At 70.2% G+C, this 57671-nt stretch carries 50 protein-coding genes and 1 pseudogene (2 of these 51 cut by a window edge); 30 read left to right on the forward strand and 21 right to left on the reverse strand.

What is annotated here, in order from left to right:
- Positions 1 to 984, reverse strand: partial view of an aldehyde dehydrogenase family protein gene (locus BLS95_RS25025; protein WP_090935760.1) — the 5' portion only. Its footprint begins 366 nt before the window's first position; only the first 984 of its 1350 coding nucleotides appear in the window; its start codon is at positions 982 to 984; the stop codon falls past the left edge of the window.
- Between the two features lie 3 nt (positions 985 to 987).
- On the reverse strand, positions 988 to 2358 hold the full coding sequence (locus tag BLS95_RS25030) for a glutamine synthetase family protein (RefSeq protein WP_090935763.1): 1371 nt from the start codon (positions 2356 to 2358) through the stop codon (positions 988 to 990).
- 124 nt (positions 2359 to 2482) lie between these two features.
- Here BLS95_RS25030 and BLS95_RS25035 point away from each other — a divergent pair, with 124 nt between their 5' ends.
- Positions 2483 to 3187, forward strand: a complete 705-nt coding sequence (locus BLS95_RS25035) for a FadR/GntR family transcriptional regulator (protein WP_090935765.1) — start codon at positions 2483 to 2485, stop codon at positions 3185 to 3187.
- Here BLS95_RS25035 and BLS95_RS25040 read toward each other — a convergent pair.
- Positions 3167 to 5188 (reverse strand): NACHT domain-containing protein, encoded by a 2022-nt coding sequence (locus BLS95_RS25040; protein WP_090935767.1) that lies wholly within the window; start codon positions 5186 to 5188, stop codon positions 3167 to 3169. The genes BLS95_RS25035 and BLS95_RS25040 overlap by 21 nt on opposite strands.
- A gap of 108 nt (positions 5189 to 5296) precedes the next feature.
- On the opposite strand from BLS95_RS25040, the gene BLS95_RS25045 reads away from it, so the two are divergent.
- Positions 5297 to 6052 carry a hypothetical protein gene (locus BLS95_RS25045; protein ID WP_090935770.1) on the forward strand — a complete coding sequence of 252 codons (756 nt, stop codon included), beginning with the start codon at positions 5297 to 5299 and terminating at the stop codon, positions 6050 to 6052.
- A gap of 56 nt (positions 6053 to 6108) precedes the next feature.
- Here BLS95_RS25045 and BLS95_RS25050 read toward each other — a convergent pair whose 3' ends face one another.
- The 3 genes from BLS95_RS25050 to BLS95_RS25060 all read right to left on the reverse strand — a co-directional run bounded on the left by BLS95_RS25050 (position 6109) and on the right by BLS95_RS25060 (position 10316).
- Positions 6109 to 7584 carry a nickel/cobalt transporter gene (locus tag BLS95_RS25050; protein WP_090935773.1) on the reverse strand — a complete coding sequence of 492 codons (1476 nt, stop codon included), beginning with the start codon at positions 7582 to 7584 and terminating at the stop codon, positions 6109 to 6111.
- Positions 7581 to 8780 (reverse strand): tetratricopeptide repeat protein, encoded by a 1200-nt coding sequence (locus BLS95_RS25055; RefSeq protein WP_090935776.1) that lies wholly within the window; start codon positions 8778 to 8780, stop codon positions 7581 to 7583. The genes BLS95_RS25050 and BLS95_RS25055 overlap by 4 nt, the downstream gene beginning before the upstream one ends.
- Before the next feature lie 159 nt (positions 8781 to 8939).
- Entirely contained in the window at positions 8940 to 10316 is a 1377-nt protein-coding gene (locus tag BLS95_RS25060) for a DUF4331 domain-containing protein (RefSeq protein ID WP_090935779.1), read from the reverse strand.
- 229 nt (positions 10317 to 10545) lie between these two features.
- Between BLS95_RS25060 and BLS95_RS25065 the strand changes: the two genes are divergently transcribed.
- A complete protein-coding gene (locus tag BLS95_RS25065) occupies positions 10546 to 12255 on the forward strand; it encodes an ABC transporter ATP-binding protein (protein ID WP_090935782.1) in 1710 nt (569 codons plus the stop codon).
- 110 nt (positions 12256 to 12365) lie between these two features.
- Complete coding sequence (locus BLS95_RS25070) at positions 12366 to 13199, forward strand: MurR/RpiR family transcriptional regulator (RefSeq protein WP_090935785.1); 834 nt, start codon at positions 12366 to 12368, stop codon at positions 13197 to 13199.
- Here the strand turns inward: BLS95_RS25070 and BLS95_RS55855 are convergent.
- Positions 13179 to 13352, reverse strand: a complete 174-nt coding sequence (locus BLS95_RS55855; protein ID WP_176993377.1) for a hypothetical protein — start codon at positions 13350 to 13352, stop codon at positions 13179 to 13181. The genes BLS95_RS25070 and BLS95_RS55855 overlap by 21 nt on opposite strands.
- Positions 13353 to 13514: 162 nt before the next feature.
- Here BLS95_RS55855 and BLS95_RS25080 point away from each other — a divergent pair, with 162 nt between their 5' ends.
- The 3 genes from BLS95_RS25080 to BLS95_RS25090 all read left to right on the forward strand — a co-directional run bounded on the left by BLS95_RS25080 (position 13515) and on the right by BLS95_RS25090 (position 16902).
- The gene (locus BLS95_RS25080; RefSeq protein WP_090935791.1) at positions 13515 to 14201 is read left to right on the forward strand and encodes an SDR family oxidoreductase; all 687 of its coding nucleotides are present in this window, start codon (positions 13515 to 13517) and stop codon (positions 14199 to 14201) included.
- A gap of 109 nt (positions 14202 to 14310) precedes the next feature.
- On the forward strand, positions 14311 to 15633 hold the full coding sequence (locus tag BLS95_RS25085) for a formimidoylglutamate deiminase (protein WP_143043861.1): 1323 nt from the start codon (positions 14311 to 14313) through the stop codon (positions 15631 to 15633).
- Positions 15634 to 15960: 327 nt separating this feature from the next.
- Entirely contained in the window at positions 15961 to 16902 is a 942-nt protein-coding gene (locus BLS95_RS25090; RefSeq protein ID WP_090935793.1) for a sigma-70 family RNA polymerase sigma factor, read from the forward strand.
- 74 nt (positions 16903 to 16976) lie between these two features.
- Here BLS95_RS25090 and BLS95_RS25095 read toward each other — a convergent pair whose 3' ends face one another.
- Positions 16977 to 17903, reverse strand: a complete 927-nt coding sequence (locus BLS95_RS25095; protein ID WP_090935796.1) for an ABC transporter substrate-binding protein — start codon at positions 17901 to 17903, stop codon at positions 16977 to 16979.
- A gap of 206 nt (positions 17904 to 18109) precedes the next feature.
- Between BLS95_RS25095 and BLS95_RS25100 the strand changes: the two genes are divergently transcribed.
- From BLS95_RS25100 to BLS95_RS25130, 7 genes and pseudogenes are all read left to right on the forward strand, one after another.
- Positions 18110 to 19450 (forward strand): ammonium transporter, encoded by a 1341-nt coding sequence (locus tag BLS95_RS25100; protein WP_245765254.1) that lies wholly within the window; start codon positions 18110 to 18112, stop codon positions 19448 to 19450.
- Positions 19447 to 19785 (forward strand): P-II family nitrogen regulator, encoded by a 339-nt coding sequence (locus BLS95_RS25105; protein WP_090935798.1) that lies wholly within the window; start codon positions 19447 to 19449, stop codon positions 19783 to 19785. The genes BLS95_RS25100 and BLS95_RS25105 overlap by 4 nt, the downstream gene beginning before the upstream one ends.
- 124 nt (positions 19786 to 19909) lie before the next feature.
- Positions 19910 to 22159 (forward strand): annotated as a pseudogene (locus BLS95_RS25110) ([protein-PII] uridylyltransferase); the annotation flags it as partial.
- 134 nt (positions 22160 to 22293) lie between these two features.
- A complete protein-coding gene (locus tag BLS95_RS25115; RefSeq protein WP_090935804.1) occupies positions 22294 to 25251 on the forward strand; it encodes a sensor histidine kinase in 2958 nt (985 codons plus the stop codon).
- 21 nt (positions 25252 to 25272) lie between these two features.
- Positions 25273 to 25695, forward strand: a complete 423-nt coding sequence (locus BLS95_RS25120; RefSeq protein ID WP_090935807.1) for a roadblock/LC7 domain-containing protein — start codon at positions 25273 to 25275, stop codon at positions 25693 to 25695.
- 26 nt (positions 25696 to 25721) lie between these two features.
- A complete protein-coding gene (locus tag BLS95_RS25125; RefSeq protein WP_090935810.1) occupies positions 25722 to 26084 on the forward strand; it encodes a DUF742 domain-containing protein in 363 nt (120 codons plus the stop codon).
- Entirely contained in the window at positions 26065 to 26643 is a 579-nt protein-coding gene (locus tag BLS95_RS25130; RefSeq protein WP_090935812.1) for a GTP-binding protein, read from the forward strand. Before BLS95_RS25125 ends, BLS95_RS25130 begins: the two co-directional genes overlap by 20 nt.
- Here BLS95_RS25130 and BLS95_RS59110 read toward each other — a convergent pair.
- Complete coding sequence (locus BLS95_RS59110; RefSeq protein WP_281250037.1) at positions 26640 to 26765, reverse strand: hypothetical protein; 126 nt, start codon at positions 26763 to 26765, stop codon at positions 26640 to 26642. The genes BLS95_RS25130 and BLS95_RS59110 overlap by 4 nt on opposite strands.
- A 96-nt stretch (positions 26766 to 26861) precedes the next feature.
- Between BLS95_RS59110 and BLS95_RS25135 the strand changes: the two genes are divergently transcribed.
- Positions 26862 to 27623, forward strand: a complete 762-nt coding sequence (locus tag BLS95_RS25135) for a TetR/AcrR family transcriptional regulator (protein WP_090935815.1) — start codon at positions 26862 to 26864, stop codon at positions 27621 to 27623.
- Between the two features lie 53 nt (positions 27624 to 27676).
- Here BLS95_RS25135 and betA read toward each other — a convergent pair whose 3' ends face one another.
- The 5 genes from betA to BLS95_RS25160 all read right to left on the reverse strand — a co-directional run bounded on the left by betA (position 27677) and on the right by BLS95_RS25160 (position 34211).
- Positions 27677 to 29341, reverse strand: coding sequence for a choline dehydrogenase (gene betA / locus BLS95_RS25140; protein WP_245765255.1), 1665 nt, complete (start codon positions 29339 to 29341; stop codon positions 27677 to 27679).
- Positions 29317 to 30255 carry an ABC transporter substrate-binding protein gene (locus BLS95_RS25145; RefSeq protein ID WP_090935822.1) on the reverse strand — a complete coding sequence of 313 codons (939 nt, stop codon included), beginning with the start codon at positions 30253 to 30255 and terminating at the stop codon, positions 29317 to 29319. Before BLS95_RS25145 ends, betA begins: the two co-directional genes overlap by 25 nt.
- 61 nt (positions 30256 to 30316) lie before the next feature.
- Complete coding sequence (locus tag BLS95_RS25150; RefSeq protein ID WP_090935825.1) at positions 30317 to 31288, reverse strand: ABC transporter substrate-binding protein; 972 nt, start codon at positions 31286 to 31288, stop codon at positions 30317 to 30319.
- Positions 31285 to 33198 carry an ABC transporter permease gene (locus BLS95_RS25155; protein ID WP_090935828.1) on the reverse strand — a complete coding sequence of 638 codons (1914 nt, stop codon included), beginning with the start codon at positions 33196 to 33198 and terminating at the stop codon, positions 31285 to 31287. The genes BLS95_RS25150 and BLS95_RS25155 overlap by 4 nt, the downstream gene beginning before the upstream one ends.
- Positions 33195 to 34211, reverse strand: coding sequence for a quaternary amine ABC transporter ATP-binding protein (locus BLS95_RS25160; protein ID WP_342742760.1), 1017 nt, complete (start codon positions 34209 to 34211; stop codon positions 33195 to 33197). Before BLS95_RS25160 ends, BLS95_RS25155 begins: the two co-directional genes overlap by 4 nt.
- Positions 34212 to 34628: 417 nt before the next feature.
- On the opposite strand from BLS95_RS25160, the gene BLS95_RS25165 reads away from it, so the two are divergent.
- From BLS95_RS25165 to BLS95_RS25180, 4 genes are all read left to right on the forward strand, one after another.
- Positions 34629 to 37223: a nitrate- and nitrite sensing domain-containing protein gene (locus BLS95_RS25165; protein WP_090936058.1), complete on the forward strand. Its 2595-nt coding sequence runs from the start codon at positions 34629 to 34631 to the stop codon at positions 37221 to 37223.
- The gene (locus tag BLS95_RS25170; protein WP_090935834.1) at positions 37220 to 37672 is read left to right on the forward strand and encodes a roadblock/LC7 domain-containing protein; all 453 of its coding nucleotides are present in this window, start codon (positions 37220 to 37222) and stop codon (positions 37670 to 37672) included. Before BLS95_RS25165 ends, BLS95_RS25170 begins: the two co-directional genes overlap by 4 nt.
- Before the next feature lie 66 nt (positions 37673 to 37738).
- Positions 37739 to 38053: a DUF742 domain-containing protein gene (locus BLS95_RS25175; protein ID WP_245765256.1), complete on the forward strand. Its 315-nt coding sequence runs from the start codon at positions 37739 to 37741 to the stop codon at positions 38051 to 38053.
- A complete protein-coding gene (locus BLS95_RS25180) occupies positions 38034 to 38600 on the forward strand; it encodes a GTP-binding protein (protein ID WP_090935840.1) in 567 nt (188 codons plus the stop codon). Before BLS95_RS25175 ends, BLS95_RS25180 begins: the two co-directional genes overlap by 20 nt.
- 25 nt (positions 38601 to 38625) lie before the next feature.
- Here the strand turns inward: BLS95_RS25180 and BLS95_RS25185 are convergent, their stop codons facing one another.
- Both BLS95_RS25185 and BLS95_RS25190 read right to left on the reverse strand, forming a co-directional pair.
- Positions 38626 to 39585: an SIS domain-containing protein gene (locus tag BLS95_RS25185; protein ID WP_090935843.1), complete on the reverse strand. Its 960-nt coding sequence runs from the start codon at positions 39583 to 39585 to the stop codon at positions 38626 to 38628.
- Positions 39582 to 40712: a hypothetical protein gene (locus tag BLS95_RS25190; RefSeq protein WP_090935845.1), complete on the reverse strand. Its 1131-nt coding sequence runs from the start codon at positions 40710 to 40712 to the stop codon at positions 39582 to 39584. Before BLS95_RS25190 ends, BLS95_RS25185 begins: the two co-directional genes overlap by 4 nt.
- Positions 40713 to 40884: 172 nt before the next feature.
- Here BLS95_RS25190 and BLS95_RS25195 point away from each other — a divergent pair, with 172 nt between their 5' ends.
- Genes BLS95_RS25195 through BLS95_RS25210 form a run of 4 tightly spaced genes read left to right on the forward strand, consistent with a single transcriptional unit; the run spans position 40885 to position 44714 of the window.
- On the forward strand, positions 40885 to 42006 hold the full coding sequence (locus tag BLS95_RS25195) for a polyamine ABC transporter substrate-binding protein (protein WP_090935847.1): 1122 nt from the start codon (positions 40885 to 40887) through the stop codon (positions 42004 to 42006).
- A 12-nt stretch (positions 42007 to 42018) separates the two neighbouring features.
- Positions 42019 to 42885, forward strand: coding sequence for an ABC transporter permease (locus tag BLS95_RS25200; protein WP_245765257.1), 867 nt, complete (start codon positions 42019 to 42021; stop codon positions 42883 to 42885).
- Complete coding sequence (locus tag BLS95_RS25205; RefSeq protein ID WP_176993378.1) at positions 42878 to 43657, forward strand: ABC transporter permease; 780 nt, start codon at positions 42878 to 42880, stop codon at positions 43655 to 43657. Before BLS95_RS25200 ends, BLS95_RS25205 begins: the two co-directional genes overlap by 8 nt.
- Entirely contained in the window at positions 43644 to 44714 is a 1071-nt protein-coding gene (locus BLS95_RS25210; RefSeq protein ID WP_090935850.1) for an ABC transporter ATP-binding protein, read from the forward strand. The genes BLS95_RS25205 and BLS95_RS25210 overlap by 14 nt, the downstream gene beginning before the upstream one ends.
- Positions 44715 to 44752: 38 nt before the next feature.
- Here BLS95_RS25210 and BLS95_RS25215 read toward each other — a convergent pair whose 3' ends face one another.
- Positions 44753 to 45358, reverse strand: a complete 606-nt coding sequence (locus BLS95_RS25215) for a TetR/AcrR family transcriptional regulator (protein ID WP_245765258.1) — start codon at positions 45356 to 45358, stop codon at positions 44753 to 44755.
- Between the two features lie 147 nt (positions 45359 to 45505).
- On the opposite strand from BLS95_RS25215, the gene BLS95_RS25220 reads away from it, so the two are divergent.
- From BLS95_RS25220 to BLS95_RS25245, 6 genes are all read left to right on the forward strand, one after another.
- Positions 45506 to 46759: a glycosyltransferase gene (locus BLS95_RS25220; protein WP_245765259.1), complete on the forward strand. Its 1254-nt coding sequence runs from the start codon at positions 45506 to 45508 to the stop codon at positions 46757 to 46759.
- 48 nt (positions 46760 to 46807) lie between these two features.
- Positions 46808 to 48205 (forward strand): aminobutyraldehyde dehydrogenase, encoded by a 1398-nt coding sequence (locus tag BLS95_RS25225; protein ID WP_090935856.1) that lies wholly within the window; start codon positions 46808 to 46810, stop codon positions 48203 to 48205.
- Positions 48206 to 48457: 252 nt separating this feature from the next.
- Positions 48458 to 51652 (forward strand): sensor histidine kinase, encoded by a 3195-nt coding sequence (locus tag BLS95_RS25230; protein ID WP_176993379.1) that lies wholly within the window; start codon positions 48458 to 48460, stop codon positions 51650 to 51652.
- The gene (locus tag BLS95_RS25235; protein WP_090935862.1) at positions 51649 to 52071 is read left to right on the forward strand and encodes a roadblock/LC7 domain-containing protein; all 423 of its coding nucleotides are present in this window, start codon (positions 51649 to 51651) and stop codon (positions 52069 to 52071) included. The genes BLS95_RS25230 and BLS95_RS25235 overlap by 4 nt, the downstream gene beginning before the upstream one ends.
- Positions 52072 to 52090: 19 nt before the next feature.
- Positions 52091 to 52495: a DUF742 domain-containing protein gene (locus BLS95_RS25240; protein ID WP_245765260.1), complete on the forward strand. Its 405-nt coding sequence runs from the start codon at positions 52091 to 52093 to the stop codon at positions 52493 to 52495.
- The gene (locus tag BLS95_RS25245; protein WP_090935868.1) at positions 52476 to 53054 is read left to right on the forward strand and encodes a GTP-binding protein; all 579 of its coding nucleotides are present in this window, start codon (positions 52476 to 52478) and stop codon (positions 53052 to 53054) included. Before BLS95_RS25240 ends, BLS95_RS25245 begins: the two co-directional genes overlap by 20 nt.
- Positions 53055 to 53389: 335 nt before the next feature.
- Here BLS95_RS25245 and BLS95_RS25250 read toward each other — a convergent pair whose 3' ends face one another.
- From BLS95_RS25250 to BLS95_RS25265, 4 genes are all read right to left on the reverse strand, one after another.
- Entirely contained in the window at positions 53390 to 54160 is a 771-nt protein-coding gene (locus BLS95_RS25250; protein WP_090935871.1) for an ABC transporter ATP-binding protein, read from the reverse strand.
- A gap of 145 nt (positions 54161 to 54305) precedes the next feature.
- The gene (locus tag BLS95_RS25255) at positions 54306 to 55109 is read right to left on the reverse strand and encodes an ABC transporter permease (protein ID WP_245765261.1); all 804 of its coding nucleotides are present in this window, start codon (positions 55107 to 55109) and stop codon (positions 54306 to 54308) included.
- A 95-nt stretch (positions 55110 to 55204) separates the two neighbouring features.
- Complete coding sequence (locus BLS95_RS25260; RefSeq protein ID WP_090935877.1) at positions 55205 to 56020, reverse strand: ABC transporter permease; 816 nt, start codon at positions 56018 to 56020, stop codon at positions 55205 to 55207.
- Positions 56017 to 57015 (reverse strand): ABC transporter substrate-binding protein, encoded by a 999-nt coding sequence (locus BLS95_RS25265; RefSeq protein WP_090935880.1) that lies wholly within the window; start codon positions 57013 to 57015, stop codon positions 56017 to 56019. Before BLS95_RS25265 ends, BLS95_RS25260 begins: the two co-directional genes overlap by 4 nt.
- Positions 57016 to 57638: 623 nt before the next feature.
- Between BLS95_RS25265 and BLS95_RS25270 the strand changes: the two genes are divergently transcribed.
- Positions 57639 to 57671, forward strand: the start of a protein-coding gene (locus tag BLS95_RS25270; RefSeq protein WP_176993380.1) for a sensor histidine kinase. Its footprint extends 2706 nt past the window's final position; the window shows 33 of its 2739 coding nt (coding positions 1-33); the start codon lies at positions 57639 to 57641; its stop codon lies off the right edge, out of view.

The following is a 57671-nucleotide window of genomic DNA, read 5'->3' on the forward strand; positions in this document are numbered from 1 at the left end:
CGGGCAGGACCCCTGAAGGTAGGGGGTGCCCTGGACGAAGCCGCGCACCCGGTCGAGGTGCTCGGCGCTGATCAGCGGGCCCATCTCGGTGCTCTCGTCGAGGGGGTCGCCGACCCGCACGCCCTGGACGGCCGGGGCGAGCAGGGCCATGAACTCGTCGTACACGGCGGCCTGGACGAGGATCCTGGAACGGGCGCAGCAGTCCTGGCCCGCGTTGTCGAAGACCGCGTAAGGCGCGGTTTTCGCCGCCTTTTCCAGGTCCGAGTCCGCGAAGACGATGTTCGCGGACTTGCCGCCCAGCTCCAGCGTGATCCGCTTGACCTGAGCCGCCGCCTTGGCGGCGATCTCCTTGCCCACCTCGGTCGAGCCGGTGAACACGATCTTGGCCACGTGCGGGTGCTCGACCAGCCGGGCCCCGGCGACCTCCCCTGCCCCAGGCAGCACCTGGAGCACCCCCTCGGGGAGGCCCGCCGCCAAGGCCAGCTCGGCCAGCCTCAGCGCCGTCAGCGGAGTCCACTCGGCCGGCTTGACGATCACCGTGTTGCCCGCCGCCAGCGCGGGGGCCACGCCCCACGACATGATCAGCATAGGGAAGTTCCACGGCACGATCACGCCCACGACGCCCAGCGGCTCCTGGAACGTGATGTCCACGCCACCGGGCACCGGGATCTGCCTGCCGTGGTTGCGCTCGGGGGCGCCGGCGTAGAAGTGCAGCACGTCGCGCACCGTGCCGGCCTCCCAGCGGGCACTGCCGATCGGGTGCCCGGCGTTGGCCAGCTCCAGCCGCGCCAGCTCCGCCCCGTGCTCGCCCACCAGGTCGGCGAACCTGCGCAGCAGCCGCGCCCGGTCGCCCGGCGCGACCTCGCGCCAGGCCGCGTACGCCTTCCTGGCACGCTCCACGGCCCGATCGACCTCGGCAGCGTCGGCCAGCTCGACGTCGGCTATGACGTCCTCGGTCGCCGGATTAACGATCTTCATTGGCATCTGTCACATTCGCTCGAAACCACGGAACAGCTCCCAGTCCGTCACCGCCGCGTCGAAGGCGGCCAGCTCCACCCGCGCGTTGTTGGCGTAGTGCTCGACCACCTCCTCGCCGAACGCCTCGCGGGCCAGCTTCGACCCCTCGAACAGCGCCAGCGCGTCCCGCAGCGTGTGCGGCACGGTCTCGGCGCCGGACTCGTAGGCGTTGCCCTCGAAGGCGCCCTCCAGCGGCAGCTCCTGGTCCATGCCGTGCAGCCCGGCCGCCACCAGCGCGGACACCGCCAGGTACGGGTTGACGTCGCCGCCCGGCACCCGGTTCTCCACGCGCAGCGACCGGCCATGGCCGACCAGCCGGAGCGAGCACGTGCGGTTGTCGACGCCCCACTTGACGGTCGTGGGGGCGAAGCTGCCGGGCACGTAGCGCTTGTAGGAGTTGATGTTGGGGGCGTACATCAGGGTGAGCTCGCGCATGCAGGCCAGCTGCCCGGCGATGAAGCGGGCGCCGAGCGGGGAGAGCCCGTACGGTCCCTCGCCCGCCATGACCGGGTCGCCGTCGAGGCTCCTGAGCGAGATGTGGATGTGGCAGGAGTTGCCCTCGCGCTGGTTCGGCTTGGCCATGAAGGTGATCGACCTGCCCTCCTGGGCGGCGATCTCCTTGGCGCCGTTCTTGTAGATGGAGTGGTTGTCGCAGGTTCGCAGCGCCTCGTCGTAGCGGAAGGCGATCTCGTGCTGGCCCAGGTTGCACTCGCCCTTGGCGGACTCGACGTACAAGCCGGCGCCCTCCATGTCGCGCCTGATCCGCCGCAGCAGCGGTTCGACGCGGGCCGTGCCGAGCAGCGAGTAGTCGACGTTGTAGAGGTTGGCCGGCGACATGTCGCGGTAGCCGCGCCTCCAGGCGTCCTCGTAGGTGTCCTCGTAGACGCAGAACTCCAGCTCGGTGCCGACGTAGGCGGCCAGGCCGCGCTGGGCGAGGCGGCCGAGCTGCCGGCGCAGGATCTGGCGGGGCGAGGCGGCCACCTCGCCGCCGTCCTCCCACGCCAGGTCCGCCATCAGCATCGCGGTCCCCTCCTGCCACGGCACCCGGCGCAGCGTCGTCAGGTCCGGTTTCATCACGAAGTCGCCATAGCCCCGGTCCCAGGACGACATGGCGTAGCCGGAGACCGTGTTCATGTCCACGTCCACGGCGAGCAGGTAGTTGCACCCCTCGGAGCCGTGGTGCAGCACCTCGTCCAGAAAGTAGCGCGCGGAGAGCCGCTTGCCCTGCAACCTGCCCTGCATGTCGGCGATCGCGAGGAGCACGGTGTCGATGCGCCCGGAAGCGACCTCGTCGCGCAGGTCGCCGGCGGACAGGAACCCGGTGCTCTGTCGCTCGCTCACGCTACGTCGCTCCGATCTGGCCTGACGCGCTTTCCCGTTAATTGGGCTAGTCTCAGACCATTGATGTGTATGCCGGGATCGCTTGTCAAGGCCTGAGGACACGTTGGACGAGTCGGCGCGTTTGATGACGGTGTTGCGGCCGGTCAGGGCCGGTAACGCCTTCGAGGAGACCGTGGAACGGCTACTCCAGGCGATCAAGCTCGGCGTGGTGCCGCCGGGCGGCAAGCTCCCTCCCGAGCGCGAGCTCGCGGTCCGGCTCGGCATCAGCAGGGTCACCCTGCGTGAGGCGATCCGCGCGCTGTCCGACGCGGGCTACCTCGACGTGCGGCGCGGCCGGTACGGCGGCGCCTTCGTCACCTACGTCCCGCCCGAGCCGGACGCCGGCGAGCTGCGCCAGGCCGTGGCCAGGATGGGCATGGCCGAGCTGTCGGACGCGCTCACGTTCCGGCTGGCCGTGGAGTGCGGGGCGGCCCAGGTGCTGGCCGCCTCCGCCCTCACGCCGGAGCAGCGGGCCGTGCTGGCCGGCAGGCTGTCCGACCTCAACGGGGCGGCCCTGGAGGACTACCGCCGCCTCGACACGGCCTTCCACCTGTCCATCGCGGAGCTGACCGGCTCGACGCTGCTGACCGCGACCTGCGCCGACGCCCGCTCCCGGGTCAGCGACCTGCTCAACGCGATCCCCATGCTCCAGGTCAACCTGGACCATGCCGCCACCCAGCACCGGGCCATCGCGGACGCCATTTTCGCCGGGGACCCGGACGCGGCCAGGCAGGCGGTGGCGGAGCATCTGGAGGGCACGGCCGCCCTGTTAAGGGCGTTCCTGTCCTGACAGGTGGGCGCGCAGCCGCTCGTGGCGGAACTGGTAGATGGGGCCGACCGCGCGCAGGATGCCCAGGCGGTGCATGTCGTCCAGGAACGGCATCAGCCGGAACGGCAGCCTTCCGGTGAGGGCCAGGCGGCACAGGACGATCACGCAGACGGCCCAGGCGTGGTGCCTGCCGAAGAGCAGCCCGAAGACGATGGCGGCCAGCCAGGCGAGCGCGAAGGCGAGCGGCACACGCTGCTGAGAGTCGCCCACCGCGGTCAGCAGCAGCGACAGCGGGATCACCATGCTCAGTGAGCCGAGTGCCCGCGCCAGGGTGAGCGCCCGGTCCGACCGCCAGGAGGAGGGCGGGGTGACCGCCGAGAGGTCGGGGGCCGGATGTTCCAGCCACTGCACCAGCCAGACGGCGGTTCCCAGGGGCAGGCCGGCGGCCACGGCGCTGACGATGCCGGTGAGCAAGGAGACCACGGGCGTGGAGCTCTCCAAGGAGCCGAGACCGATGGGCAGGCCGATGGCGAGGCCGGTGACCAGGCCGGCGCGCAGGGCCGGCACCTCGGGCCTGCGCATGAGGTGCCGGCGCAGGGTGACCGTGCCGGGGCTGTCGGCCAGCCACGTGTGCGCGGCCCGGGCGAAGATCAGCGGCAGCGCCACGCCCGTCGTGCCGAGCAGCCACAGCTCGGCCGTGCCGAACGTCATGCGGGAGAGGGCCCCGGCGGCGACCAGGGGGCCCGCCGTCAGGACCGCCAGCACCACTCCCGCGGCGAACGGCAGCAGGCGGCGCTCGGCGGGTGTGGTGAGCCGGGACGCGATCCGCCACCAGGTCACGTCCGGCTGGCAGGCCAGCGTGCGCAGCCATTTCGTCGCGGCCTCGGGGCTCCAGCGGTGGTGCGGCCGGAAGGGAGGGTCAGGAGACGACCGGCGGTCGCCTGCCGGCGCCCCACCTGGGCGGGCGGGGGTGTCGTGGCCCGGCGGTGTCCTGGAGCGGCCGCCGGCCGGTGGTCTGGCGGCCATCGTGGCCGGGACGACGTGGTCGAGGAGGTGGTGCCAGAGCTCGGCTTCGGTGATCCGCGGGTCGGGATCGTGCTCGGCGTGGACGGTGCGGAGCAGCCATAAACCGAGCGGGGTGGCCGCCACGGCCGCGAGCGCCGGGGACTTTCCCGACCGCAGCGTGTCCAGCCAGCCCCGCTCCTCGCCGTTCGGGAGGGATGAGCGCAGGTAGTCGGCCGCCACCCGCGGGGTCACCGCCTTGGGCACGATCACCGCCGCGCCCGTGAGCATCCGGCCCGCCTGCCTGACGGCCGCGTCGTACTCCGGTCTCCGGCAGGTCAGGATCACCTGGTCGCCGTCGCCGAGGCCGCTGTTGAGTCGCGTGATGACCTCCGACCTGGCCGCGGCGGGCAGCTCGTCCAGGCCGTCGAGCACGGGTAACAGGTGGCCGCCGCGCGCCAGCCAGGCGGGGGCGTCGTCGCCGTACTGAGGGGAGCGCAGGCCCGGGTAGTGGGCGGCCAGGCGGTCGGCCAGCCAGCCGGACAGGTGCGGCCACCTGGAGAGGTCCCATTCCGTCAGGGGCAGTATCACCGGCACCGGCTCGCCCTCCTGCGCCGTCTCGATCAGGCCCAGCAGGAGTTGCACCGCCAGCGTGGTCTTTCCGGTGCCCGCACCGCCCGTGATCACCATCCGGCGCGGGTTCAGGGTGCGGAACCAGGCCACCGGGTCACCCACGGGGCGGCCGTGGGCGTACCAGTCGAGGGGGATGGGGCCGGGGTCGTTGAGCGAGCGGGCCGCCGCCTCCTCGCGCCACTGGGCGCGTACGAGCTCGCGCAGCGCGGCCTTGGCGTCCGGCACGGGGACCTCCACGGCGGGCCGCCGCATCCACAGCACCAGCGGCACGGCGACCACCGCGACGGCGAGCAGCACCTGGGCGGCGTCGGCCGAGTCGACCTCCTGGCTGGGATCAAGGTTGCCGGCCACCAGCGCGCTGAGCGCCACCAGAGCGATCAGGGCCACGGCGGCTAATACGGTGCGCCGAGTCACTTTCCTGAGCTTGTACGACGACGGTGTCGGCGGCAAGTGACCTAGAACGGGCAGATGGCTCGTAGCATCTGATTCAGGGACATGGGGCAATGGTTTCAGCAGAGCATCATCGCGACAGGACGGCTACCGCTGTTCTGTTACTTCGTCACGCTGATCGTGGCGTTCATCGCGACCCGCATCAACGTCCGGCTGATCAGGGCGAAGATCGGCTGGTTCCGCAACGTGAACGTGGGTGAGATGCACATCCACCATGCCGTGTTCGGCGTGGTGCTGATGCTGGTGGGCGGGGTCTCCGGGCTCATCGTCCCGTCCAGCTCACAGGCCGGGGCGGTGGCCGCGGCCTGCGTGTTCGGCCTCGGCTCGGCGCTGGTGCTGGACGAGTTCGCGCTGATCCTGCACCTGCACGACGTCTACTGGGAGGAGGAGGGACGCACCTCGGTGGACGCGGTCTTCATCGCGGTCGCCGTCACCGGCCTGCTGCTCATGGGCCTGCGCCCCCTCACCTGGGACTACGGCACCTGGGTCAACCCCGCGGCGCTGATCGTGGCCAACCTGCTGCTCGCCGTCATCACGCTGCTCAAGGGCAAGATCTGGACCGGGATGGCGGGCCTGTTCGTCCCGCCGATGCTGCTGGTCGGCGCGATCCGACTGGCGCGGCCGGGCTCCCCGTGGGCCCGCTGGTTCTTCGCCGCCCGCTCGCCGCGCAAGCTGGCCAGGGCCATCCGCCGTGAGGAACGGTGGCGGCGGCCGGCCATCAAGGTCAAGATCGCCTTCCAGGAGTTCCTTTCCGGCCGCCACGACCTGCCTTCCACCCGGCGCGGTCGCCGCCATATCTGACCGGCGGCCATCCGCGGTCAGGGCGCATGGCCGCACCGACGATCGACCGGCGCCGGTCAGAGGGCGGCCGCCGAACGCAGGGCCAGGCCCGCGCCCAGCAGGACGACCATCGCGGCCGTGCCCAGCGGGGCCAGGCCCGACAGCCCGGCCGTCAGGCGGCGGCCGGCCGAGGCACGGCGTTCCAGCCGGTCCACGAGCTTGACCAGGATCAGGCCCGTGACGGTGAGGGTGGTCGCCATGCCGAGGCCGTAGGCGGTCACCAGCGCCACCCCGAACCACGTCCGGCCCAGGGCGATGGCGCCCAGCAGGACGACCAGGGCCGAGGGACTGGGGACGAGCCCGCCGGCGACGCCGAGCCCCACCAGGCCCGTGCGCTTGTTGCCGCGCTCGTGGTCATGGGCGGGGCCGTGGTCGTGGTCGGGCGAATGCCCGTGCCCGAAGTGGTGGCCATGTCCGTGCCCGTGGCCGTGGGGGGAGGGTTTGCGGGCGTTCAGGAAGAGGCGCAGGCCGATGGCGGCGATCAGGGCGCCGCTGGCCACCCCCAGCCAGCCCAGCACCGACTCCCCGGCCAGCGCCGTGAACGCGCTCAGCAGCAACCCCACCACCAGCACCCCGAGCGTGTGCGTGGCCGTCACCGTCGCGCCCACCACGAGCGCGTCGCGCGGTCGGCCGCGCCGCCCGGCCAGGTACGCCGCCATGATGGTCTTGCCGTGCCCGGGGATCAGCGCGTGCCCGGCCCCCAGCACCACGGCGAGCCCGACGGCCAGCAGCCCGAGCGGCACCGTCAGCGAGTCCGAGCCGATCAGGCCGGTGAACGTGCGGTCCAGGGCGGCCAGCGCGTCCCCGACGGGCCCGCCGATGCCGAGGTCGCCGGACAGCCCGCCGCCGGGGGTGTCCGAGCCGGCGGAGCCATCACGAGCCGGCAGGGCGAGCCCGGGGCCGGCGACGGTGAACGTGGCGGTACGCATGTCGAGCGGGTCGGCCAGCAGATCCTCCGGATACGCCCGCAGCTCCCGGCTCACGCTCGCGGTGGGCGCCGACGAACCGGTCAGCCGCACCCCGTCGCCGACCACGGTGATCTCGCGCCAGCCGATCCGGTCCTGCTCGAACCCGTCGGTGAACTCCACGGCACCGGCCGCGCGGACTCCGGCCACCAGCCGGCAGGTCAACCGGCTCGTCCGCAGGCCCCCCTCACCGGGTGCGTAGGCGAAGCCGGTGTCCTCGACCCGCCACGGCACCGTACGGCCGCCGATCACCAGCCGCTGGGCGGCGGCCAGAGCGGCGCAGCGCTCGGCCGCGTACCCGGGCGTCACCGCCGGCTCGGCTTGGAGCGTCGGCAGCTCGGCCAGGTCCACGACGGCGAGGTTGAGCACCTCGGAGGCCGAGACGCGCAGGCCGTTGTAGTGGTTGACGGTGAACCGCCCCAGCGGGTGGGCGGCGGTCTGCGCGCCGGCCGCCGGGCCGAGGAGCACGCTCCCGCACAGCGACAATGCCAGGGCCGCGGACAGCAGGACGAGCCGGACGACTCTCATGAGAACCTCGCCAGTGCGGACAGGGACGGGTCGAAGCCGGGGTCCACCCGCACCGGCCGGCCGAGGGCCTGCTCGATCCGGGCCCGGTGATAGCGCAGCAGCGGGTTGCGCCACCCGGTGGCGGTGGCCTTCCTCGCGTACGGCAGCGCCTGCGCGGGTTTGCCCGCCTTGAACAGGGACCAGGCCAGGGCGTCGGCGGCGACCGGGTTCGGGTGGAGGGCGTACTCGGCCCTGGCGTGGCGCACGGCCAGCGCCGGGTCCCCGTGGTCGGCCTCGAACTCGGCCCACGTCAGGTCGTCACGCACGCCGGCGGCCTGGAACAGCTTGCGCTGTGCCCGTAGCAGCGTCCAGTCGGCCGGTTGGCCGGCCTTGAGCCGGGTCTCGCCCTGTTCGATGAGGTATTGAGGGAGCGGGAGGCGTTCGACCACGGTCTCGTACAGGTCGAGTGCCTCGGCCAGCCGGCCGCCCAGGGCCGCTGTCCTCGCCTGGCCCGCGAGGGCGGGCGTGTAGGCCGGGTAGGCCCGCAGGGCCTTGGCGTACCAGGCGGCGGCGGTGGCCAGGTCGCCGGAGTGCAGGGCCAGCTCGCCCAGGTAGTAGCGGGCGTAGGCGAGGTCGGCCGGGGCCCAGGCGTCACCGTGCGCCAGTTCGAGGTATTCGCGGGCCTTGGCCACGTCGCCGCGCAACTCGGCCGCGTAGGAGGCGCGGGCGAAGGAGGCCACCCCCGGGCGCAGGTCCAGCATGCGGTCCACGGCCCGCTGCGCCCCGGGCAGGTCGCCGAGCTGCGTCTTCGCGTCGGCCAGCACGCCGAAGGCCGCTGCGCTGTAGGGGTTGGCGTCCAGGGCGCGCTCGGCCAGGCGCATCGCCTCGGAGAACTCGTGGCGCCCGGCGGCCAGCGCGGCCCGGCCGGCGAGGACGGCGTCGTCGCCGGGCCTCAGCTTGGCGGCCGTGTCGAGCGCCCCTTCGGCCTTGTTGTAGTACGACGGGTCGCCGGTGACCCTGGCCTGGTCCACGTACTGGACGGCAAGTTCGGCCCAGCCGCGGTAGTCGGCCGGGAGGCGCTTGAGCCGCTGCTGCAGGGTCTCGGTGGCGGACACGGCCGCCACCGGCACGGGCGCGGGCGCCGTGGCGAAGGAGACGATGGTGAAGGCCGTGGCCACGATGAGGGCCACGCCGGCGAATATCACGAAGGCACGCATGTCCAAAGCTCCAGGGCTGCGGGGATGCGGGACCGGCCGGCCGTGACGGGGTACGCGGCCGGCCGGCCCCTCTGTTCGGCGGCAGACGATGGGAGACGGGAGGTCTGCCGCCGGGAACGGGCGGGCCTGCTTGGAGAGGGAGTCGGCCCGCCGCGAGGGTTAGCGCTGGTTGACTGCCACGTTGCTCGGCAGCGGGATGTAGGGGAACGTCTGCCCGAAGGGCTTGTCGTTCCTGTCCACCTTGTCGGTGAGCCCCGGCACGAGCTTGCCGGACAGCGCGGCCCCCGCCATGGCCTGCAGCTCGATGTCCACGACGTCGTCGGAGAGGCGGCGGCCGTTCGGGAAGCCCTGCAGGTCACCGCCCAGCACGCCGAGCCGGTTCGGGTCCTTGGCGGGCGGGATCGACATGTTGAGCCGCAACTGCTCGGAGGGACGCAGCTTGCCCGCGTCCTTGTTGAGCACCTGCGAGTTCAGGTCGGCCTTGATCGGGCCGTTCTGCTTCGCGATGCCGGTCAGGAAGATCTCGACCAGGTCGGTACGCGGGGTCGCGGGCGCCTTGATGCCGTAGATGGCCTCCAGCAGCCTGGCCACCTCCGGGTCGGTGACCCGGTTGACCAGGGCCTTGACATCGGCGTCCTTCGACGGGTCCAGCGCGTTGAAGGCGTCCTTCAGGCCGGCGGGCGCGACGACCTCGTTCACCAGCGGGTTGCACAGGCGGGAGACCTGCACGAAGTTCTTGCCGTTGAACTTGTCGGTGGTCGAGCAGACGCCGATCACGGGGTTGCGCCTGGGATCGCCCTTGAGCGCGACGTCCGTGGCCGGGACCTGGATGGCCACGGTGTTGACGTTGTAGCCCTTGGTGGTGTCGTTGCCGGTGCCGGACAGGTCGCCGCGGTAGAGCAGGTCGAACACCCGCAGGTCGAGGAAGAACGCCTCGTCGGACTGCCCGGCGAAGGTCCTGCCGCCGCCCGGCAGGCTCTTGATGGACTGGTCGCGCAAGGTCGCGTAGTTGGGCATGGAGGCCCGGCCGACGTTGCTGGGCGCGACGATGCCGTCGTCCACCAGCGTCCTGCTGCCGCCGGGGGTGATCCGCTTGAGCGTGTAGCGCTGGCGGAAGAGCAGGTTCGGGTCGTTCAGCGAGGTGACGGGGCCGTTGTTGTAGAGGAACGTGGTGGTGCCGCGCTTGTCCTCGTTGCGGAACGTCCACTGGTAGGTGATGTCGGTCTTGGCGTCACCGTCGTTGTCGATCTTTATGTTGTACCGGGACTTCGTGGCGAACGGGTAGAAGTTCGGGCCGCCCTGGGGCTCCTCGAACGGGATCCAGTTGGCCAGCAAGGTCACGGTGTCGGCCTTGTCGGGGCTGACGAACGCGTACAGGTCGGTGTTGTCGTGCTGCGGGTCGCCGGCGATGGCCGGGGCCTCGCGGTGCGAGGAAGCGATGCCGGAGTCGGTACGGAGCACGGCCAGCGACGACGCGGCGACCGCGGCGGCGAGGCCAAGTCCAACCAGAGCGCGCCGGTTGATCCGGAGCTCCATGTTCGGTCCTTTCGAAGGGCTGATCGTGAAGGTGCGAGGTTTCCGGCCGGGTTCCTCGACGCCCTATTCGTCCGGCCGCCGCGTCCGGATGTCGTCTCCTCCTGGAGAATGAGGGTCAACATGAGTTGACATACCTGAGTCGTCAATTTAGGTTGACGCGAGCGGGCGGTGTCGGTAGGCGCCTCCCGATCGTTGGGGTAAAACGAGATATGTCGTTAAGGGGGTTGCGGTGGTCAAGGAGCTGCTCGCCTACGTCCGCCCGCACAGGAAGATCCTCATCCTGGGCGGGTTACTGGGTTTGATCGGCTCAGCGGCGGGGCTCGCGATGCCGTTGCTGGCCAAGTACGTGGTGGACGCGTTCGGCGCGGGACACTCGATGGGGGCGCCGCTGCTGGGGCTGGTCGTGGCGGTGGTGATCGGCGCCATCGTGTCGGCCGGGGGCAACTACCTGATGGAGCGCACCGGCGAGGGCATCGTGCTCTCCGCCAGGCGCAGGCTCGTCGACCGGATGTTACGGCTGCGGGTCGCCGACGTGGACCGGCTCAAGCCCGGCGACCTGCTGTCGCGGGTGACCGGTGACACGACGCTGCTGCGGGCCGTGCTCACCAACGGCATCGTCGAGTCGGTCAGCGCGGCGTTCATGCTGGTCGGGGCCATCGTCATGATGGCGACCATGGACGGCGTACTGCTGCTGGTCACGCTGCTCGTGGTGGTGCTGATCGGCGGGCTGGTCGCGTTGATCATGCCGCGGATCCAGCGCGCCCAGACGCAGGCCCAGGAGGCCGTGGGGGAGATGGGGGCGGTGCTGGACCGGGCGCTGCAGGCGTACCGGACCGTCAAGGCGAGCGGCGTGGAGGAGCGGGAGATCGCCGTGGTGGGCGACGCGGCCGTACGCGCCCGCGACCGGGGGCTCCAGGTCGCCGGGTGGACGTCGCTGGCCGGGGTGGCGACCTACATGGCGGTGCAGATCGCGTTCCTGTGCGTGCTGGCCGTCGGCGGGGCCCGGGTCTCCTCGGGCGTGCTGGAGGTGTCGTCGCTGGTCGCGTTCCTGCTGTACCTGTTCTACCTGGTGCCGCCGATCGGGCAGCTCGTCCAGGGCGGCGTCCAGCTCCAGCAGGGGCTCGCCGCGATGAAGCGGATCAAGGAGATCGAGGACCTGCCGGCCGAGCCGGCCGAGCCGACCGGCGTCCACGACGACGCGCAGCCGGTAGGGGTCCGCTTCGAGGACGTGGTCTTCCGGTACGGCGAGGACCGCCCGATCGTGCACCAGGGGGTCAGCTTCGAGGTGCCGCCCGGCGGGCTGACCGCGCTGGTGGGCCCGTCGGGGGCGGGCAAGTCCACGGTGTTCGCGCTGCTCGAACGCTTCTATGAGCATCAGAGCGGGCGCATCCTGGTCGGCGGCCGGGACATCCGCGAGTGGCCGCTGGGCGAGCTGCGGGGCGCCCTGGGCTACGTCGAGCAGGACGCCCCCGTGCTGGCCGGGACGCTGCGGGAGAACCTGCTCTTCGCCGCCCCGGACGTCACGGAGGACGAGCTGCTCCGCGCGGTCACCCGTACCAGGCTCGACGACCTTGTGGAACGGCTGCCCGAGGGGCTGGAGACGGCGGTCGGGCACCGCGGCGTGCTGCTGTCGGGCGGCGAGCGGCAGCGCGTCGCCATCGCCAGGGCGCTGCTGCGCAAGCCCAGGCTGCTGCTGCTCGACGAGGCCACCTCGCAGCTCGACGCGGTCAACGAGCTGCGGCTGCGCGAGGTCATCTCCGAGGTCGCCAGGGAGACGACCGTACTGGTCATCGCGCACCGGCTGTCCACCGTCACCAACGCCGACCGGATCGTCGTCATGGAAGGGGGCGGGGTGCGGGCCGTCGGCACGCACGCCTCACTGGTCGGCGCGGACGAGCTCTACCGGGAGCTGGCCGCCACGCAGTTCCTGGTGAGCTGACCGCGCATCCCCGGCGGGCGAGTCCGGACGGTCCCGACGTGGCCGCACGAATGAGAACGCGGTGTGGCCACGCGGGATGAGAATGCCGGGGGGACAGCGTTGGAGGTGGCGTGGCGGACGGATATCACGGTGGGCTGGGTGTGCTGCTGGATGGCCGGAAGTTGTCACCCGCGCAGCGGAGGATCGCCGACTATCTCGGCGAGCATCTGGAAGAGGCGATCTTTCTGTCCAGCGTGGAGCTGGCAGAGAGGTCCGGGGTCAGCCAGCCCTCGGTGACCAGGTTCGCCATGGTGCTGGGCTTCGCCGGATATCCCGAGCTGCGGCAGGCGCTGCGGCCGCTGGTGCTGGGGCCCGAGGCCGGGGGATCGCGGGAGAGCCTGCTGCGCGGGGCCATCGACGGGGAGATCCGCAACCTCGCCCTCGTCCGGGAGCGCCTGTCCGCGTTCCCGTTGAAGGAGCTGGGCGAGCAACTGGCCGCCGCCGAGCCGTTGCCCGTGGTCGGGCTGCGGGTCTCCTGCGGGCTGGCCACCACCTTCGCCTACTACGCCCGGCGCATCCATCCCGACGTGCGCCTGCTCGTCCACGGCGGGTCCGAGCTGGTCGACGGGCTGCACGCGGCGCGGCGGGCGGGGGCCGAGTGGGTGGTGGCCGTGATGCTGCCGCGCTATCCCGCCGAGGCCGTGCAGGCCCTGGAGTACGCCGGGAAGATGGGGCTGAAGGTGGCGGCCATCACCGACAGGTCGGACTTCCCTGCCGAGGTGGTGCTGGACGCGCCCGTCGGCGACCGGCTGGTGTTCGACTCGCACGCGGCCCCGCTCGCCCTGGCCATGGCCCTGGTCGAGGCCATGGCCGACGCGATGCCCCTGCGCACACGGGCGCGGCTGGAGGAATACGAGCGGATGACCGGCGAGACCGGCATGTTCCTATCCGGCGATCCGGCGTAGCGACCGCATCGACCAGATCGTGGTCAGCACCGCCAGCACGATGAAGAAGGCGAAGGCGATCGGGATCGAGGCGTCTGTCAGCCTCCCGTCGAAGAGCGCCCGTCCCGCCTCGACCGCGTGATAGAGCGGATTGGCCGACGCGAGGACCTTCATCCAGTCGGGCGCGAACGAGAAGGGCGACGGCCACGATCAGCACCAGGGCCGCCTGGCACACCAGGACGACCATGTCCTTGGCCACCCGCCCGAGCACGATGGCCGGCCGCCAGGCGGGCTGCAGGATGCCGAACAGATGTCAATCTCAATAGGCTGACTGCCATGACTGAACGACCGACGGCGCTGGTCACCGGCGCTTCCCGGGGCGTGGGCGCGGCCGTCGCGCGGGCCCTGGCTCCGACCCACCACGTCATCCTCGGCGGCCGCGACCGGGACGCGCTCGCCGGTGTGGCGGCCGGCCTGCCCGACGCGCGGCCCTGGCCGGTGGAGCTGACGGAGGTCACGCAGGCCGACGTGGCGGGGGTGGAGCGGCTCGACGTGCTCGTGCACAGTGCCGGGGTCGGGACGCTCGGCAGGATCGCCGACCTGCCCGCCGACGTGTGGCGCCGGACGATGGAGGTCAACGTGATCGCCGTCGCGGAGCTGACCAGGCTGCTGCTGCCCGCGCTGCGCCGCGCCGGCGGCCACGTGGTGTGCGTCAACTCGGGCTCGGGGCAGCGGGCCAACCCCGAATGGGGCTCCTACTCGGCGAGCAAGTTCGCGCTGAAGGCGTTCGCGGACGCGCTGCGGCTGGAGGAGCCGGCATTGCGGGTCACGACCGTCTACCCGGGGCGGACGGATACCGACATGCAGCGGTCCGTGCGCGCGTACGAGGGCGGGGAGTACGAGCCCGACAAATACCTCAGGCCGGACACCGTGGCGCGGGCGGTGCTGGCCGCCGTCAACGCCGGCCCCGACGCACACCTCACCGAGCTGACCGTCCGGCCCCGGGGCGGTCGCGTCAACTGAGCCGAACGGCACTCTGCCATTTCGGCGTGTCCTGCACCCCCGGCGAGCGCGCCGAGCAGGCAAACTGCGAGGCGGGGGTCGTGGCGCTCGCGGACATGCTGGAGGACCTGTGTCGCTGACTTACTGGTGCGAGCAGGCCTGGCTGCCCGACGGCGTCGCGGAAGGGGTGCTCATCGAGGTCGAGGGCGACCGGATCGCGTGGATCGGCCAGGGCGCGCCCGGCCCGGCGGAACGGCTGGCGGGGCTGACGATCCCCGGCCTGGCCAACGCCCACTCCCACGCCTTCCACCGGGCACTGCGCGGCGGCGCCCTGGAGGACAAGGGGGACTTCTGGACCTGGCGCGACCGCATGTACGACGTGGCCGCCCGGCTCGACCCCGACCGTTATCTCCGGCTGGCCAGGGCCGTCTACGCCGAGATGGCGCTGGCCGGGGTGACGTGCGTGGGCGAGTTCCACTACGTGCACCACGCGCCGGACGGCCGGCCGTACGAGGACGCCAACGCCATGGGCCACGTCCTCGTCCAGGCCGCCAGGGAGGCCGGCCTGCGCATCGCGCTGCTCGACGCCTGCTACCTGTCCGGAGGCATCGGGGTGCCGCTGTCCGGCACGCAACTGCGCTTCTCCGACGGGAGCGCCGAACGCTGGGCCGCCAGGGCCGAGGAGCTCGTCTCGGCCTATGCGGGGCAGTCCGACGTGCAGATCGGCGTGGCCATCCACTCCGTGCGCGCGGTGCCGCCGGACCAGATGCCGGTGGTGGCCGAGTTCTCCCACACGTACGCGGCGCCGCTCCACGTCCACGTCTCCGAGCAGCAGGGAGAGAACGCGGCGTGCGTCGAGCGGTACGCGGCCACGCCCACGCAGGTGCTGCACGAGCGGGGCACGCTGGGGCCGCGTTCGACCGCCGTGCACGCCACCCACCTGACCGACGTGGACATCGAGCTGCTCGGGCAGTCGAGTACGTACATCTGCATGTGCCCCACCACCGAACGCGACCTCGCCGACGGCATCGGCCCGGCCAGGACGGCGGCCGACCGGGGCGCGCGGATCACGCTCGGCTCGGACAGCCACGCAGTGATCGACCTGTTCGAGGAGGCCAGGGCGGTGGAGCTGAACGAGCGGCTGGCCACCAGGAAGCGCGGTCACTGGCGCGCCGCCGAGCTGCTCGGCGCCGCCACCGGCGCGGGGCACAGCTCGCTCGGCTTCCCCGACGCGGGCCAGCTCGTCCCTGGCGCCTGGGCCGACCTGGTGTCCGTCCGGCTGGACTCCGTACGGACGGCGGGCGCGGAGGGGCTGGAGGCCGTGGTGTTCGCGGCCACGGCGGCGGACGTGCACTCGGTGGTCTCCGGCGGGCGCCGGGTGGTCACCGGGGGGCGGCACCGGCTGGGCGACGTCGGCGCCCTGCTGTCCGAGGCGATCGCCGAGTCACGCTGAAGGAGATGAGGCGGCCGCCGTTTCAGAGGCGCGTGGCCAGGCCCTATGTCACAGGGTGTGACGGGTGCCCGGGTGCTTAGGCCGCGGCTCACGGCGTGCGGACGTAGAGTGGGTGCGGCCCTCCGAGCCCCGCGGAGCGGGCCGTGTCAGGGGCCCTTTCCTGGGCGCGTCCCCGCACACCCCGCCTTCACCAGGCGTTTCACGGTGATCTCCTCCTTGAGGAGGACATCCAGAACCCTCCCTCGGTCGTAGCTGTTTAGGGAATCTTTGCCTCTGGCCGGACGTTGGCCGGGTATAGAACGTAGCTGCGGAACGAGGTGCCTGGGGATGGCAAGGCCTACGGGGAGTCGCACGCAGGAGCAGCACGTCGCCGATCGCGATCTGCTGGGGACCTATCTGGCCGAGATCGGCCGGGTCCCGCTGCTCACGGCGGAGGAAGAGGTTGAGCTCGCCAAGCGGATAGAGGCGGGACTCTTCGCCGAGCAGCTGCTCGACAGCGGGGGCTCGGAGCCGCGGATCGGGGATGCGGCCGACGAGGAGCTGGAGCGGCTGGCCATCTCGGGCCAGCGCGCGAAAGACGAGTTCATCCAGGCCAACCTGCGCCTGGTGGTGGCGGTGGCCAGGAAATACTCGGGGCGGGGGATGCCACTGATCGACTTGGTCCAGGAGGGGAACCTGGGGCTGGTCCGCGCCGTGGAGAAGTTCGACTATCAGCGGGGATACAAGTTCTCGACTTATGCGACGTGGTGGATCCGGCAGTCGGTGGGGCGGGCCATCCACGAGCAGGCCCGGCCGGTGCGGCTGCCGACCCATGCGGGGGAGCAGATGACCCGGTTGATGCGGGTGCGCCGGGACATCCTGGCCGAGTTCGACGCCGAGCCCACCGACGACGACCTCGCCGAGATCCTGGACCTGCCGATCGAGCGGGTGCGCGAGCTGCGGCGGTGGGCCTCCGACCCGGTGTCACTGCAGCTCGGGGTGGGGGACGAGGACGAGACCGAGCTGGGCGACATGATCGCCGACGAGACGTGGGCCGATCCCGAGCAGCAGGCCATCGACATCCTGGAGCGGGAGCGGCTGGACCAGTGGCTGACCGGGCTTGAGGGCGAGACCTGCGAGATGCTGCGCTGGCGCTACGGGCTGGTGGACGGGCGCGAGCACACGCTGACCGAGGTGGGCGAGCGCTACGGCATCGGGCGTGACCGCGCCCGCAGGATCGAACGCGACGCCCTGGCCCGCCTGCGCAAGATGGCCACGGCCGCCGCCTGACCCGAGGCCGCACCGAGCCCGGCCCGCGATCGCGGCGGCCGGGCTCGTGGGCGTCGCCTCCCCGCCGAGCCGGGTCACACCAGGGGCGTGAGGTACTTGTCCAGGTCGTCGAGGATCTTGCCCGCGGCCGTGACCCCGATTCCGGTCATCCAGATCTCGTCGTCCACGTTGTAGGCGCGTCCCGCCTTGACGGCCTTGAGGTTCTGCCAGAGCGGCCCGGCGGTCACCTCGGCCTGCGACTTGGCGGCCTCCTCGCCGAACGCGCTGTAGAACAGGACGTCCCCGTCGCCGTCGGCGAGGTTCTCCTGGCTCAGCTTGGTGAAGCGCCTGTCGTCCTTGCCCTCCAGGAGCTGCACCTCGGGCCGGGGGATGCCCGCGTCGCCGAGGACGATCCCGCAGAAGGAGTCGGGGCCGTAAATGCGGATCTCGGTGGGCCGGAACCGTACGACGCTCACCTTGAGCCGGCTGAACTTGGCGCCCACCTGCTTGGCCCGCGTCTCGTAGGCGGTCAGCAACTGCTGGGCCTGGTCCTTCTTGCCCAGGGCCTCGGCGTCGAGCAGGAAGTTCTCCTTCCAGGTGATGCCGACCCGCTCGGTGAACACGGTAGGCGCGATCTTGCTGAGCTTGTCGTAGTACGACGCCTGGCGGAACTTGGAGCCGAGGATGAGATCCGGCTTGATCGCCGCGATGGCCTCAAGGTTGGGCTGAGTGAGGGTGCCCACGCTCTTGACGCCCGACAGCGCCGAGCCGAGGTATTCGGGCCAGGTCTGGTTGTCCTCCGCCTGCGCCGCGCCGACGGGGGCGAGCCCGAGCGACACCATGCTGTCAAGTTTGTCCGAGTCGAGGACCACCACGCGCTTGGGCGTCATCGGCACCTTCGTCTCGCCCATGGCGTGCTTGACGGTCCTGGTGGGACCGGCGTCCTGGGAGCCGGTGGAGGTGCCGCAGGCGGCGAGGGAGAGCAACGGGAGCATGGCGGCGATGGCCAGGCGTAGGCGCATGGGGATTCCTTGATCTCTTAGGTTAGGCAAGCCTAAGTATCGCATGCTCTTTCCAGCCCGTCCGGAAGGGGATCAGTGATGGCTCCGAAACTCCGCGGAAACACCAGTCCGGCGAGATTCACGAATGTGAAACACGCCTGGTCGAGCCACGAAACCCCGGGCGAACACGCTGTGGCCACACGTCACACGTAAGGGAGGGTCGCGTCGTGAAGATCGACAGCGGCACCACAGCCTGGATGCTCGCGGCCACCGCACTGGTGTTGCTGATGACTCCGGGCCTAGCGTTGTTCTACGGGGGCATGACCAGGGCCAAGAGCGTCCTCAACATGATGATGATGTCCTTCGGCGCCATCATCACCGTAACCATCGCCTGGGTGCTGTTCGGGCACTCGCTCGCGTTCACCGACAATCCCAGCTCGGCGATCAACAACATCGTCGGCGGGTTCGACGCCCTGGGCCTGCAGAGCCTGGTGGACACCGCCACCAAGGACGACGGCACCGGCATGCCGAGCCTGGTCTTCTCGGCCTTCCAACTGACGTTCGCCATCATCACCGTCGCCCTGATCAGCGGCGCGATCGCGGACCGGGCGAAATTCGGGGCCTGGATCGTGTTCAGCGTCATCTGGGCGACGATCGTCTACTTCCCGGTCGCGCACTGGGTGTGGGGCACCGGCTGGCTCAACACCATGGGCATCGAGGACTTCGCCGGCGGCACGGTGGTGCACATCAACGCCGGTGCAGCGGCCCTGGCCCTGGCCCTCGTCCTGGGCAAACGCCACGGCTGGCGCAAGGAGCCGATGCGGCCGCACAACCTCACGCTGGTGCTGCTCGGCGCGGGGCTGCTGTGGTTCGGCTGGTTCGGCTTCAACGCCGGCTCCGAGCTGGCCGTGGACGGCACGGCCGCGCTGGCGTTCATGAACACGCAGATCGCCACCGCGATGGCCGCCGGGGCCTGGCTCATCGTGGAGAAGCTGCGTGACGGGCACGCCACCAGCCTCGGCGTCGCCTCCGGCGCGGTCGCCGGTCTGGTCGCCATCACCCCCGCCTGCGGTTTCGTGGACCCGTGGGCCGCGCTGGTCATCGGCCTGCTGGCCGGCGCGATCTGCGCCTACGCCGTGGGCCTGAAATACCGGCTGGGCTACGACGACTCCCTCGACGTGGTCGGCGTGCACCTGGTGGGTGGCGTCATCGGCGCCGTCTCGCTCGGTTTCCTGGCCGCCTACCCCTTCCTGCCGCAGCAGAGCGAGGGCCTGTTCTACGGCGGCGGCCTCGGCCAGCTCGGCCTGCAGGTGCTCGGCCCGGTCGCGGTCGGCGGCTACTCCTTCGTCATCACCTGGATCCTGGGGAAGATCATCGACAAGACGATGGGCTTCCGGGTCTCGACCGAGGAGGAGGTCACCGGCATCGACGTCACGACGCACGCCGAGACCGGCTACGACCTCGGCACGGTCTACGCCTCCGGCGTGACCTCCGCCAACGCTGCCGCCCCGGCCCAGAATCAGCAGCCGGCCCAGCAGAAGCCGGCCCAGAAGAAGGTGGACGCATGAGGCTCATCACCGCGATCATCAAGCCCTTCAAACTCGATGACGTGAAGGCCGCGCTGGAACAGTCCGGTGTCAAGGGAATGACGGTCAGCGAGGCGAGCGGCTACGGTCGCCAGCGCGGCCACACCGAGGTCTACCGCGGCGCCGAATACCAGGTCGACCTGGTACCGAAGGTGCGGCTGGAGGTGCTCGCGGAGGAGGACGACGCCGAGGACGTGATCGACGTCATCGTCAAGGCCGCGCACACCGGCAAGATCGGCGACGGCAAGGTCTGGTCCGTCCCGATCGACACCGTCATCCGGGTACGCACGGGAGAGCGAGGTCCGGACGCCCTGTGACGGAGCTCGGGACCACAGCAGTGACCGGACGCCCTGTGACCGGAGCCCGGCGAGAGGGCGCGGCAGTGACCACACGTCCCGTGACGGAGCCCGGCGTGGGCGTGGCAGTGACACGTCCCGTGACGGAGCTCGACGAAGGGGCACGGCAGTGAGGGGTGAGGCCCGCTCGTTCGCCGCGGCGCGCAAGGAGCGGACCGCCGATCTCGACCGCTGGCTCAAGGACCTCTTCCGGACGGCGAGCGACGGCGAGCACGTCTCACTGGTCGCCGTCGGCAGCCTGGGCCGGGGTGAGCCGGCCCCGGGCAGCGACCTGGACCTGGTCCTGCTGCACAACGGCCGGGCCGACGTGGGCCGGGTCGCCGACCGGATCTGGTATCCGATCTGGGACTCGGCCGTCAGCCTCGACCACTCGGTACGCACGGTGGAAGAGGCGGTGGCCGTCGCCCGGCAGGATCTGAAGGCCGTGCTGGGCCTCATCCAGGCCCGGCACGTGGCCGGCGATCCCGAGCTGACCAGGAAGGCCAGGGAGGCGGTGCTGGCCGAGTGGCGGGCCGACTCCCGGCGCCGGCTGGGCGAGCTGCGTGCCGCCGCCGACAAGCGGGCCCAGGTCAGCGGCGAGCTGGCCTTCCTCCTCGAACCCGATCTCAGGGACGGGCGCGGCGGGCTCCGCGACGTCCAGGCCATGCAGGCCGTGGCGGCGGCCTGGGTCGCCTCGGCCCCGGGTCCCCGGGCGCGGGAGGCGTACGAGTTCATCCTCGACGTGCGGCACGCGCTGCACGTCGTCACCGCCCGCGGCACCGACCGGCTGGTGCTGCAGGAGCAGGACGCCGTGGCCGGGCTGCTCGGCCTGCTCGACGCCGAGGCGCTGATGCGCCGGCTGGCCGAGGCCGGCCGGACGATCACCCATGCGTTCGACGCCACCTGGCGGACCGTTGACAGGCTGCTGTCAGGCCCCGCTCCCCGAGGCCGCCGCCCGCTGGCGGACGGCGTGGTCGAGCACGGCGGGGAAGTGGTGCTGGCCCGGGGCGTCAACCCCCGCAGGGATCCCGTCCTGGTGCTGCGTGCCGCCGCCGCGGCGGCCGACTCGGGACTGCCGCTGGCCCCCGCCACGGTGTCCGTCCTGGCTGCCCAGTCGCCACCGATGCCGGTGCCGTGGCCCGAGGAGGCACGGGACGCGCTCGTGTCGATCCTCGGCGCGGGCCGCGCCGCCGTGCCCGTGTGGGAGGAGCTCGACCAGGCGGGCATCCTTGTCAAGTTGCTCCCTGACTGGGAGCGCGTACGCCACCGTCCTCAGCGCAATCCGATCCACCGGTTCACGGTCGACCGCCACCTGATCGAGGCCGCCGCGAACGCCGCCAGCCACACCCGCGAGGTCTCCCGTCCCGACCTCCTGCTGATCGCGGCGCTCCTGCACGACGTCGGCAAGGGCTGGCCCGGCGACCACTCCGCCACCGGCGAGGTCGTGGTACGCGACATCGCCACCCGCATCGGCCTGCCCGCGGCGGACGTGGAGACCCTCGCCACCGTCGTACGCCACCACCTGCTGCTGCCCGAGACCGCCACCAGGCGGGACCTGGACGACCCGGTCACGATCGAGAAGGTCGCCGGCACCGTCGGCTCGCGGGAGGTGCTCGACCTGCTGGCAGCGCTGGCGGTGGCCGACGGCCACGCGACCGGCCCCGCCGCCTGGAACGGCTGGAAGGCCGGGCTGGTGGCCGACCTCGTCCGCCGGGTCAGGTCCGTACTGGCCGGCGCGCCGCCGCCGCAGCCGCCGACCCTGTCGCCCACGCAGGCCGCGCTGGCCCGGCACGGCGGCGGCGCCGTCCGGGTCAACGGCGGAGCGGTCACGGTCGTCGCCCCCGACCGGGTGGGGCTGCTGTGGAGCGCCGCCGGGGTGCTCGCCGCCCACCGGTTGGTCGTCCGCTCGGCCTCCGCCGCGTCGGCGGGGTCCACGTCGGTGATCGAGTTCTCCGTGATCCCGGAATTCGGGTCCCCGCCGGACCCCGCCACACTGGAGTCCGATCTCCGTCTCGTCCTTGCTGGCCGCCTTGACATCGAGCAGAGATTGGCACGTCGTACGCGATCTTTGCGGCCGCCCCGGGTGCCCGTGGCCCCACCTCGCGTAACGCTGGTCGACGACGCCTCCGCGACCGCCACCGTAGTGGAAGTCAGAGCCCATGACAGGCCGGGACTCCTGTGGCGGATTGGGCGGGCGTTCGGGGAATGTGGTCTTGACGTGAGGGCCGCTCGCGTAGAGACTCTCGGCGCGGAGGCGGTGGACGTCTTCTACGTTGTGGATCGCGCCGGTCGCCCCCTCAGCGACGGCATGCAGAGGGCTCAAGTCCGCGATCAAGTGCTAGCCGCACTGCGATAACCAAAGGCACACGACTGCCGGTCACATTTGTAACGATTGTGCCCGAATTGCCGGTTAAGTCGGGAGCTCCGGATACCTTGTGGACGGCTTGAGGACCCGTTGCGGGACGGGATGATTGAGGGGTTGCGGTAGCAGTGACGACGGCGAACTCGGACAGCGGCCACGCCGCCAGACGGGACCGCGGCAAGCGGTCGCTGCCACGACTCAGCCTGCGCAACTGGCGCGTGAGGTGGCGGCTCACCGCGCTCATCCTGGTGCCGACCATCGTCGGCGTCGTGCTCGGGGGAGCACGGGTGGTGGCCTCGGTCGACAGCATCGCCGCCTACGACCGGACGGCCACCGCGGCCGAGGTGGCCGGCCGCATCCGCGATCTCGTGCAGGCGCTCGGGCTGGAGCGTGACACCAGCGGCTGGATCGGCGCCTCACGCGCGGTCCGCAAGACGCTCGCCGGGCCGCTCAAGGAGCGCGAGGCGGCCGTCGACACCCTGACCAAGGCCGTGAACTCCGACTTCGACCTGCTGGACGACTCCTACGGCCCGCGGGTCGTCAGAGCCGTCGAGCAGGCCAGGTACGACCTGAGCCGGCTGGCCAAGATCAGGACCGAGGGCCAGGCCGACACCAGCCGCTACGACCTGCTCGCCGACAGCCTGCTCAAGCTGCACGACGAGCTGAGCCTGCTGTCCGACGACTCCGAGATCATCGGCCAGTTCCGCGCTCTGAGCGCGCTCGCGGCGGCCAAGGAGGAGATCTCCCGGCAGCGCGTCCAGCTGCTGCAGGCCTCGTACAACCCCAACCGGGTGGACGCCAAGGAGGTCGAGCTCTTCATCGCCTCCAACGCCCGCCAGCAGAGCGACATCGCCACCGTCGGCGCGGAGGCCGGCGTCGAGGCGGGCACGGAGCTGTCCAAGCTGCTCACCTCCAAGAACGAGTACATCAACGTCCAGCTGACCAAGTCCCGCGCGATCACGCTGGCCAGCGGCCGGGCGCCGGGCGCGCGGATCACCGACAACCTGATCTCGGCCACGGGCAGCCGCGAGCAGTGGTTCGACGACAACACCGCCAGTATCGACGTGCTGCACGGCCTGGAGCGGGAGCTCGCCGACAAGGTGAACCTGCGCGGCCAGGAGCTGCGCCAGTCCGAGATCCAGAGCGCGGCCATCATCGGCGGCGTGATCCTGGCCCTGCTGCTGATCGTGCTGGTGCTCACCGTGGTCATCGCCCGGTCCATGGTCGGCCCGCTGCGGCGGCTGCGCACCGAGGCGCTGGAGATCGCCGGTTTCCGGCTGCCCGACGTGGTGCGCCGGCTCCGGGTCAGCGGCGAGGCCGGCGCGGGCGAGGTGCAGCCGATCGAGGTCAAGGGCAACGACGAGATCGGCGAGGTCGCCAGGGCCTTCGACCAGGTCCACCGGCAGGCGGTGCGGCTGGCGGGCGAGGAGGCCGAGCTGCGCAGCAACATCAGCTCGATGTTCGTCAACCTCTCACGCCGCACCCAGACGCTGGTCGAGCGGCAGATCTCGCTGATCGACGGCCTGGAGAAGGGCGAGCAGGACGGCGCCCGGCTGTCCGACCTGTTCAAGCTTGACCACCTGGCCACCCGCATGCGCCGCAACTCCGAGAACCTGCTCGTCCTGGCCGGCCACGAGGCCACCCGCCGGCGTAGCCAGCCGGCCAAGCTGGTCGACGTCGTACGCGCCGCGCTGTCGGAGGTCGAGGGCTACGAGCGGGTCCAGGTCAAGGTGCACCGCGGCACCTCCGTACTGGGCAGCGCCGCGAACGACCTGGTCCACCTGGTCGCCGAGCTGGTCGAGAACGCCATCCAGTTCTCCCCGAGCAGCTCCCAGGTCCACGTCACCAGCAGTCTCGTCGAAGGCGGCGGCGCGCTGCTGTCGATCAGCGACACCGGCATCAGCATGACGGAGGACGAGCTCGCCGAGGCCAACCGCCGCCTGGCCGAGCCGCCCGTGGTGGACGTGTCGGTCTCCCGGCGCATGGGCTTGTTCGTGGTCGGCCGGCTGGCCTTGCGCCACGGCATCCGGGTGCAGCTCAGGAGGGGCGAGGGCGCCGGGCTGATCGCCATGGTGCTGCTGCCGCCCAGGCTGACCAGCGACGGCACGCAGCAGCCGATGCCGCAGCGGCCGGCGTTCGGCGGCGGGACCGTGCCCAGCCAGGCGGGACCGCCGGTCCAGAACGGTACGTTCCGGTCGTTCGGCAGCTTCGACTCCTTCGACGGCACCCGGCCGCGGCCAGGGAACGCCCCCTCGCTGCCCTTCGAGACCCCACCGGCCACGCAGCAGGGCCAGGGCGGGCCCGGCACGTTCGACAGCCGGCCGGAGGGGCCGGGGACCCCCGACAGCGGGCCGGGTGGCCAGGGCACGTTCGACAGCGCGCCGGGCACGCCCCGGCCGGTGTTCGGGACGTTCAACACCGATTCAGGGCGCGGGCTCCAGGGCTTCACCGCCGACACCGACGGCGGCTCGTACCGCAGGCGACAAGCCTCGTTCGACTCCGGGGCCTACCCCTCGTACCCGGGCACGGGCTCTTTCGCATCCGGAAATGGCGCGTTCCAGTCTCCGCCCTCGTACGGCACCAACGAGGTGCGCGTGCCGGAGCCGCCGCCCTCGGTCGAGGTGTCGCCGATGGAGCCGGAGCGGGAGGAATACCTGCCGATCTTCGCCGCGGTGGAGTCGGCCTGGTTCCGCCGGCCGCCCGCGGAGCCGGCCGAGCCGGCCGCTGATCCGGCCGTGGGGCCCGCGCAGCCGCATCACGGAGGTGAGGGGCGGTCCGCGCAGGCCGTACCCTCTGGGGAGGAAGCCTGGCGGACGGCCGCCGACGCCGGTTGGCGCGCGGCGGCCGCGGCCAGTGAGCCGAGCCTCGGCGGCGTCACCGCCGCCGGGCTCCCCAAACGCACCCCCAAGGCGAACCTGGTTCCCGGCTCGGCGAGTCAGCCCGCGCAGCAGCAACAGCAGCCGCAACGGCAGTCGCCGGCGCCTCCGGTCTCAGCGGACCGGATGCGCAGCCGGATGGCCAGCTATCAGCAGGGCGTGCGACGGGGCCGCCAGGAAGTACGTCGACAGGAGGAACAGAGTGAGTGAGCGTCCCGTCGGGGAGGATGCGTGACAACCCTTAGCTATGAGGCGAACAAGTTCGACTGGCTGATCACCGACTTCGTACGCAACACGCCCGGAGTCGCGCATGCCGTCGTCGTGTCGGCGGACGGCCTGTGCCTGGCGACCTCGGAAGGGTTCCCGCCGGACCGGGCGGACCAGCTCGCCGCGGTCTCGGCGGGCCTGTTGAGCCTGACCGTGGGAGCCTCCAGGGTGTTCGAGGGCGGCGCGGTGACGCAGACCGTCGTCGAGATGCAGCGCGGCCTGCTCCTGGTCATGGCCATCAGCGACGGCTCCGTGCTCACGGTGCTGGCGGGCCCGGACTGTGACATGGGCCTGGTGGCCTACCAGATGACCTTGTTGGTGGACAGAGCGGGACAGGCGCTCACGCCGGCCCTGCGCGCCGAACTGCAGGCGGCCAGGACTCGGTGATGTGATGGAACTGATGGGAGCGGGCCGTGTACGGCGCTGACGGGACAGAGGAAGAGGAGCCCCTGTTCCGTCCTTACGCGGTGACGGGCGGCCGTGCAGAGCCGCGCTATCACCTCGCGATGGAGACGTTGATCTCGTCGATGTCGATCCCGGACGACGAGATGGCCATGCTCACCCCAGAGCAGGCGGCCATCATGCAGCTGTGCAGGACGTTCCGGTCGGTCGCCGAGATCTCGGCCCTGCTCCGCGTCCCGCTGGGTGTGGCCAGGGTGCTCGTGGCGGACATGTCAGACGAAGGGCTCGTCCGCCTGCACCAGCCACACCTCAGCCAGGGGCAGCCAGACCTCAACATGCTCGAAAGGGTGCTCAGTGGACTACGCAGGCTCTAGCCCCGGGCTCACCTCGACGAAGATCGTGGTGGCGGGCGGCTTCGGCGTCGGCAAGACGACGTTCGTGGGGGCGGTGTCCGAGATCCTCCCGCTCACCACGGAAGCGGTGATGACCGACGCGTCCGCTGGCATCGACGACCTCGCCATGACGCCGACTAAGCAGACCACCACCGTGGCCATGGACTTCGGCCGGTTGTCGCTCGATCGCGACCTGATCCTCTACCTGTTCGGCACCCCCGGGCAGCACCGGTTCTGGTTCATGTGGGACGACCTGGTGCGGGGCGCCATCGGTGCCGTGGTGCTGCTCGACACCCGGCGGCTGGCCGACAGCTTTCCGGCCATCGACTACTTCGAGGAGGCCAAGCTGCCGTTCGTGGTCGGCATCAACGGCTGGGACGGGCAGTTCCCGCACTCCGACCAGGAGGTCAGGGAGGCGCTGGCGCTCTCGCCGTACGTGCCGATCGTACGCACCGACGCCCGCAACCGCGAGTCGGTCAAGGCGACGCTGATCTCGCTGGTCGAGCACGTCGTACGCCTGCGCGCCGCGCCGGTGCACTAGCCCGGGGCATTCTCGCGGGCCGGTCGGTCCTCCGGGTAGAGCGCGACGACCGGGATGATGCGGTCCGTCCCCTCCTGGTACGCGGCGAAGGCCGGATCGATGGCGGCCTGCCGGGCGTACATGTCACGCCCGAGCAGCGGCGGATGTTCGTGGACACCCTGCCGGCCTACGAGCGGGCGCTGTCGGGCGGCTGAGGCGTACGGTGTACCGTACGCACTGTGACCGTGGAGTATTCGGGCAAGGGCGACCCGGCGCGCAGCCTGGCGCTGTTGTGGCGGACCAGCGAGCGGGCCAGCCGCAAGGGCAGGCCGGAGCTGAGCGTCGATCGCATCGTGCGGGCCGCCATCGAGGTGGCCGACGCCGAGGGGCTGGCGGCGCTGTCCATGCGCCGGGTGGCCGAGCGGCTGGGCGTGGGCACGATGTCGCTCTACACGTACGTGCCGGGCAAGCCGGAGCTGCTCGACGTCATGCTGGACACCGTCTACGGCGAGACCGCGAGGCCGCAGGACGTGCCGGGCGGCTGGCGGGCCCGGCTGGAGCAGATCGCCAGGGAGAACTGGGCCCTCTACCGGCGCCACCCGTGGCTGCTGCAGGTGGCGGCGAGCCGCCCGGTGCTCGGCCCCAACTTCACCGCGAAATACGACTACGAGCTGCGTGCCGTGGACGGCATCGGCCTGTCGGACGTGGAGATGGACTCGGTGATCACCCTGGTCGGCGGCTTCGTGCACGGGGCGGCCCGGGGCGCGGTGGAGGCCGAGCAGGCCGAGAGCCGGACGGGCATGACCGACGAGCAGTGGTGGAGCTCGCACGCGCCCTTCCTCGCGATGATCTCCGACGCCACCCGCTTCCCCACGGCCGCCAGGGTCGGCCGGGCGGCCGGTGAGGCGTTCAACGCCGCCTACGACCCCGGCCACGCCTTCGAGTTCGGCCTGCAGCGGGTGCTCGACGGCGTCGAGGCCTTGGTGAACAGCCGCCGATGACGGCGGCTCACCGCCTCCGCGCCCGCCCCGAACGCCGCGCGACGGAGTTCACTTCAGTCGGAGACGACCGGCCGCTGGTGCCGGTGGAACTCCACGGGCTCGGGGGGCAGCGGGGTGTCGCCCCGGATGAGGTCGGCGGCCTTTTCAGCCAGCATCATGACCGGGGCGTAGATGTTGCCGTTCGTGACGTAGGGCATCGCCGAGGCGTCCACGACGCGCAGGCCGTCGAGCCCGTGGACGCGCATCGTGCCGGGATCGACGACGGACATCTCGTCCACCCCCATCCTGGAGGTGCAGGAGGGATGCAGCGCGGTCTCCCCGTCGCGGGCCACCCAGGCCAGGATCTCCTCGTCCGTCTCCACACCGGGGCCCGGTGACAGCTCGCCGGCGTCCAGGTCGGCCCAGGCCGGCTGGGCGAGGATCTGCCGCGCGTGCCTGATGGCCTCCACCCACTCCCGGCGGTCCTGTTCTGTGGACAGGTAGTTGAAGCGAAGCGCGGGCTTCTGGCGCGGATCGGCGGACGTGACGCGGACCGAGCCCCGGGAGTCGGAGTACATCGGGCCGATGTGCACCTGGTAGCCGTGGCCGCCCGCCGGGGCCGAGCCGTCGTAGCGGACCGCGATCGGCAGGAAGTGGAACATCAGGTTGGGATAGGCCACGTCGTCGTTCGAGCGGATGAAGCCGCCCGCCTCGAAGTGGTTCGTGGCCCCGGGGCCGTGCCGGAAGAACAGCCAGTCGGCGCCGATGAAGGGGCGGCGCCACATCGCCAGCGACGGTTGCTGCGAGACCGGCTGCTTGCAGGCGTGCTGGACGTAGACCTCCAGGTGGTCCTGGAGGTTCTCGCCGACGCCCGGCAGGTCGTGCACGACCTCGATGCCCAGCGGCTCCAGCAGCGCCCGCGGGCCGACCCCGGAGACCTGGAGCAGCTGGGGGGTGTTGACGGCGCCGCCGCACAGGATGACCTCGCCCGCCTCGATCCGCTCCCCCTGGCAGAGCACGCCCACGGCCCGGGTCCCGTCGAAGAGGATCCGCTCGACGAACGCCCGGGTCCTGATCCGCAGGTTGCGGCGCCGGCGCACCGGATGGAGGTACGCGCGGGCCGCGCTGAGCCGGCGGCCACGATCGATGGTGCGGTCGAAGGCGGCGAAGCCCTCCTGGCGGTAGCCGTTCACGTCGTCGGTCAGCGGATGGCCGGCCTGCTGGACCGCCGCGAAGAAGGCGTCGAAGAGCGGGCCGCGGGCCGGGCCGCGTTCGAGCTTCAGCGGCCCCGCGCCGCCGCGGAAGTCGGTGCCGGGGTCGGCCAGGCAGTTCTCCATGCGCTTGAAGTAGGGCAGGCAGTGCGCGTAGTCCCAGCTCTCCATGCCGGGGTCGGCGGCCCAGCGCTCGTAGTCCAGCGGGTTGCCGCGCTGGAAGATCATGCCGTTGATGCTGCTGGAGCCGCCCAGCACCTTGCCGCGGGCGTGGTAGATCCGCCGGCCGTCCATGAACGGCTCGGGCTCCGACTCGTACTTCCAGTCGTAGAAGCGGTTGCCGATCGGGAACATCAGCGCGGCCGGCATGTGGATGAAGACGTCCCACCGGTAGTCCGGCCGGCCCGCCTCCAGCACCAGGACCGACGTCGACGGGTCGGCGCTCAGCCGGTTGGCCAGGGCGCAGCCGGCCGAGCCGCCGCCGACGATCACGTAGTCGAACCTCAACGCGGGATCCAGTCCTTCCACACGATCTCGTTCTCGTCCACCCAGCGCTTCGCCGCCTCTTCCGCGGGCAGCCTCTCGTTGATCATGTCACTGGCGACGCTGTTCTGGTCGTCGTTGGTCCAGTTGAAGTTGCGCACCAGCTCGTACGCCGGCCCGCCGGTCTCCGCGAACCGCCGGCTGACGATCTTGTCCAGCAGGTAGGGCGGGTAGTCGCAGGCGACCTTGGCCGCGTCGTTGTCGCAGCCCACGGCGTAGGCAGGCAGCGCGATCTTCACCAATTTGACCTTCGTGAACAGCCATTGCGGCTCGTAGAAATACATGAGCAGCGGCCTGCGGTTCTTCGTGGCGGCCTCGGCGGCTTTGATCAACGCGTCCTCGCTACCGGAGTAGACGACCCGGTAATTGAGCCCCAGGTTCTTGACGAGAGCCTCGTCGTTGGTGACGAATGTCGGATCGCCGTCCAGCACTTGTCCGGCATTTCCGGACTTTTCGGTCCGGAAGAGGCGGGCGTACTTATTCAGGTTTCGGTAGTCCGTAATGTCTGGATATTTCTTGACCATCCACTCAGGGACGTACCAGCCGATCACTCCCTTGTTCCCGGTGAGTCCGGCCGACAACGCCACCTTCCGCTTCTCGATGTACTCCTGCTTCAAGTCGTTGTGACCCCAGTTCTCCACGATCACATCGACCTTTCCGGACTCGAAGTCCTTCCAGGAGTCCGCCTCCTTCATGGTGCGCGTCTTCACCTCGTAGCCGAGCTCGTGCTTGAGCAGGTAGGCCATGACGGCGGCCTGGGCCTCGTAGCCCACCCAGGCGTGGATGTCGATGTTGACGGTGCCCTTGGCCCTGGCGGTCGTTGTGGGCTCCCCGCTGGAGCAGGCGGTCAGCAACAGGGCCGCGACCAGCGGCCCGACGAGCGTCTTCGGTGGGGTCATGATGAGGTCTCCACGGCGGCGGGCCCCGGGAGGTCCCCGGAGGCCCGCGGCCGAGACGGGGTCACTTGGGGATCCAGGCCTGCCACTTGGCGGTGTTGGCGTCCAGCCACTTCTTGGCGGCCTGCTCGCCGGTCATGCCGTTGTTGGTCATGTCGTCGGACACGGCGTTCTGGTCCTCGTTGGTCCAGGAGAAGTTCTTGACCAGCTCGTACGCCTTGCCGCCGGTGTCGGCGAACTTCTTGCTCACGATCTTGTCGAGGTCCATCTCCGGGTAGTCGCAGGCGACCTTCTTCGGGTCGGCGTCGCAGCCCGGGGTGTAGGCGGGCAGGTTGACCCGGGCCAGCTCGATGTCGCTGAACAGCCAGTGCGGGTCCCAGAAGTAGAACAGCAGCGGCTTCTTCTGCTCCTGCGCCTGCTGGGCGCTCTTGATCAGGGCCGCTTCGCTGCCGCCGACGACGACCTTGTAGTTCAGCTTGAGGTTCTTGATCAGGGCTTCCTCGTTGCTGACGTACGACGGGTCGCCGAACAGTAGCTGGCCCTTGTCACCCGACTCCGAGGTCTTGAACAGGTCGGCGTACTTGTTGAGGTTCTTGGAGTCGGTGATGTCGGGGTGCTCGTCGGCCATCCACTTGGGGATGTACCAGCCGATGACGCCCTTGTTGCCGGTGGAGCCGGCCTCGACCGCGACCTTCTTCTCCTCGATGAACTGTTTCTTCAGGTCCGGGTGGCCCCAGTTCTCGATGATGACGTCGACGTCGCCGGTCTCGAAGCCCTCCCAGGAGAGCTGCTCCTTGATCTCGGGCATCTCCACGTTGTAGCCGAGCTCGTTCTTGAGCAGGTAGGCGACGACGTTCGCGCTGGCCTCGTACCCCACCCAGGGGTTGATCGCGATCTTCACGGTGCCGGCGGCGGCGCTGCTTGCGCCCGCCTGCGGTGGCGCGGAGCTGGAGCCGGCGGTGTCGACCGTGGCTCCGCCGCAGCCCACAGCGGCGAGCCCGAGGGCGAGCAGGCCTGCGAGCAGGCGAATCTTCATATGAACTTCCTTTTTCGGGGGGAAGGGCGCCTGTCGGCGCCTTGCGTGATGCGATCGAGCATGACGCCGAGGAGCACGGTCGCGATGCCCGCGACGAGGCCCAGGCCGAAGTCGGTCCGCTGGGAGAACCCGACGACCACGTCGTAGCCGAGCGCGCCCGCGCCCACCAGCCCGCCGACCACGACCATGGCCAGGGTCATGACGATGCCCTGGTTGGCCGCGAGCAGGATCGCCCGCCTGGCCATCGGGAGTTGGACCTTCCACAGCAGCTGGCCCCGGGTGGAGCCGGCCGCGGTCGCGGCCTCGACGACGGTGCCGGGCACCGCCTTGATACCGTCCTCGACCAGGCGTACCACGGGTGGCACGGCGTAGATGATCGAGGCGAAGATCGCGGTGAACCGGGTGGTCCCGAACAGCGCCAGCGCCGGCAGCAGGTAGACGAAGGCCGGCATGGTCTGGGCGGCGTCCAGGATGGGCCGCTGCACGGCGGAGAAGCGCGGCGAGCGGGCCGCCGCCACCCCCAGCAGCAGGCCGATCAGCAGGGTGACCAGCACCGCGACGGCGACCGTGGTCATCGTCTGCATGGCGTGCTCCCAGGTGCCGAGCAGCGCGATGGCCAGCAGGCAGCCCAGCGCCGTCAGGGCCGGGCGCACGCCGCTCACCCGCCAGGCCACGGTCAGCACCGCCAGCGCGACCAGCCACCAGGGGGCCGAGGTGAGCAGGGCCTGCAGGGGGTTCAGCAGAGAGTGGGAGACGAGGTCCTTGATGAACGTCGTGACCGCGTACCAGTTGCTCTCGGCCCAGTGGACGGCGTCGTTCACCTGGGCCACGAAGTTGACCGTGAGGTTCTCCGGCCAGGTCCGGGGGAGTACGGGGATGAGCGCGAGCCCGGCCACCGCCAGCACGCCCGCGACGGCGAGGTCGCCGCGCCCGATCCTCGCGTGCGGTTCCTTGTGAGCCACGGCTGTGAGCGTGCGGTCCAGCACCACGGCCATGATCACGATGGCCACACCGGCCGGGAGCATGATGCCGACCTGCGCCCGCGACAGGCCGCCGAGGATCTCGCCGCCCAGGCCGGGGGCCGCGATCAGGTTCGCGATGACGACCATGGACAGGGCCATCATGATGGTCTGGTTCACCGCCAGCGCCATCGTGGGCCTGGCCAGCGGCAGGTGCACCTTGAACAGCGTCTGCCAGCGGGTGGCGCCCAGCGAGGCGGACGCCTCGACGGCCGTGGGGGAGACCTGCGAGATGGCCAGCGCGGTGATGCGGATGGCGGGCGGGATCGAGTAGATCATGGTCGCGATGGCCCCGGCCGGCGCTCCGATGTGGAAGAACAGCGCGAGCGGCGCCAGGTACGCGAACGTCGGCATGATCTGCATGACGTCCAGCACCGGCGTGATCGCCCGGCGCGCCCGGTCCGACAGCCCGGCCCAGACGCCGAGCGGGATGCCGATCGCCAGCGACAGCAGCACCGCGACCCCGACCAGGGCCAGCGTGTCGACGCTCGACTGCCACAGCCCCAGCACGCCGAACGCGCTCACCCCCGCGATCGCCAGTGTGCCGGTGCGCCAGCCGCCCGCCAGCCAGGCCAGCGCGCCCATGACGCCGATGAGGCCGGGCCAGCCGAGCGCGTACATGACGGTCTGGAACAGGTCGTAGAGGGAGCCGACGAAGAGCCGGATGTAGTTGAGGAAGTACAGGAAGAGCGGGTTGTCGTTGCGGTGGTCGTCGATCCACTCGCGCAGGTCGGTGACGGCCAGGAACTGCGGCGCCTCCTTGTCGTGCGGCAGCGTCCCGGTGCCGCGGAAGACCAGGTACGCCACCACGAACAGCGCCGCCACCCCGGCCGGGGCCGCCCACTTCGGCAACCGCAGCCCGGCGGGCGTGCTGACGGCCGTCGTGCTCATGTGCCCGCCCGCGGCGCTCGGGTGAGGGCGGTGCCGTTCCGCGCGCCCGCTCCGGTGTCCGCGCCCGACAGGAAGCTCAGCAGGTCCACCCGGTCCACCACGCCCACCAGCTCATCGCCGGCCACGACCCGGATCGGCCGGGAGGAGGCGGAGGCGGCCCCGACGGCGTCCTTGATGATCGTGGTGACCGGCAGCGCCGGACCGTCCAGCGGCTCGCCGGGCTCGGGGTCGCGGCAGAGCCAGCGCAGGGTCAGCACGTTGCTCCTGGGCACGTCGCGGACGAAGTCGGCCACGTAGTCGTCGGCCGGCGCGCCCACCAGCTCCTCGGCCGTGCCGAGCTGCACGATCGCGCCGGCCCGCATGATCGCGATCCGCTCGCCCAGCTTGAGCGCCTCGGACAGGTCGTGCGTGATGAACACCATCGTCTTGCCGACCTCGCGGTGCAGCCGGATGACCTCGGCCTGCATGTCGCGCCTGATCAGCGGGTCGAGCGCGCTGAACGGCTCGTCGAACAGCATCACCTGCGGCTCCACGGCCAGCGCCCGGCCCAGGCCCACGCGCTGCTGCATGCCGCCGGAGAGCTGGTCGGGGTAGGCCTCGGCGTAGCCGTCGAGGCCGACGAGGGAGAGGATCTCGGCGGCCCGCGCGTGCCTGGGGGTCCTGGCGACGCCCTGGATCTCCAGGCCGTAGGCCACGTTGTCGATCACCTTGCGGTGCGGCAGCAGGCCGAAGTGCTGGAAGACCATGCTGACCCGGTGGCGTCGGATCTCGCGCAGCCGGGTGGGGGAGGCGGCGCCGATGTCCTCACCGCCGATCCTGATCTCGCCGGCGGTGGGCTCGACGAGCCGGGTGAGGCAGCGTACGAGGGTGGACTTGCCGCTGCCCGACAGGCCCATGACCACGAAGACCTCGCCGGGGCGTACCTCGAAGCTCACGTCACGGACGGCGGCGGTGCAGCCGGTCTTCTCCCTCAGCGCGGCAGGGTCGAGGAGTCTGTCGTCGCTGTCCAGCACCTTTCGCGCCCGGGATCCGAAGATCTTCCAAAGACCCGCAACAGCGATTGCCGCGCTGTCGGGAGAAACCCCCACACCCGCCTCCTCGATTGACGTCGCTCAACATATGTCCGGAATCCCGGAAATCTCAACGCTGTGACCTTCCGGAGATCGGGGTGCGCCTCAGGCGTTACGTGCTTTGGAACGAGCTAACCTCTCATATCCGGACATTGCTCTTGTTGGGGGTTTATTTCACGCGCGATAGCCCCCACAGATGGAGCTCCAGGTTCTCTCCCAGGAGTCACATGGCGTAAATTCTGTCGCGTTATGTTCGGGTAGCCTCCTCTTCATGGGATGTGTTCCAATTACCCGCACTTGCTGATTTCTCCAAGGAGTCACAGCCCCCTCATATACGCCGATTCGGGCGAGGTGTGTTCGGTGAGTACAGAGTTGGGCGAGAGGCAGGCCAGTGAAGGCAACTGGCGCCTGCGCAATTGGCGCGTCCGCGCGCGCCTCATCGCCCTCATCCTGATCCCCACAGCCGCCGCCGTGCTGCTGGGTGGGATCCAGGTGCTCTCCTCGATGTCCGCCGCGGGCGACTACGCGCGTACCAACCAGTTCGCCCGCCTCACCGCGGAGCTGGGGGAGCTGACCCACCTGGTGTCCGCCGAGCGGGCCATGACCGCGTGGTTCATCGCGCGGGGCCGCCCGGCGAACGGGCTGGGCGAGGTGCAGGCCCAGATGGACCTGGTGGACGAGGCCGCCGACCGGGTACGCGGCATCGCGCGGCCCCTGCTGAACGACGTCACCGGCCGTACCGAGGACCAGATCGAGAACCTGCTCAGCCGCCTGGACGACCTGGGTGGCCTGCGCGAGCAGGCGCTCAAGGCCAGCCTGCTGGCGGGACCCGCGGTCGAGCTCTACACGACGGTCATCGGCGACCTGTTGTCCACGCACAACGAGCTGGTCGTGGGCAGCACGGACGACGAGCTGTTCCGCCAGACCCGCATGCTGGACGCGCTGGCCCGGGTCAAGGAGAGCGTCTCCTACCAGCAGGCGCTGGTCACCGTCGTCCTGGTCGGGGGAGCCTTCGACCAGGACCAGCTCAAGCGCTTCCTCGGCGAGCAGTCCAAGGAGGCCAACGAGCGCCGCGGCTTCGCCACCGAGGCCACCGCCGAGGAGCGCCGCCTCTTCGACGAGGCCGTCAACGGCAGATCCGCCGACCGCATGCTGTTCCTGCGCGAGCTGGTGCTGATCCGGGCCACGAACGGGCTGCCGCTACGCGGCCTCGACCTGTCCAGGAGGGACGACGCCAGGGAATGGTTCGACGCCTCCACCGTGGTCGTCGACTCCATCCGCGGGATCGAGCAGCGCCAGGCCCAGGGCATCGTGGCGCGCAGTGAGGCGCTCAGCGCCGACGAGCGGCAGCGGGCGATCATCACGGCCATGGTCGTGCTGGCACTGCTCGTGGCCGTCCTGCTGATCACGACCGGGGTGGCCAGGTCGCTCGTGCGACCGCTGCGCAGGCTGCGCGGCGAGGCGCTGGAGATCGCCGGCCGGCGGCTGCCCGACTTCGTCCAGCACCTGCGGGAGGCACGCGAGGGCGAGGTCCACGCCGAGGTCCCGCCCATCGGCATCTTCTCCAAGGACGAGGTGGGCGAGGTCGCCCGCGCCTTCGACGAGGTGCACCGCGAGGCGGTCCGGCTGGCGGGCGACGAGGCGCGGCTGCGCAGCAACGTCAACGCGATGTTCGTCAACCTGTCCCGGCGCAGCCAGACGCTGGTCGAGCGGCAGCTCACGCTGATCGAGCGGCTGGAGCGCGGCGAGCGCGACGACGCCAGGCTGGGTGACCTCTTCAAGCTCGACCACCTGGCCACCCGCATGCGCCGCAACTCGGAGAACCTGCTCGTCCTGGCCGGCCAGGAGGCCGCCCGCAAGTGGAGCGAGCCGGTCGAGCTGATGGACGTCGTGCGGGCCGCGCTCGGCGAGGTCGAGAGCTACGACCGGGTCAGCATCCAGGTGCAGTCCGACGTCGCCGTGGCCGGCCAGGCCGTCACCGACGTCGTCCACCTGCTGGCCGAGCTGGTGGAGAACGCCGCCTCCTTCTCCTCGCGGGACACCAAGGTCGTCATCTCCAGCAGCCGCATCGACGGCGGCGCGCTGATGCTGTCGGTCACCGACCACGGGATCGGCATGAGCCTGGAGGAGCTGGCCGAGGCCAACTGGCGGCTGGCCAACCCGCCCGTCGTGGACGTGTCCGTGTCACGGCGGATGGGGCTGTTCGTGGTCGGGCGGCTGGCGCTGCGGCACAACATCAGGGTGCAGCTGCGGCGGCAGGACATCGGCGGGCTGACCGCCATGGTGCTGATCCCGTCCATGCTGCTCACCGAGGTGCCGGGCCCGATCCCCGGGCAGGCGCAGCGGATCAGGGTGCCCAGGCAGCCCGGTCCGGCGGCGCCCTCCTTCGGCCCGCCCCCCGGGACCCCGCCGGTCGCGCCCTTGCTCCCCAGCGGGCATCCGTCGTTCGACGGCGCGCTGGCGGCTCCCGAGCCGTCGTCCTGGTTCCAGTCGTCGCAGTCGCACTCGATCGAGCTGCCGCCGCCGGACCTGTCCGCGCCGGGGGATTCGTATCCCTCGTTCGCCACGTCGGGCGAGCCGTCGTACCCCTCCTTCGCCACGCCGGCCCAGGCGCCGTCCAAGGACGAGTTCCTGCCCATCTTCGCCGCGGTGGAGGAGAGCAGCTGGTTCACCAAGTCGGCGCCCACGGCCGACCACCGCGAAGAGCCGTGGTCCTCGCCCGCCGACCAGGGCTGGCAGGCCGCAGGAGCGGCCCAGGAGCCGGCGCAGAGCGGCACCACGAACTCCGGCTTGCCCAAGCGCACACCACGGGCGAACCTGGTACCGGGCACCGCCAACCCGAAGCCGCCGCCCGTCCAAGCTCCTCCGCCGTCCCCTGATCGGCTGCGCAACAGGCTGGCCAGCTACCAGCAGGGCGTGCGCAAGGGCCGTGCCGAGCTAGAGGAGGACTCATGAAGGAGCTGAGCCAGGCGGCCAGAGACATCAACTGGCTGGTCAGCGGCTTCGTCGAGGAGGTCCCGGGCGTGGCGCACGCCGTGGTCGTCAGCGCCGACGGCCTGCCCATGGCCTTCTCCCGGGGTTTCCCGCAGGACCGCGCCGACCAGCTGGCCGCCATCGCGGCGGGGCTGGTCAGCCTCACGCAGGGGTCCGCGCGGGTGTTCGAGGGCGGCGGGGTCACCCAGACCCTCATCGAGATGCAGCGCGGGCTGCTCCTGGTGATGTCGATCAGTGACGGGTCCTGCCTGGCCGTGCTGGCCGCGCCCGACTGCGACATGGGCCTGGTCGCCTATCAGATGACGATCCTGGTCGAGCGGACCGGACAGGTGCTCACGCCCGCCGTACGGGCCGAGTTGTCCGCCCGCCCGATGGACTCGCAGCGTAATGGCGCCCGGTGGACAGGGTGATGGGAGCAGACGGTGGCATCGTGGCATAACGGGGAGCCGGAGCCCGAGCGAAGCTCGCTCGTCCGGATGTACGCCGTCACCGGCGGCAGGACCACACCACGTACGGACCTCGCCATGGAAGCGCTGGTATCGTCGGCCACATCGGCACAACTCGGTACTACCTACACCCGGGAATACCGCGCGATCAGCGAGCTGTGCCGGCAGGTCCGCTCCGTGGCGGAGATCTCGGCACTGCTGAGTGTCCCCCTGGGAGTGGCGCGCGTGTTGATCGCCGATATGGAAGCGGATGGGTTGGTCAGGGTGTACCAGCCGCAGCTCGAGGCAGGCCTGCCTGACAGGAGCCTGCTTGAAAGGGTGCTGAGTGGACTTCGCAGGCTCTAGCCGCCTCACCTCCACCAAGATCGTCGTAGCCGGCGGATTCGGTGTGGGGAAGACCACGTTCGTGGGTTCCGTGTCAGAGATCATGCCGCTGACCACCGAGGCGGTGATGACCGACGCCTCGGAGGGCATCGACGACCTCGGGCTCACGCCCGGCAAGACCACCACCACCGTGGCCATGGACTTCGGGCGGCTCTCGCTGGATCAGGAGCTGATCCTCTACCTGTTCGGCACGCCGGGGCAGCACCGGTTCTGGTTCATGTGGGACGACCTGGTGCGGGGCGCGATCGGCGCCGTGGTGCTGGTGGACTCGCGGCGGCTGGCCGACAGCTTTCCCGCCGTGGACTACTTCGAGAACTCCGGCTTACCCTTCGTGATCGGGCTGAACGGCTGGAACGGGCAGTTCCCGCACATCGAGAGCGAGGTGCGGGAGGCGCTCACGCTCTCACCGCACGTCCCCATCGTCCGTACGGACGCGCGGGCACGCCAGGCGGTCAAGAACACGCTCATCACGCTCGTCGAACACGCCCTGACCGTCCGCACCCACTGAACCGTCTCGCTCCCGGCGGGCCTGCCTACCGGCCCGACCACCAGTAGGCGGCGACCAGTTCGGCGACCAGCGTCTCCGTGAGCAGGGCCACGTCGGGGTCGCCGTCGTGCGCGTAGCGGATCGCGGCGGTGGCGTCCTTCAGCTCCGCGCCCACGGTGATCACCATGGAGCCGCGCTCGCGTACCCAGTCCATGGCCTGGGCGTCGTAGCGGGAGCCGGGGAAGAGCAGGGCGCGATAGTCGAGAGTCTTGGTCAGGTAGACGTCCACGTGCGACCAGTCGCCCGTCTCGCAGGCGTCGGCCGGGCGGCGCGGGCCCTCGCGCAGCATCAGGGCCGACTGCTCGGCCGAGGAGAGGCGTTCGGCGGGGGCGATGGCGTAGACGCCGTGCGGGCCGTCGAGCAGCTCCAGCGTCAGGGGCAGCCACTCGTCCCTGCGGTCCAGGAGGTCCTGCGTGGCCTCGGCCACCCGCCCGATCAGGGCGGTCACGTCGCGGTCCCGGCCGGTGAGCCGGGACTCCAGGGCCAGCAGCAGGGCCAGGGTGTGCTGGAACGTACGGCAGGCCACCCCGCCGGCCTCCTCGCCCGCGTGCATGGGGATCACCAGGTCGGCCGCCGCGGCGAGCGGGGAGTCGGGGACGTTGGTGAGGGCGGCCAGGAAGGCCGGGCCGTCCGCGTGGCGGGCCACGGCGTCCAGGGTCTCCCGGCTGGCGCCGGTGGCCGAGATCGGGACGACCAGGGTGTCCCTGGCGGCCGGGTACGTGGCCGCCGCGGAGGCGTACTCGGCGTGGGCGTCGATCCCGGCGGCACGCAGGCGCAGGGCGGCGACCCCGGCGGCGTACCGCGAGCTGCCCATGCCCAGGAACAGCACCCGGCCGATGTCCAGCGGCAGTCCCGCGAACGGATCCGCCGCGCGGAGGGCGTCGGCGAGGTCCGCCAGGGCCGCCGGCTTGGACTCCAGGTCGGTCAGGAAGAGCTCAGAATTCACGTGATGTTCTCCTCGGGGTACCAGGTGCGCAGCACGCCCATCGGGGCGTAGCGCCAGCGGGGGAGGTGGCGGGCGGCGTAGATGAGCTCGCGGCACTCCTGCTCCACCTCGAACGGGCGCAGCAGCGTCGCGTCCAGGAGGTCGGGCCGGTCCCGGTCCGCCAGGCGGGCCCGGTAGGCGGCGAGCATGGTGGTGCGGGCCGTGGCCGCCCAGGCCGCCGCCTGGGCCGGCGGGGTGGACCGGCGCAGGATCGCCACCTGGGCGACGTGCTCCAGGCTGGTGGCGAGCTGGGCCACGTCCCTGGCGGCCGGCTGGCAGGGGTCCGCGTCGGCGACTGTGGGGTTGCCATCGAAGTCGATCACGGCGTAACCGTCGCGCCACCTGAGGATCTGGCCGACGTGGAGGTCGCCGTGGATCCTGATGAGCGGGCTGGTGACGGGGGTGTCCAGGGCCGCCAGCTCCCGCCTGAGAAGCTCGGCCCGGCTCGCCAGCCACGCGCCGGCCTCGCCGTCCGTCAGCTCCAGCGCCTCCCGCAACGCCGACTCCGCCCGGGCCGCCGCGCCCGTCACGACCGGAGGGACCGCGCCTCGGAGCCGGCCCGCGTCGTGAGCGGGCAGGGTGGACAGGGCGAGGTGGAGGTCGGCGGCCAGGCGGCCGAGGTCGCGGGCGAACGCGGTCGTGCCCGCCACGGCCTCGTCCACGCACCACTCCCAGCCGTCACGCGCCTGCGGCAGATAGCCCGTCACGATCGCCACCAGGTGCGCCACGCCGTCAAGGTCGCACGTCAGTGTCGCATAGGGTGGCGCCGTGTCGTTGAAGCCCGCCTCGGCGAGGTGGGCGAGGATCTCGGGAGCGGGATGGGGGAGAGGCACCGGCGGGTTCAGCCACTTGACCACCACCTGCTCGCCCACGACCACCGAGTGGTTGGTCTGGTCCACATGAGGTCCGAAGCCGCGTTCAGCTGGGACCCCAGTGTGGAGATCTCCGGGGGTGTGCGAGAAAGTGGGCAGCGGCCGGAACAGGCGTACGGCGAAGGGCGGCGGCACCTCACCCGCCATGAGCGTCAGGACGGCGGCGGTGAGGCCGCGATCCCGCGCGGTGAGGGGGTTCTCACCGAGAGAGATCACCCGGCGACGAATTGAATCCCAATTCAACAGGCGAACCAAACTTCCTGGTAGCAATGTTATAAAAAGTCTTGCTCATGTTGATTTGTACTGCAACACTCCTGCCTTGGTCTGCTGTGTCCGATAAGGTCGCGCGACCCCTGTTACAGCACAAATTTCAGAAGGAGTAGCGGCCGTGTCCCGTACCCGGTTCACCCGTCGTCTTCCGGTCGCCGTAACGGCGGCCGGCCTCGCGCTTGCCGTCGCGGCGTGCGGCGGTGAGTCGTCGACCAGCTCAGCAGGGGCGAATCCGGCGGCGGCGGACGAGCTCAAGCCCAACGCGGACCTGTCGAAGCAGACGCTCCAGGTGACGGTGTGGGACGGCTACATCCCCAAGGAGCTTCCCCAGATGGTGAAGGAGAAGCTCAAGGTCCAGGACCTGAAGATCGCCCTGCACGAAACCAACGAGATCGCGATGACCAAGCTCACCGCGCCCGGTGACAGCGGCATCGACGTGGCGTTCGTGTCCGGCCAGTACGCCCAGGCGCTCAACGAGATGGGCCTGCTGGAGCCGATCCACCCCGAGCTGATCCCCAACCTGGCCAACCTCTACCCGGAGGCCACCCAGCTCTCCTACGACAAGGGCAACAAGTACTCGGTGCCCTACACCTGGGGCACCACCGGCATCTGCTACCGCACCGACCTGGTGAAGGCCAAGCCGACGAGCTGGAACGACATTCTCAAGCCCGCGCCCTGGGCCGAGAAGAAGGTCACCATGATGACCACCGAGCGCTGGCTGGCCCTGCCCGCGCTCAAGGCGCTCGGCTACTCGGTCAACACCGACAAGGACGACGAGATCGCCAAGGCCAAGGACCTCCTCATGGCCCAGAAGCCGCACCTGCTCACCTACGACGACACCACGTTCGGTGACAAGCTGGTGGCCGGCGAGTCCGTCATGGCCGAGGCGTGGGACGGCTGGTGCCCGACCACGGACCCGAAGGGCAACATCGGGTTCGTGGTGCCGAAGGAGGGCAGCGACCTCTGGGTGGACACCATGGTGATCATGAAGTCCTCCAAGAACAAGGAGGCCGCGCACGCCCTGATCAACTACATCCTCGACCCCGAGGTCCACAGCTGGGCCGCCGCGAACATCAACTACAAGGTGCCCAACAAGGCCGCCATGGAGCGGGTGAAGATCCCCAAGGGCTCGCTGCTCGGCGTGAAGCCGGCCGACCTGCTCGACGGCGAGGCGATCATCGACCTGGGTCAGGCGTCCACCAAGTTCTCGCGCCTGTCGGAAGAAGTCACGGCCGGATAGTCGGTCATTGCGGTGAAGTCTGAGTCAAAGGCCCGGCCGGTGTCCCGCTCGCGCGGGCGCCGGCTGGGCGCGTTCGTGTTCTTGTCCCCCGGGCTGACGTACCTGCTGGTACTGATGCTCGTACCGCTGGTGCTGGTGCTGGGCACCAGCTTCTTCCAGCGCGGGCGTTTCGGCGGCGTGGTCTACGAGTTCACCACGGAGAACTTCGGCCGCCTGGTCGACCCGCTCTACCTCGGCGTGCTCGGCGACTCGGTGCGGATCGCGGTGCTGACCACGCTGCTCGCGCTGCTGATCGGCTACCCGACCGCCTACCTGATCGCCCGGCTGCCGCGGAAGTGGAAGACGGTCGCCCTGGTGGCCATCGTGCTGCCGTTCTGGACGAACTTCATCATCCGGATCTACGCCTGGATCATGCTGCTCAACGGTCCCGGGCTGGTCAACAGCGGGCTGAAGCTGCTCGGGCTCGGGCCGTACGAGCTGCTGTACAACGACGGGGCGATCGTCGTCGGGCTGCTGTACTCCTACCTGCCGCTCATGGTGCTGCCCCTCTACGCCGCGATCGAGCGGCTGGACCCGCAGCTCCGCGAGGCGTCGGCCAACCTGGGGGCCTCCGCGTTCACCACGTTTAGAAAGGTCACGCTGCCGCTCACGGTGCCCGGGGTGCTGACCGGGAGCCTGTTCGTGTTCGTGCCCAGCTTCGGCAACTTCGTCATCCCCGAGATGCTCGGCGGCAGCAAGTCGATCATGGTGGGCAACCTGATCCGCAACCAGTTCCTGAAGGCGCGCGACTGGCCGTTCGGCTCGACGCTCGCGCTGGCGCTCATCGCGGTGCTGGTGGTGCTGCTCGTCGCGCAGGCCTGGGCGGCCCGCCGTGGGTAGGGGCAGGCTGCTGTACGTCCCGTTCTGGGCCGCGTACGCGTTCCTCTACCTGCCGATCGCCGTGCTGGTCGTCATGTCGTTCAACTCCGGCGACTCGGCGTACACGCTCGACGGCTTCAGCCTCAAGTGGTACGGCGAGCTGGCCGCGGACGAGCGGATCAGGGACGGCCTGGTCAACACGCTGATCGTGGCCACGGGATCGACCGCGATCGCCACCGTGCTCGGCACCATGCTGGCCGTCGGGCTGGCCAGGCACACCAGGTCGAAGACGCTCGACGCGGTCGCCCTGATGCCGGCCGTGCTGCCCGACCTGGTGCTGGCGATCGGCCTGCTGGTCTTCTACGGCGTGATCCAGCTCACCCTCGGCCTGTACTCGGTGGTACTGGCGCACGGCCTGTTCGCGATGGCGTTCGTGGCGGCGGTGGTGCGCACGCGGCTGGCCGGGGCGGACACCTCCCTGGAGGAGGCCTCGCGAGACCTCGGGGCGGGGCCGGTGGCGACGTTCATGCGGATCACGCTGCCGCAGCTCGTGCCGGGGATCGTCGCGGGGGCGCTGCTGGCGTTCACGCTGTCGCTGGACGAGTTCGTGATCGCCTACTTCACGATCGGCAACAGCGAGCAGACGCTGCCGATCGTCATCTACTCAATGATCCGTTTCGGGGTCACCCCGAAGATCAACGCGCTGGCCGCGATCCTGCTGCTGGTGAGCTTCACGGCGGTGATCGCCGGGCAGCGCCTGACGAGAATCGGGGAGTCCCGTGCTCAGGATTGACGGGGTCACCCGCAGGTTCGGAGACGTCACCGCGCTCGACGCGGTGTCGCTGGAGATCGAGCAGGGTGAGTTCTTCGCGCTGCTCGGGCCCTCCGGCTGCGGCAAGACCACGTTGTTGCGCATCGTGGCCGGGTTCGAGACGCCGGACGCCGGCTCGGTCACGCTCGACGGCGACGACCTGCTGGCCAAGCCGCCGAACCGGCGGCCGATCAGCCTCATGTTCCAGTCGTACGCGCTGTTCCCGCACATGACCGTGGCCAAGAACGTGGCCTACGGGCTGGAGCGGGAGCGGCTGCCCCGCCAGGAGGTCAAGCAGCGCGTGGAGGAGGTGCTGGAGACGGTCGGGCTGACGGCGCACGCCTCGCGCCGGCCCGCCCAGCTCTCCGGCGGGCAGCGGCAGCGGGTGGCGCTGGCCCGCTCCATCGTCAAGCGGCCCCGGCTGCTGCTGCTCGACGAGCCGCTGTCGGCCCTGGACAAGAAGGTCCGCGCCGACATGCAGCTGGAGCTGAAGCGGTTGCAACACGAGGTCGGCATCACGTTCGTGGTCGTCACGCACGACCAGGAGGAGGCCATGTCGCTGGCCGACCGCATCGCGGTCTTCGACAGCGGCAGGGTGCGCCAGGTGGACCGGCCGGTGGAGCTGTACGAGCGGCCCCGCTCGCCGTTCGTGGCCGACTTCGTCGGCGCCAACAACCTCTTCCCCGGTACGGTCGGCGGCCCCGCGGACGGCGACAGCGGCTCGGCCGTGCTGGAAAGCGACGCCTTCGGGCCGCTGCCCGGCACGCCCCCTGCGGAGCTGGCGGCGGGCGCCAGGGCGCTGCTGGCGGTGCGGCCCGAGAGCGTCGAGCTGGTGCGGGAGGAGGCCGCCGGGAGCCTGCGGGGCAGCGTGCTGGACGTCAGTTTCTTCGGCGGTGTCTCGCACATCTCCGTGGAGCTGCCGGGCCGGACCAAGCCCGTGCTGGTGGCCGTGCAGGGCGCCGGTCAGGTGGCGGCCGGGGCCAAGGTCGGGGTGCGCTGGAACGCCCGCGACGCGGTCATCATGGCGGCCGACGAATGAGCGCCCGGGGACGGCCCGTCGGGTCGCACGGGAGGCCGTCAGTAGGACAGGTCGTTGCCGGTGGCCGCGCGGGCGTACGACAGGATCAGCTCGGCCGCCTCGGCCGGGCCGATCAGCGGGTGCCTGGCCGTGATCCGGTAGCCGTAGGCGTCCTCCAGGGCCACCAGGTTGCGCGCGATCGTCACCGAGTCCGCGCTCAGCCGGAACACCCCGAGGGCCGCCCCGGTGTCCAGGATCGCCTGGTACATCGACACCTGCCGGTCGTAGAGCGAGGTGAGCAGCACGCCGTAGACCCGGTTGCGGCCCGCGGCCCCGCCGAGCTCGTTGAGCAGGCGTACGTCGGGGTCGAGCGGCCCGGTGGGCAGCCCCGACCTGATCGTCACGACCAGCTTCTCGACCGGGTCGGTGAGCGCCGAGAGCTGCCTCAGGCGCTGCTCGTAGAAGCGCTCCATGCCCGCGTGCTGCGCCTCGACCAGCAGCTCGCTGAGGTCGGGGTAGTGGTAGAGCACGGCGCCGGAGGTCAGTCCGGCCTCCTCGGCCACGTGCGAGAGCTGTACACCGTCCACGCCGTGCCGGATGATGGCCCTGCGAGCGGCCTCGATCAAGTCGATGCGCCGATCACTGCGGCTCTTACGCTGGGCCACCCCCACCACCTTCACTCGTTCGGCTGCTGTTCAGTTGGCCGTGACCATAGTGCCGGTAACTTTACCTCCACGCTAGATGCGTATTTGAATTCCTCTTCAAATTGACGAGTTCCCCCGGAGTTCTCGATGCCTCTCACGATCCTGTTCATGCCTGAAAGCGCCTACGGGCCCACCAACAACTGCATCGGCGTCGGCGACATCCTCCGCCGCCGGGGCCACCGTGTCGTCTTCGCCGCGGAGGCGTCATGGCGGGGCAAGCTCGAAGCCCTCGGCTTCGAGGAAGACCTCGTCGACCTCGCGCCGCCCCCCGCCGAGGACGCTGAGCAGGACGCGGGCCAGTTCTGGAAGGACTTCATCCGCGAGACCGCGCCCGAATACCGCAAGAGCACGCTGGAGCAGCTCGAAACCGTCACCAAGCCGATCTGGGACTCCCTGATCGACGGGGTGAAATACTGCGAGCCCCAGCTCAAGGCCATCATCGAGCGGGTGAACCCGGACGTGATCGTCGAGGACAACGTGATCACGTTCCCGGCGCTGCTCACGGCGGGCAAGAAGTTCGTCCGCATCGTCTCGTGCAACCCGCTGGAGGCGCGGGGCGAGAACATCGCGCCGGTCTTCTCCGGCCTGCCCGCCGACGACCGTGGCGAGTGGGACGCCTTCCGCGCCGAGTACGACCGTACGCACCGCGAGATCTGGACCGCCTTCAACGAGTGGTCGGTCGCGCAGGGCACCGAGCCGCTGCCCGACCTGGACTTCATCCACGAGGGCGACCTCAACCTCTACGTCTACCCCGAGATCCTCGACTACGTGGACGCCCGCCCGCTCGGCCCCACCTGGCACCGCCTCGACTCCTCGGTACGCGAGACCGACGAGGAGTTCGAGCTGCCCTTCGAGCGCAACGAGGGCTCGCTGATCTACTTCTCGCTCGGGTCGCTCGGCTCCTCCGACGTGGAGCTGATGCAGCGGGTGATCGACGTGCTGGCCGCCACGCCGCACCAGTACATCGTCTCCAAGGGCCCGCTGCACGAGGAGATCAAGCTTCCCGCCAACATGTGGGGCGCGGAGTTCCTCCCGCAGACTAAGATCGTCCCGTTGTGTGACCTCGTCATCACCCACGGGGGCAACAACACCACCACGGAGGCGCTGCACTTCGGCAAGCCGATGATCCTGCTGCCGCTCTTCTGGGACCAGTACGACAACGCCCAGCGGGTGGCTGAGCTGGGTTATGGTGTCAGGCTCTCGACCTACACCTTCACAGATGAAGAACTTCTGGGGGCGGTCACGCGCCTGCTCGGTGACGCCGAGCTGCGGGCGCGGGTCGCCGCCGCGGGCGAGGAGATCAGGCGCCGCGACGGCCTGCGCAAGGCCGCCGACCTGATCGAGCAGCTCGGCCAGTCCTGACCGGCTCCTTCGGCCAGGAGCACGACCTTGAGGAAATGAAGTCCCCCGATGCGTGAACTGATCAACCCCGCTACCGGTCTCCCCTGCGCCGAAATTCCGGACACGCCGGTGGAGGGTGTGGCGGCGGCCGTAGAGACGGCTCGCGAGGCGTTCGAGGAGTGGTCGCGGGCCACTCCGGCCGAGCGGGCCAGGCTGCTGCTGCGGGTGGCCGACCTGGTGGAGGCCGAGGCCGAGGAGCTGACCAGGTTGGAGGTGGAGGAGACGGGCAAGCCGGCCGCGGTGTTCCGGGACGGTGAGCTGCCCTTCGCAGTGGACAACCTGCGCTTCTTCGCCGGGGCCGCCCGCTCGCTGGAGGGGTCGGGGGCCGGGGTGTTCAGTCCCGGCTACACCTCGATCCTGCTGCGCCGCCCGGTCGGGGTGGTGGGGTCGATCGCGCCGTGGAACTTTCCGTTCGTCATGGCCGTCTGGAAGATCGGTCCAGCGGTGGCCGCGGGCAACGCCGTGGTGATCAAGCCGGCGCCGCAGACGCCGCGGACGACGCTCCGGCTGGCCGAGCTGTTCGCCGCGGCGGGCGGCCCCAAGGGGCTCGTCCAGGCCGTCACTGGCGACGCCGAGGTGGGCCAGGCGCTGGTCGCCCATCCCGGGGTGGACATGGTGAGCGTCACCGGCTCGACGGAGACGGGCCGGGCGGTGATGTCCGGGGCGGCCGCCACGCTCAAGCGGGTGCACCTGGAGCTCGGCGGCAAGGCCCCGGCTCTGGTGTTCGAGGACGCCGACCTGGCGGAGATGGCCCGCGGCGTGGCCCTCGGGGCGACGTACAACACCGGCCAGGACTGCACGGCCGCCACCCGCGTCTACGTCGCCCGTGAGGTGTACGACGACGCGGTGGCGGCGCTCCAGGCAACACTTGCCGAAATCTCCGTCGGAGACCCGTGGGATCCTGCCACGGACATCGGCCCGCTGATCTCGGCGGCGCACCGGGACCGGGTGCACGGGTTCGTCAGCAGGGCCGGCGGGCGGGTGTTGCGAGGAGGCTCGCCGATCGCCGGACAGGGCTTCTACTACCCGCCTACGCTTGTCGGCGAGGTCGCACAGGAGAGCGAGATCGTGCAGGGTGAGCTTTTCGGCCCTGTCCTGGTCGCCTTGCCGTTCGATGGCGAGGACGAGGCGGTCAGGCTGGCCAACGACACCCGGTACGGGCTGGCGTCCTCGGTGTGGTCGCGGGACGTCTCGCGGGCGATGCGTGTCTCGCATCGGCTCGATGTGGGCGTGACCTGGGTCAACGACCATCTGCCCATCGCCAGCGAGGCGCCGCACGGCGGGGTGAAGGGCAGCGGCTTCGGCAAGGACATGAGCCAGGAGGCGGTGCAGGAGTATTCGGTGACGCGGCACCTGATGGTGAAGCACGCGGCACCGGCCGAGCGGGATTCGTTCCGGCCCGCCTGAAAACGTGTAAGGCGCTATGTGCCCCAAAGTCACTCTTTGGGGCCCTTTGATGGGATATGTTCGGTTGGCCGATCTGGTACGGGTTGTGTTCCAATTACCCAGCCGGACAGAATCCCATGCGCCACACGCGTGTCTGATTTCTTTCGAGCACGTACCGGCGAGAGGTTGCGAGAGTCAGTGAGGACGGAAAACCCCAGACACATGAGGTCAGGGGAGTACACAGGCGGACGTTTCCGGCTGGGGAACTGGCGTGTGCGCTCAAGGCTGGTCGCGCTGATCCTCATCCCCACGATCGTGGGTGTGCTGCTCGCCGGTGTCCAGCTTGCCAACGCCATCGGCACCAGCGCCGAATACCGGCGGCTCACCGAGGTGGCCGAGCTGGTTCAGCGCATCGGTGCGCTCAACCACGAGCTCGGCAAGGAGCGCACGCTCACCGCCTGGTACGTCGCCGACCGCAACAGGGCCGGACGTTTCGTCCAGCTCAAGACCCAGCGGCAGGCGACGGACAAGGCCAGGGACCAGGTGCTGACCGCGGCGAACGCCATCGACGCCACGTTCTCCACCCGCATCCAGGAAGGCGTCGCGGACACCCGCAGATGGCTCGCGGGCCTGGACAGCCTGCGCGACTCCATGGTGGAGAACGTGCCCCCGCGCGCGTCCATCGCCACCTACACGACCATGATCAGCGTCTTCTCCGCCATCGAGGACGCCCTGGGTGACGGTGTCAGCGACGACACCCTCCAGCGGGACGTGGCGGCGCTCGGCTCGCTGCAGCGGGTCAAGGAGGAGGTCTCGCGCCAGCAGATCATCCTCATCGTCCAGTTGCTCCAGCGCCGGCTGGACAAGGACGACTGGACCGACTTCCTCGGCTCCTGGGACAAGCAGCAGGCCGAGATGGCCGCCTTCGAGCAGGAGGCCGCTCCCAGGGACCTGGCCGCCTACCAGAAGGGCGTCAGGGGACCGCAGGTCGACCTCGCCGACGCCATGCGGCAGCGCGCCCTGGCCCAGGTCCGCGCGGCCGACCGGATCAGGGACCTCGACGTCACCGTCCCCGGCCGCGACCTCAACCCCTGGTACGACGCCACAACCGTCACCGGCAACGCCATCCGCAAGATCGAGGACGGCCTGGCCACCAAGATCGTAATCAGGACCCGGGACCTGAGCGACACCGAGCAGCGCAACGCCATCATCTCCGGCGCGCTGATCCTCGTCCTGCTGCTGCTCGTCCTGGTCATCACCACCCGCGTGGCCGGCTCGCTGGTCCGCCCGCTGCGCCGGCTGCGCGCCGAGGCGCTCCAGGTCGCCACGACCCGGCTGCCCGAGACGGTCCGCCTGCTGCGCGAGTCCGGTGACGGCGCGCAGGTGCCCGACGTGCCCTCGGTCGGCGTCAACACCCGTGACGAGATCGGTGAAGTGGCCCGGGCCTTCGACGAGGTCCACCGCGAGGCGCTGCGACTGGCCGGTGACGAGGCCAAACTGCGTACGAACGTCAACGCGATGTTCGTCAACCTCTCCCGCCGCAGCCAGACGCTGGTCGAGCGCCAGCTCCAGCTGATCGAGGGCCTGGAGCAGGGCGAGGAGGACGAGCAGCGGCTGGCGAACCTGTTCCGCCTGGACCACCTGGCCACCCGCATGCGCCGCAACAGCGAGAACCTGCTGGTCCTCGCCGGCCAGGAGGCCGCCCGCAAGTGGAGCGAGCCGGTGCCGCTGGTCGACATCGCCCGCGCCTCGCTGTCCGAGGTCGAGAACTACGAGCGGGTCCAGATCCAGATCCCGTCCGGCACGCTGATCGTCGGCCCCGCCGTCACCGACACCGTCCACCTGCTCGCCGAGCTGATCGAGAACGCCATCTCCTTCTCCCCCCGGGAGAGCAAGGTCCACGTCACCAGCACGCCCGCCGAGGGCGGCGTGCTCGTGTCGATCAACGACCTGGGCATCGGCATGAGCCAGGACGAGCTGGCCGAGGCCAACTGGCGCCTGGCCAACCCGCCGGTGGTGGACGTGTCGGTCTCCCGGCGCATGGGCCTGTTCGTGGTCGGCCGGCTGGCGCTGCGGCACGGCATCCGCGTGCAGCTCAGCATGCGGGAGGCCGGTGGGCTGAGCGCGCTGGTCATGATGCCGGACATGCTCATCCACGGCGGCCCCGGGTCCGGGCACCCGGGCGGCCAGTACGAAGCGTTCACGACCTTCGATCCGAGCACGTTCGGCCAGGGGATGTCGCAGAACGGGTCGGGGCCCGCGACGCCGTCCGTCGACCGGCCCGACCAGGTGCTGGACACGCAGTGGCCGGGCTCGCTGCCCGCTCCCGGGACCGGCAACTGGCCCTCGATCGAGCAGCCGGCGTTCGGCGAGCAGCAGCCCGTGGGCTTCGGCGAGCCGTCGTTCGGGGACTGGTCGCCCTTCTCGGAGCAGCAGCAGGGGGCGCAGGGCCCGCAGGACGAGCAGCGCTGGCCGTCCTTCGCCGACGACCAGCCGCCCACCGCCCAGCAGCCTGCCGTGCAGATGCCGCCGGCCCAGCCGTCGTTCCCTGAACCGTCGCAGCCCTTCGGCGAGCAGCGCTGGCCGTCGTTCGCGGAGGAGCAGCCGCCGGCCTCGCGCCCGTTCGAGGAGAACCGCTGGCCGTCGTTCGCCGAGGCACCGCCGCCTCCGGCGCAGGACGAGCCGCGCTGGCCGTCGTTCGCCACCGAACCGCCGCCTCCGTCCCAGGAGGAGCCGCCGCGCTGGTCGTCGTTCGGCGACCCGACGCCGCGCAGGTCGTTGTTCGAGGCGGGGGAGCGGCAGCGGCCGCAGTTCGACGAGGGTTACCGCTCGCCGTTCGCCGAGGAGCCCAAGCCCGTCGACCAGTACGAGCAGAACGGGCACTCCAACTACAGCCCCTTCGGCCCCGGCAACTACGCCTCGCAGGACCTGACCGGTCCGCTGCCCGTGGTGCGCAACTCGCCCATGGAGGAGCAGGGCGACGAGTACCTGCCGATCTTCTCGTCGGTCGGCTCGGACTGGTTCCGGCGGCCGGAGCAGCCCGAACCCGAGGGCGAGCACGAGATCACGGCCGTGCACCCCGCGGTGCCCGCGGAGCCGTCGCCACCGCCCCCCGCCGCCGCGCCGCCGATGGCCCAGCCGGATTCCACGTCCGGCGGGCTGCCGCGCCGCCGGCCGGGACAGTCCGGTGTCAGCGCGAGCTGGTCCTCGCCCGCGGACTCCGGCTTCCAGGCCGCGCAGGCCGCCGCGCAGCCGGCGCAGGGCGGCATGACGTCCTCGGGGCTGCCCCGTCGCGTCCCCAAGGCCAATCTCGTACCCGGTACGGCGAGTCTCGCCGAGCCGCAGGCCACGTCACCGGCACCGCAGATCTCACCCGAGCGGTTGCGCAGTCGGCTCTCCAGCTTCCAGCAGGGTGTCCGGCAGGGCCGGGCGTTCACCCGCGGAGAAGAGAATGAGGAGGACAAATGAGAGAGATGAGCCAGGGAGCGCGCGGTATCAGCTGGCTGATCACGGACTTCGTGAACAACGTGCCAGGCGTCGCTCACACGGTCGTGGTGTCGTCTGACGGGTTGCCACTGGCTTTCTCCGAGGGGTTTCCCAAGGATCGGGCCGACCAGCTCGCCGCGGTGGCCTCGGGTGTGATCAGCTTGACCCAGGGCGCCGCGCGGGTGTTCGAGGGCGGTATGGTGACGCAGACCGTTATCGAAATGCAGCGTGGGCTCTTGATGATCATGTCGATCAGCGATGGCTCCTGCTTGGCCGTCCTGGCGGCCCCCGACTGTGACATGGGTCTGGTGGCCTACCAGATGACTCTGCTGGTCGAGCGGGCAGGCCAGGTGCTGACTCCGGCCGTACGCGCCGAACTGCAAGCGGCACGCCCCCGCTAGCGGGGGGTGACAGGAGAAGATGGTGTCAGGTCAGGGTTGGGCTGGTGATAGCACTCCGCCGCACCCGGCGGCTCCCCGTCCGCAGAAGCCGAGCTCCTTGGTACGGCCCTATGCCGTGACCGGGGGGCGCACCGCGCCGCGGATGAAGTTCGCCATGGAGGCACTGGTGTCCTCCGTGACGTCGGAATACCAAGACATTTCCCTACTAAGTCCGGAGTATCAGACGATCATCCAGCTGACCCGGAACGTCCGGTCGGTTGCCGAGATCTCCGCCCTTTTACGTCAGCCGCTTGGTGTGGTCCGGGTGCTGATAGCCGACATGGCGTCGGAGGGCCTGATTCGCGTGCACCAGCCTGCGCTGGACGCGGGAAAGCCGGACCTCAACTTGCTCGAAAGGGTGCTCAGTGGACTTCGCAGGCTCTAGCCCCGGCCTAACCTCGACGAAGATCGTCGTGGCCGGGGGCTTCGGCGTGGGGAAGACGACATTCGTGGGTGCGGTCTCCGAGATCCTGCCGCTCACCACGGAAGCGGTCATGACGGACGCCTCGGCGCACGTGGACGACGTCTCCCTCACACCGAACAAGACGACCACGACCGTGGCCATGGACTTCGGCCGGGTCTCCCTCGACCGTGACCTGATCCTGTACCTGTTCGGCACGCCCGGGCAGCACCGGTTCTGGTTCATGTGGGACGACCTGGTACGGGGTGCCATCGGCGCGGTGGTGCTGGTGGACACACGCCGGCTGGCGGACAGTTTCCCCGCGATCGACTATTTCGAAGAGGCGAAACTGCCGTTCGTGATCGGCATCAACGGGTGGGACGGACAGTTCGCCCACGCGGAGGAGGAACTCCGGGAGGCTCTGTCGATCGGCGATCACATCCCGATCGTGCGACTGGACGCCCGGCAGCGCGAGTCGGTCAAGTCCACCTTGATCACTTTGGTGGAACACGCACTGACCCGCCACATGCACACCCCGGTCTAACCCGGGAGAATCCCCAGACAAGCGGCCCGCCACCCCTTGGGTGCCGGGCCGCTTCGTCTGTGCGATAACTATGGGCGTGAGGCCAACACCCCGACCAGGGAACGGCCATCGGCCCAGGGGTTCGACCAGGGAATCGCCCAAGGTTGGGCCACGGAGCCGGTCAAGCATGCGCCGTGACGGCGGCCGACCCCGTGCGGGTCAGCGGCCGTCCTCCTGGAGGCCACCCGCCCCGTATGGCGGGTGGCGGCCGGCTTGGCTCCGCCGTACCAGATAAAAGGCTTGGCTCCGCCGTACCAGATAGAAGGCTTGGCTTCGCCGTACAAGATGAAAATGGATTACACGGCGGCGTGGCCGCGGACCAGGCGGCCGACTTCGGCGCGTAGGTGGACGAAGTCGGGGTGTTCGCGGGTGGAGATCTGGTCGCGCGGCGTCGGCAGCTCTACCTTGAGGTCTCCCACCACGTGCGCCGGCGCCTTGGACAGCACCACCACCCGGTCGCCGACGTAGACGCTCTCGTCGATGTCGTGCGTGATGAGCACGATCGTCATCTTGTGGTGCCCGCGGACCTTCAGCACCAGGTCCTCCAGGTCCTCCCGGGTCTGCGCGTCCACCGACCCGAACGGCTCGTCCATGAGCATCAGCGCCGGCCGGTACGCCAGCGCCCGCGCGATGGCCACCCGCTGCTGCATGCCGCCGGAGAGCTGGAAGGGGTATTTGCGCTCCGCGCCCGCCAGCCCCACCGACTCCAGGGCCTCGTGGGCGGCCTCGCGGCGCTGGCGCTTGTCCATGTTCTTGCGGCGCAGCGGCAACGCCACGTTGTCCACCACCGACATCCAGGGGAACAGCGAGCGGCTGTAGTCCTGGAAGACGACGGCGAGGTTGTCGGGAGTCTGGCGCACCACGTTGCCCTCGATCCTGATCTGCCCGCCGGTGGGACTGATCAGGCCGGCGATCGACCGCAGCAGCGTGGACTTGCCGGCCCCTGACGGGCCGACGATGCACAGCAGCTCGCCCTCGGCAACGCTCAGGTTGAGGCCCTCAATGGCGTGGTGCGCGTTAGGGCTGCCGCCGCCGTAAACGTGGGAGAGGTTGTCTATCTCGAGCAATGGATTTCCTCGGGGGCGAGATCATGGACAACACGGCGACTCTAACGGAGCCGCTGAACACTCTATCGAAGCGGGAATCGGCTGACATTGCTGTCACGTAACCCCATACCACGCGCGATCTTACTCTCATGAGTCGTGCCCGGCGCTAACCAGGCGGACCCTGCGCGGCCTGGTGCCAGGCCAGCACCCGCCGCTCGACGACCAGGAACAGCTCGTTGAACAGGTAGCCCAGCACCCCGAGCAGGACGATCCCGGCCCACATGGCGGGCAGGTCGAACGTCGAGTACGCGTCCGTGATCTGGAAGCCGATCCCGTTCGTGGTGCCGGGCAGCAGTTCGGAGAACACCATGACGATCAGCGAGAGCGACAGCGCCAGCCGCAGCCCCGCGAACATCTTGGGCAGCGCCGACGGCAGCACCACCCGGAAGAGCCGCTCGGCCCGCGACAGCCGGAACGCCCGGCACGTCTCCAGGTGCAGCGGCTCGACCGAGCGGGCGCCGTCGGCGGTGTTGAGCAGCACCGGCCACACGATGCTGAACACGATGAACGCCAGCTGCATCCGCAGCCCGAACCCGAACACCACCAGGAAGACCGTCACCAGCGCGGGCGGCGGGATCGCCCGCAGGAACTGCAGCACCCCGTCGAGATAGTCGTAGGCCCTGGCCGACAATCCCAGCGCCAGCCCGAGCGCCACCCCGGCCAGCGCGCCCCCGGCGAACCCGGCGAACATCCGGCCCAGGCTCGGCAGGATGTTCCCGACGGCCGCGTCGGTCAGGAACAGCGTCCCGACCGGCCCGGAGAACCACATGGCGTGCATGCGCCCCAGGATCGTGCTCGGCGGCGGGAAGAATGCGCTGCCGGCCGCCCTCGTGACCCCCTCCCAGGCGATCACGAGCACGACCAGCACGAGGGCACGGAACACCGTGGTCCGCATGCCGCGCGTCCTCATGGGAGCTCCCCCCGTCCGTGTGCCGCGCGTCCTCATTGGCGCTGTCCCCGTCCGCGTGCCGCGCGTCGTCAGGGGCGCCCGTCCCAACCGTGTGCTCACGAGTGTTCTCCCAACCGCACGTGGTGCCATCGGAAGGCCCGCCGTTCGGCCGCGACCAGCAGCGCGTTCACCAGCACTCCGAACAGCCCCACCCAGAACACCCCGGCCAGGATGTCGATCATGCGCGCGGGCACGGCGATCCCGGCGAAGAAGATGAAGACGCCGATGCCCTCACCCCGCCCGGCCACGATCTCGGTGCTGACGGTCAGGATCAGCGCCACCCCCGCCGCCAGCCGGACCCCGGTGGTGATGAAGGGCGCCGACGACGGCAACGACACCCGCAGCAGGACCGCCGCCGCCCCGAAGCCGTACGACCTGAGCGACTCCTTGGCCAGCGGGTCCACGCCGCGCAGGCCGTACATCGTGTTGTAGAGGATCGGCCAGAGCGAGGCGTAGACCACGAGCGTGACGCGGAGCTGGAGCCCCGTCCCGATCACCAGCGCCACCAAGGGGATCAGCGCCACCGACGGGATCGGCCGGAGGAACTCCACGACGGAACGGGTGGCCGCGTCCACGATCGGCACGCTGCCGAGCAGCAGGCCGAGCGGCACCGCGATCAGCGTCGCCAGCCCGAGCCCGATCGCCCACGCGAGCAGGCTCGTCAGCGCGTGCCCGCCGAAGACCGGATCGAAGGCCAGCGTGACCGCCCGGCCGACGATCTCCGTGGCCGGAGGCAGGAACTTTCGGTCGACCAGCCCGGTCCTGGCGGCCAGTTCGATCAGCGCGGCGAATACCAGGACCCCGGCCGCCCGGCGCGACCAGCGAGTGGCCGCGGCCGGGCGGACCCGGGCCGTCAGGGTCTGGGTGCTCACCCGGAGGTGGTGGGCGACATCAGCGCCTTGACGTCGATCGCCTTGGTGAGCCACTTGGCTTCCAGCATCCAGTCGGCGACCCGTTGGAGGCGCACCGGGTTGTCGTTGCTGGAGAAGTACGGGAAGGTGACCGTCGCCGCCGTCGCGGCGTCGATCTGGGTGAAGGTGGGCAGCACCTTGGCCACCACCTCGCGGTTGTTCTCCATCAGCTTGGCGGCGTTGTGGATGGCCCGCTGGAAGGCCGCCGCGGTCTTGGCGTTCTTGTCATACCAGTCCTGCGTGCTGACGTAGCCCGAGATCGGGAACTCGGCCGCGGGACCGGAGGCCGGGTCGAGGATCTTGCGGGCGCCCATCGACGACGTGGCGGCCGTCACGAGGGGCTCGCCCAGGTAGGCCGCGTCGATCTGGCCGCCCTGCCAGGAAGGCATGATGTTCTGGAACGTCACCTGGACGTATTTGATCGTGTTGGGATCGACGTTGTTGGCTTTGAGCACCTGCGCGAGAGCCAGTTCCTGGAAGTTGTGCAGGACGTTCACGTTGATCGTCTTGCCTTCGAGGTCCTTGGGCGTCTTGATGGGCGAATTGGGCAGCGCCATGATGCTCAGCGAGTCGGGCGCCGCACGCGAACCCTCGGCCAGGATCCGCAGTTTCAGCGTGCCCTTGTCCTGGGCCTGGAACATCGAGACGTAGTTGCCGAACATGGCGTCGATCTCACCGTTCAGCATCATGGGAATGGCTTCGGGCGCGGCCTGCACGACCTGCGGAGTGACCTCCAGGCCCTCCTGCTCGAAGAGTTTCTGGTCGATCGCCACATAGATGGCGGCGCTGTCGATGGCGGGCAGGGTGGCGATCTTGAGTTTCGTCTTCTCCAGGCCGCCGGCCGATGCGGACGGCGGCGAACTGACTGTCGTGGAGCCGCCCGTGCTGCACGCGACGGCTCCCAGTGTCAAAGCTAACCCGATGATGGCGGCCCTGGCGGAACGGCCAAACCTCATGTCAGGGACTCCCTTCAGATGGAGCCAGGGGGGGACCGGGTGGCTTGTGCTCCCGGGGGCTGTGTGCCTGACGCACAGCAGGGATCGACCGTAGCACCAAATTGGCGTTCATTATGGCGAAGATAACACTTGTGGTTGCAATGTCGGTTTACAGCTATATCGTGAAATTTTGACGAACGGTGAGAATCGTATGTTTGTCCGGTTTGTGGAAGGAGGTGGCGTGCGGGGTCACTGTTACTCATGAGACTTGTTGTTCGATGCATTCTGCGGGTCAGGAGTCGGCTCGTGGGACGGTCTGCTATTGCCGATTTCAGCAGATGGGAGGCCGTCTACTGATTCTGCCCAATTTTTTGGACAATCGGGGATAAACGCCTCAATGGGGCACTAGTGGTGGTTGGCGGGGGCCAACCCCTGTGCTCAAATGGCCGCATATCTCGATGTACATATTGCCCCACGTGCATTTACCTGCATGGTCACCGAGAATTCCCCTCAGGGGCGAGAGGTTGCGAAGGCAAGTGAGAACGCAGAGCGCTGAAGCTTCCGCTGACCGCGAGCCGCACGGGCACCAGAGGCAACGGCTGCCCAAGCCTTCTTCGAAGAGGTTCGGGCTGGGCAACTGGCACGTGCGGTCACGCCTTGTCGCGCTGATCGTCGTC

Origin of the sequence: Nonomuraea jiangxiensis (assembly GCF_900099965.1) — a bacterium.
Classification (GTDB): Bacteria; Actinomycetota; Actinomycetes; order Streptosporangiales; family Streptosporangiaceae; genus Nonomuraea; species Nonomuraea jiangxiensis.

Excerpts from the sequence above, each read along its gene's own strand:
- BLS95_RS25035 (WP_090935765.1), top strand. The coding sequence starts at position 2,483 with ATGACGGTGTTGCGGCCGGTCAGGGCCGGTAACGCCTTCGAGGAGACC.
- BLS95_RS25045 (WP_090935770.1), top strand. The coding sequence starts at position 5,297 with ATGGGGCAATGGTTTCAGCAGAGCATCATCGCGACAGGACGGCTACCG.
- BLS95_RS25050 (WP_090935773.1), bottom strand. The coding sequence starts at position 7,584 with ATGAGAGTCGTCCGGCTCGTCCTGCTGTCCGCGGCCCTGGCATTGTCG.
- BLS95_RS25055 (WP_090935776.1), bottom strand. The coding sequence starts at position 8,780 with ATGCGTGCCTTCGTGATATTCGCCGGCGTGGCCCTCATCGTGGCCACG.
- BLS95_RS25060 (WP_090935779.1), bottom strand. The coding sequence starts at position 10,316 with ATGGAGCTCCGGATCAACCGGCGCGCTCTGGTTGGACTTGGCCTCGCC.
- BLS95_RS55855 (WP_176993377.1), bottom strand. The coding sequence starts at position 13,352 with ATGAAGGTCCTCGCGTCGGCCAATCCGCTCTATCACGCGGTCGAGGCG.
- BLS95_RS25080 (WP_090935791.1), top strand. The coding sequence starts at position 13,515 with ATGACTGAACGACCGACGGCGCTGGTCACCGGCGCTTCCCGGGGCGTG.
- BLS95_RS25090 (WP_090935793.1), top strand. The coding sequence starts at position 15,961 with ATGGCAAGGCCTACGGGGAGTCGCACGCAGGAGCAGCACGTCGCCGAT.
- BLS95_RS25095 (WP_090935796.1), bottom strand. The coding sequence starts at position 17,903 with ATGCGCCTACGCCTGGCCATCGCCGCCATGCTCCCGTTGCTCTCCCTC.
- BLS95_RS25105 (WP_090935798.1), top strand. The coding sequence starts at position 19,447 with ATGAGGCTCATCACCGCGATCATCAAGCCCTTCAAACTCGATGACGTG.
- BLS95_RS59110 (WP_281250037.1), bottom strand. The coding sequence starts at position 26,765 with ATGTACGCCCGGCAGGCCGCCATCGATCCGGCCTTCGCCGCGTACCAG.
- BLS95_RS25145 (WP_090935822.1), bottom strand. The coding sequence starts at position 30,255 with ATGACCCCACCGAAGACGCTCGTCGGGCCGCTGGTCGCGGCCCTGTTG.
- BLS95_RS25150 (WP_090935825.1), bottom strand. The coding sequence starts at position 31,288 with ATGAAGATTCGCCTGCTCGCAGGCCTGCTCGCCCTCGGGCTCGCCGCT.
- BLS95_RS25155 (WP_090935828.1), bottom strand. The coding sequence starts at position 33,198 with ATGAGCACGACGGCCGTCAGCACGCCCGCCGGGCTGCGGTTGCCGAAG.
- BLS95_RS25170 (WP_090935834.1), top strand. The coding sequence starts at position 37,220 with ATGAAGGAGCTGAGCCAGGCGGCCAGAGACATCAACTGGCTGGTCAGC.
- BLS95_RS25175 (WP_245765256.1), top strand. The coding sequence starts at position 37,739 with ATGTACGCCGTCACCGGCGGCAGGACCACACCACGTACGGACCTCGCC.
- BLS95_RS25220 (WP_245765259.1), top strand. The coding sequence starts at position 45,506 with ATGCCTGAAAGCGCCTACGGGCCCACCAACAACTGCATCGGCGTCGGC.
- BLS95_RS25225 (WP_090935856.1), top strand. The coding sequence starts at position 46,808 with ATGCGTGAACTGATCAACCCCGCTACCGGTCTCCCCTGCGCCGAAATT.
- BLS95_RS25235 (WP_090935862.1), top strand. The coding sequence starts at position 51,649 with ATGAGAGAGATGAGCCAGGGAGCGCGCGGTATCAGCTGGCTGATCACG.
- BLS95_RS25240 (WP_245765260.1), top strand. The coding sequence starts at position 52,091 with ATGGTGTCAGGTCAGGGTTGGGCTGGTGATAGCACTCCGCCGCACCCG.
- BLS95_RS25255 (WP_245765261.1), bottom strand. The coding sequence starts at position 55,109 with ATGAGGACGCGCGGCATGCGGACCACGGTGTTCCGTGCCCTCGTGCTG.
- BLS95_RS25265 (WP_090935880.1), bottom strand. The coding sequence starts at position 57,015 with ATGAGGTTTGGCCGTTCCGCCAGGGCCGCCATCATCGGGTTAGCTTTG.